The sequence below is a fragment of the Mesorhizobium album genome, assembly GCF_033977205.1.
Classification (GTDB): Bacteria; Pseudomonadota; Alphaproteobacteria; order Rhizobiales; family Rhizobiaceae; genus Mesorhizobium; species Mesorhizobium album.
The window spans coordinates 1-56360 of record NZ_JAVIIW010000040.1 but is presented as its reverse complement, the minus strand read 5'-3'; the positions used below and the strand labels follow the sequence as shown (position 1 = coordinate 56360).

The following is a 56360-nucleotide window of genomic DNA, read 5'->3' as shown; positions in this document are numbered from 1 at the left end:
TATCGCCAGCTGCCGCCGCCGCGCTTCGAGCCGGAGGCGTATGCCGAGGCGGTCGAGGCGCTGGTTCGAATGGAAGGCATAGAGCTGGCCATTGCGACCTGCGAGGAGGTCTATTACCTCGCGCTGGCCTGGGGCGGGCGGACCATGCCTGCACCGTTGTTCGCGCCCGACATCGACCTGCTGGCGCAGGTTCACAACAAGCATGCCTTCATTCGGCTGGCTGAGCGTCTCGGGCTCGCGGTGCCGGAGACGGTGCTGCTCAATTCACGCGACGATGTTGAAGCGGTGCGCGGCCATTCGCGCGAACTGGTGTTCAAGCCGGTCTGGTCGCGCTTCGCCAGCCAGGTGCTGCTGCGTCCGACGCCGGATTTTCTCGATGCCGTCCAGCCCTCGCCCGCCATGCCATGGGTGGCGCAGCGTTTCATCGATGGCGACGAGATCAGCGCCTATGCGGTGGCGCGCGAGGGCAGGCTCAAGGCGCTGGCGCTCTACCGCTCACCCTATCGCGCAGGCAGGGGCGCCGGCATCTTCTTCGAACGGGTCGAGGATGGGGCCGCGCGAGAGCTTGTCGAGCGCATCGTCGCCGGCTCGTCATGGACGGGGCAGATTTCCTTCGACCTGATGCGTGAGGCCAACGGAAGGGTGCTGCCGCTGGAATGCAATCCGCGCGCCGTGAGCGGCCTGCACTTCTTTCGCGATCCGGGGAGGTTTGCCGATGCGGTGCTCGGAGATGGACCGGAAGTGATCCCCGACATCATCGCGCCGCAAACGGTGCGGCTCGCCATGTGGATCTACGGACTGCCAGCAGCGTTGCGTTCCGGCGATCTCGGCCGCTTTCGGAAGGCCATGCGCGATGGCCAGGAACTGCTCGACTGGCCGGGCGATCCGGCGCCGGTGAAGGCGCAGTGGACGGCGCTGGCCGAGATCGCTGGGGTGGCTTGGGGCCAAGGGATCAGCCTGCAGGCGGCGTCGACGCGGGATATCGAGTGGAACGGGCCGAATCAGCTCGGCTGACCGAAGGTCTTCTCAGTCCGTCATGTTCCGAGCGAATTGGGGTCGGATGGCTTTGCATAAAGTTGCAAACCCAGCGCCTTGGTGACGCCCAGCAGTGTGCTGAGGCGCGGATCACCCTTTTCGCTCAACGCCTTGTAAAGTGCCTCGCGAGTAACGCCGGCGTCCTTCGCGACGGCTGTCATGCCGCGAGCGCGTGCGATGACGCCGAGCGCGTGCGCGATATAGGTTGCGTCGCCGGTCTCGAACGCGTCAGCGAGAAGCTCAGCCTGAGACTCTGGGTCGTCGAAATACTCAGCGGCATCGAATGGAGTGGTTTTGAGAGCCATGTCAAACCTCGCTTGCCATCTGTCTGGCTTTTTTGATGTCCCTGTCCTGAGAGGATTTGTCGCCTCCGCAAAGCAGGACGATGACCGTGTTGCGGCGTCGGATGAAGTAGACACGGTAGCCCGGTCCATAGTCGATCCGAAGCTCACCGATGCCTTCAAAGAACTTGGCGTCTCCTAGCAAGCCGGCCTCAACGCGGATGAGCCGCTAAGCGATCTTTCTGGCAGCTCGGATATCCGCGAGGCCCCGCAGCCATTTCCTGAATTCGTCGGTCTAGCGAACCTCGATCATACGTGAACTATAATTCACAGCCGTGAGCAAATCAAGTTATGTGAACTCTAATTCACAACTCGATCTGATGCATCCTCGGCTCACGCGCCGCAGGCGGCAGCTTGCCTTCCATGATGGCTGCGATGTCGCGGCGCAGGAAATCGAGCGGGCCGATCACCGGCAGTGCCTGCGGCGCGAAGCGGGCGTTGTTGCTTGCCGACTTCAGCACGCGGCGATCCTGATGCAGCGCGATGGTGAAGAGCGGCTTGAAGGCTACCGCCTTCAACGCCCCGAGCAGGCCCTGGCGCCGGCCGATCAGCCAGCCGACGCCCTCGACGGTGCGTTCATCGGCCTGGCGTAGATGAAAGGTTGTAGTGAGCACCAGCCCGTCCTTGCCCCAATATTCGAGCTCGGCAATGCCGGGATGGCGGAAGCGACCGATGGTTTTCACCCGCTCGCCTTCGAGCAGCCGGCTGATCAGCCCCTGCTGGCGATCCTCGCCGGTGTAGCAGGCCTCGACCCAGCCCTCGCCGCCGGTCACCTCGACCCGCACCAGATGCCGCTTCGAGGTCAGGCCGCGCAGCAGACCTTTGTGGGTGAAATGGGTGTGAGTGGCGTCGAGGATGTTTTCGGCGACATCGATGACCGTTGACTGCGTCGATGAGCGCACACGCCGCACGATGATGTCCTTGCCCTGCATGCAATGGAGGTAGGGCTCGTCCTGCGGCGCGCCGGAGGAGATGAAGACGATGCCGTCGCGATCGATGGCCACGTAGCGGCGCACCCGGTAATGCGGGATGGCGCCGACATGGCCGGGAATGGCCGTGCAGCGGCCTTCGCCGTCATAGCGCCAGCCATGGTAAGGGCATTCGATCTCGCCGCCGACCACCTTGCCGGTTGAGAGCTCGACCAGCCGGTGCGGGCAGCGGTCGAACAGAGCGGCAATGCCTTGTGCCGAGCGGAACAGCACAACAGGCGCGCCGTCGAACAGGATGCGCTTCGGCCGCTTGCCGATGTCGGCCGAGAGCGCCACCGCCTGCCAGTGATCTTGCCTATGGTCCCGGCGCTCGCTCACAGCTCGAACCTCCTGAGCAGAGGGATGCCGACCCGCGCCAGCACTGCCTCCATGATGCGGATCGCAAGCTGCCGGCGGCGCTGAAGATGGCCGGCAAAGACGGCGTTGTATTCGATCGCGGCAATAGCGCCGCGCAAGCGCTTGAAGCCGGCGGCGCCGGCGCTCATGTTGAAGAACAGACCGCGCGCCGTGGCATGGTCCTGCCCCATCGCCATCACCATGCGATAGAGCCCCTCGCCGAGCGGCAAACCGGTGTCGTAGCCGACGATCGGCTGGGTCAGCGTGCCGCCATTCTCGAACAGGCCGGTGACCGCGACCAACTCGCCGCCCGGCCGGCGCAGGCCGGCAAGGCTGATGATGCCGCGCCGATGCATCTCGGCAATGTAACGGGCCCTATAGTGCGGATTGAGCGGCGTGTATTTTTCCAGATAGAGCATGTTGTAGAGTTCTTCCGCGCGCGCATAGTCGGCCTCGGCGAAATCGGCATTGCCGACCCGCATGAGATGCGTGGCACCGAGCTGCTTGCGGTCGCGCTTCAGGTTCTTCGTCATGGCGGGTGCGGCGCTGCGGTCGGCGAAGATGTAGATCTGCCGCGCCGCCAGCATTCGAAAACCTTCTGCCTTCAGCGCGGCGATGCTCGCCGGATCGGCGATCTCGTTCAGCGAGCGGATGACGATGGCACGGTCTGGGAAACGCGCGACCAGGGCCGATCTAAGTTCGGCAACCGTTTGCCGGTCGAGCCGCGGCACCGGATTGGTGGAATAGAGCCAGTTGTTGACCTGCACCTGATGATCGAGGCCGCTTGCCCTGACCAGAGGCGCGCAGGCGCCGATCAGCGCCCGAAGCGCACGCCGCAGCCAAGGGTGTGCGGCGAAGTTGCGCGTCTCGTCTATCGCATAGTCGATATAGGCGCCGGAGGGGCAGCAGATGTAGCAGTTCGGCGCCTCACTGGCATCGTTGAGCGTCAGCGGATACGTTCGGCCGGCAACCTCGAAAGTCTCGACCCTGGTCGTCAGGTTGGCGACGAGGTCGCTTACCGGCATCTCATTGAACAGCCGGACAAATGCCTCGACCTTGACCGGACTGTTTTCGACCCGGTCGGCCTGCTGCACAGGCTTTTCCATGACATCCAGCCGGCTCATGGCGCCCGCTCCAGCCGGCATTCGACACGCCGCAATTTGCGGCTGGTCTCCAGCGGCAGAGGAGCGCGGATGAGCGTGACGGTGGCGCTCACCTTTCGCGCTTCCAGCAGCATATGCACCGCTCGGTGAGCAACGGCCGCAGCTTCGTCGGAGAGTGCCGGCGGAAGCCTCAGCTCAATCGCATCCGGCGCGGTCTGGATGAGGCGAAAATCGTCGATGCGGCGGTCGGCCTTGAGCACGGCGTTGCGCAGCACATCCGGCGTGACGAGCATCGGACCGTTCTCCGAAGCGAGCCGGAAGGCATCGTCCATGCGGCCGACGATCTCATCCACGCAGCGCAGCGGTGAACCGCAGCGGCAAGGCTGCTCCGAGAGGCGCAGCAGGTCGTTCATGCGGTAGCGCGCCATGATCTGGGTCTGGCGGCGGAAAGCGGTGACCAGAGGCGTCACCAAACCATCGCCTGCCGGCTCGAACTCGAAGAAGACGGAGTCTTCGGCAAGGTGTAGCCCACCTTGCCGGCAGGTGACGGCGAACAGGCCTTCCGTCGCCATGTAGATCTGATCGAGCGGCAGCTTGAAGAAATCTTCGATCTCCGGCCGGTCGACCGGATCGAGCGTCTCGGCGGCCGAGAAGACTCGCGCGGGAGCGAGCCGAAAGTCCTCGGCCGCGAAATGCCGCAGAATTTTCGGCGGCGCGATGATCACCGTCGGGTCGAAGGCTTCGAGCACTTCGCGCCAGCTTTCCGGCCCGAGCGTCAGATCGAAGAAGGCGAGCTTGATCAGCCGCGATTTGCGGGCGCTGTCGTAGAGGCCGGTGTTCTGCGGCAGGATGACGGCGACGCGCATGCCGCGCCACAGAAGGTCTGACGCCGCCTTGGCGAGGATCGTGCCCAGCCAGCGATACTTCTCCGCCTCGGAGATCACGAACAGGCCGCGATTGCCCGACGTGCCGGTGCTGGCGCCGACGGTGAGCGCACCGGCCCGGCCATCGCGCGCAAGCGCCGCCCAAGCTTCTGCGCCGGTTAGGCCATGGATGTTGAAATCCTCGAAGCGCGCCATCAGCAGCGCCTTGTCGGTGACCGGCAGATCGGCGAGACGCGCCGGCGCGAGGCGGTAGAACGGCGCGCGCGGCAGGTCGTGGTCGAGGAAGCGACGCAAGGCCGCCGCCTGCCAGCGCTCGAACTCCGCGCGGCTCTTGCGCGAGACCCGGCGCGTCAGGGCGAAGGAGCCGACCGCTTCCGCCAGAGCGTTCATCCGGCCTCCGGATCGCTTAATGTGACATCGTAGGATGTCGGTGCGGGATCATGGCAGAGCATTACGTCGCCGCCCGCAGCCACGAAGCGGCGCAGCATGGCGCTGGTCGGCTCGATTGCTCGGGCATCCTCGGCGATCAGCGTGGCCGGGAAGCCCGGCGTGCGGCTTTCGATCAAGGCGGTGAGCAGCCATTGCACATCGACGGCGTAGAGCAGATGCCGTTCGAGACCGGCGAACAGCAGGCCAAACTGGCCGTCGGCATGGCCCGGAAGATCGACCGCGATCACACTGCCGTCGCCGAAGAGGTCGGCGCCACCGAGCACGTCGTCGCGCGCCTCGATGCGCGGCTTGGAGGACAGACCGTCCAGCCGCGCGTCGAAATCCGGCGGGAAGAGCTCGACGAAGACGCCGTGGCGCCAATTCTGGCGCGGCGTGCGCGCCTTGACCCGTGCCCAGGCCGCGTCGCTGGCGATGAAGCGCGCCTTCGGGAACAGTGACAGTCCGGAAATGTGGTCGGCATGGAAATGCGTGACGATGACGGTGCGGATCTCATCCTGCGACAAGCCGAAATGCTTCAACACCGGCAAGACCTGTTCGGCGGCGTTGAGCTCGGGTTTCAGCAGCGCGCCGTAAAGGCGCAGCATGCGGCCGCGCCGCTCTCCGGTGAGCGCCTCCGGCGTATAGCCGGTATCGATCAGCACGGGGCCTTCTGAGGGATGAAAGATCAGCCCGTAGCGGACGCGCAACCGCACGCTCCGCCAGCTGCCGCCGCGCAGGATCAGCCGCTCGGCGGCATTCACCCAGGCGCTGTTGGCGAAGACGATCTTCATGGCACGGTCCCACCGAAGGTGCGGTCGAACCCCTGTTCGAAGGAAACCTTTGGCGTCCAGCCGAGCGCGAGCTTCGCCCTGGAGATATCCAGGCTTTGGGCATAGGCGAAGAGGCCGAGCCCGTAGCGGGTGACCGGCGGCTCGGGCCGGCCGGGCAGCCCGAGCGCCACCGTTTCCATCAGTCCTGCCGCAAGCATCGCCGGCATGAGCGGCATCGGCCGCCAGCGCGCCTCGATCCCGGCGCGGGCGCAAGCCTCGTCGGCGATGCGGCGCACCGGGAGAACTTCGCCGCCGGAAATGTTGAAGATCTGGGCTTCGACTTCTCTGGGCGCATCAAGTGCGGCGATAACGGCATCGACGACATCGTCGACATGAGTGAGGTCTATTGCCGCCCGGCCGCCGCGAAACAGCGGCAGTGGCCTTCTCTTCGCCGCCTTGATCAGGCGCGGCAGCAAGGCGCGGTCGCCGGCGCCATAGATGCCGCGCGGCCGCAGCACCACCGGATGAATGGCCGGTGCGGCAAGCACGAGCTTCTCCGCCTCGCGCTTGGTGCGGGCGTAGTGGTTGACCGGATCGGGCAAGGCCATGTCCTCGGTCAGGCCCAGCTGATCGCGAAATGCGAAGCAGACGGACGGGCTGGAAATGTGGACGAAACGGCTGACGCCCTGGCGCGTCGCGAAGTCGAGGAGGTTCCGCGTCGCCGTCACATTAGCCACTACGAAATCTTCCAGCCGCCCGAAGGGTGCCGAAAGCGCGGCGCAATGGATGATCCGCTCGACCCTGCCGAGCCTCGGATCGAGCACACTGTCGAGCGGCCGTGCGAGATCGTGGCGGATGATGCGATGGCCGGCAATCTCGAGCGCGGCACAGCGTTGCGCATCGCGGCCGAGCCCGAGCGCCAGCGTGCCCATTGCCGCCAGCCGCTTAAGCACATGGGAGCCGAGAAAACCGCTGGCGCCAGTGACGAGCACGGCCATCGTCAGGCCTCCAGTGCCATGCCGCCGAAGGACACGCCGGCCGACGTGCCGAGGAGAAGCAGCTTCATCCCCGCGCCACGCGACCGTCGCGACGCGCGACATCGAGGGCGAAGGGGATGGAGGCGGCGATCTGGTTGCCGAAGCGGGCTGCAATGTCGACGAGCTTTTCCGGCGCGAAGCCGGTCTGGCGCGCCATATGCGCGAGCGCGAACGGACTTGCCTGATGCGGCACCACTAGGTCGACATCCTCCTGCTTCCAGCCGGCGCGCTCCAGCAGCGCCGAAACGAAGCCGTTGAAATGGCGGGACGTGAGGCGGAACAGCTCCTTGCCGTCCATATGGAACAGGCTGTGGTGGGCGAACTCCTCCGGCTGCTTGTGGAAATCGAAGCGCGTGCCGCCAGAACCGATGCCGCAGGACTCCCAGGCGGACGGATAGGTGCGCATCAGGCTCGCCGCCAGCCTGCCCTCGCCGGGCTCGGCCTTGCGCAGCACGGCCGCCGCCGCGCCGTCGCCGAAGAGTGCTGCGACCTCCGGCGCGTCCCGCCACGGCAGCGCGCGCGAGGCGACTTCCGAAGAGAACACCAGCGCCGTCTCGCATTGCCCGGCCTCGATCATGCGGCCGGCCGTCTCGAAAGCGGTGAGGAAGCCAAGGCAGGTGCTGTTGACGTCGAAGGCCGCGCCCGAGCCGTCGGCGAGGCCGAGGCGCTGCATAACCAGGGGCGCCGTCGCCGGCAGCGGCTGGTAAGGCACGCCGCAGCCGCCGATGATCAGGTCGACGGCCTTTGCTTCGAGCCCCGCGTCCTCAAGCGCAAGACGCGCCGCGGTACAGGCAAGGTCGATTTGCGATTCGGCCCCGCAGACATAGCGCTCGACGACGCCGGTGGCTGCTTCAAGCGCGCCCTGGCCGAGGCCCAGCCTCTCCTCCAGCGCGCTCGTGGTGATGCACTGTGCCGGCACCGCCCTGCCGGTTCCGACGATCCTGATCCGCATCCTCCCCCCGCGGCGTGAGCTTGCGTCTATCTAAACCATGAAGCGGTCGATAGCGATGTTCACGAGGTAACATGCGGGGCAATCGCTTTAGCAATAGTCGTTTGCGGCTTTTCGCCAAATTGCCGATGCCGGTGCTGCCCCTCATTGCCCTGCCTGACATTTCTCCCCGTATAGTGACGGGGAGAAAGACGCCTGCATCGACCGTTTCGCCAATCGGCGGCGTGGCAAGAATGGCGAGGCGGCCGCTCAGACCCTTCTCCCGTCACTATACGGGGAGAAAGTGCCGGCAGGCGGACGAGGGGCGGCGCTGACATTTCCAATTTGGCGCCTGCCCTTCCCTATGCCGCACGCCTATCCCGCACGAAGAAACCGCGTCACCGCATCCATGAATTCCGCCGGCCGCTCGACGTTGAGCAGATGAACGCCGGCGAGCAGCACGAGCTCGGCGCCGGGGATTGCTGCCGCGATCGCCTCGCTGTGGCTTGCCAGCGTCACCTTGTCGTCCTCGCCGCCGATGACCAGCGTGGGCGCAGTGATCAGCGAATTCGGGCGGCGCAGATCGGCGTCGCGCACGGCTGCGAAGCACCCGGCAAGGCCTTGCGGCGACATGGAACGGATCGCGGCGTGGAATTTTTCGACCGTCGCGTTCGACCCGGCAAGCATCGCGGCCGGAAACCAGTTGCGCATGAACATGTCGGCCGTCGCCGACAGGTCGCTCGCCGCAAGCACGTTGCGGATCTGCTCGTCGAAATAGGAGGCCGGCCCGAGATACGGCGAGGTGTTGGAGAGGATCAGGCGCTCGATGCGCTCCGGCGTATGGATGCCCAACCACTGGCCGACGAAGCCGCCGAGCGACAGCCCGAGGAAATGCACGCGGGCGATCTCAAGGTAATCGAGCAGTTCGAGCACGTCGCGACCCAGGCGGTCGAGCGAATAGGCTCCGGCTGGCGCATCGGAACCGCCATGGCCGCGAAAATCATAACGCAGCACCCGGAAGGACCCGGCGAGTTCAGGAACCTGCCCATCCCACATGTGCAGCGTCGTGGCGATGGAGTTGGACAGCACAAGCACCGGCCGGTCTTCTGGGCCTTCGAGCCTGTAAGCGATGCGCGAACCGTCGCCCGCCGTGAAATGAAGCGTTTCGGTCATTTTGGTCCTCATCCTGGTTGGCGGGAGGGTTGTTCTCGCCGTCTTTTCGATAAGGAAGCTAGGTCTGGCGACTATCGAAGAAAATTACTATGATTTGACAATCTCTGTAGGGCATTACGACAATGTATGACCTAAAGCTTCACGACTTGCGATGTTTCGACGCCGTGGCGAGCGAGGGCAGCTTCCAGGCCGCCGCGCTGGTCCTGAACCGGACGCATCCATCCGTCTTCGCCGCCGTCGCGCGACTGGAAGAACAGCTCGGCCTCACTCTGCTGGACCGCAGCGGATATCGGGTGAGCCTGACCGAGCAAGGCCGCCTGTTCCGCAGCCGCGCGCAATTGGCGCTTCGCGAGCTCGGGCATCTTCAAGACTATGCGGGCCAGCTAGCGAGCGGCGAGGAAACCGTCTTGCGGGTCGTCATGGGCGATGTCTGCCCGAGGCCGCAGATCCTCGGCCTGCTCAGCCGCTTCTTCGCCGAACGGACGCGCACCCGCCTGCATCTCGAATATGAGGCGATCAGCGGCCCGCTCGAACGGCTGATGGACGCCGAAGCCGATCTCATCTTCCATCGCGCCAATCCCTCCGATCCGCGTCTCGAGCGGATCGATCTTTGCCAGGTGAACTTCGTGCCGGTGGTGGCGCCCGGCTTCCTTCCGTTCGATGATGGACGAGAAATCACGCCGGAGGCGATGCGGCCCTTCACCCAATGCGTGATCCGCGATACGGCGCGGCGTCCATCGACAGAGAACTTTTTCGTCATCGACGGCGCGCATTCCTGCTCGACACCGGACCACATGATGAAGAAAGAGCTGATCCTGCACGGGCTTGCCTGGGGGCATCTGCCCGAATGGCTGATCGAGGATGAGCTGAGCGACGGGCGGCTGATCTCCATCGCTGGCAGGCACATTCCCGGCCGCACCGAGACCGTCGCCGCGGTGCGCCGGCGCGACCGGTCGCAGGGACCGGTGGCCGAGGCGCTGTGGCACTATCTTCAGGCGCAGGAGCGGGATGCGCCTTGACGAATAGGAGTGACGATCCTCAGGCCTTGCGCTCCCAGCGGCGGTCGGGCGTCTGCTGCCAGTAGGTGACGGCGTGGCCGGCTTCCTTCATCGTCTTCCAGTGCGTCCGCGCGCCTTCAAGCTGCGCTGCGTCGTGGCCGTCGAACAGGAAGACGGCACGCTCATAGCCGGAAAGCTCCGGCGGTACGGCCCCATCGACCAGGAAGCGGATCTGGGCGGCGTTCGGGTTACCCTCTCCCGTGGTGAGCAGGATCGTCTGTTCCGCCGGATGGGCTTCGCGGTCGGTGGCATGAGCGAGGAAGGAATCGTCGCGGAACGTCCACAGATGCTGGTCGAGCGCGTCGCGCCGCTCCTCGGTGCCGGTCTGCACGACCGCGCGCCAGCGGCGCTCGACGCTGCGCTCGAGCAGCCCCGGTAGAGCCTCTTCAAGCGTCGATTCCGTCAGGTGATAGAACAGGATGTCGGCCATCCGCCGAAGCCTACCCTTCGTAGTGATCACGCACCAGCCTGTCGAGCAGCCGCACGCCAAAGCCCGAGCCCCAAGACTGGTTGATCTCGTTCGCCGGCGCGCCCATCGCCGTGCCGGCGATGTCGAGATGGGCCCAGGGCGTGTCCTTGACGAAACGCTGCAGGAACTGTGCGGCGATGATGGCACCGCCATAGCGGCCGCCGATGTTCTTCATGTCGGCGTTCTTGGAATCGATCAGCTTGTCGTATTCGGCGCCGAGCGGCATGCGCCACAGGCGCTCCTGCGTCGCCTGGCCGGCGCCGAAGAGCCTGCCGGCCAGCTCGTCATTGTTGGAGAACAGGCCGGCATAGTGCTGGCCGAGCGCGACCATGATGGCGCCGGTCAGCGTCGCCAGGTTCACCATGAATTTCGGCTTGAAGCGGTCGTTGGTGTACCAGAGCGCGTCGGCCAGCACGAGGCGGCCTTCCGCGTCGGTGTTGAGCACCTCGATCGTCTGGCCCGACATCGAGGTGACGATGTCGCCCGGGCGCTGCGCGTGGCCGTCGACGGCGTTCTCGACCAGGCCGATGACGCCCACGACATTGGCCTTGGCCTTGCGGGCGGCCAGCGCATGGATCAGGCCGGTGACGGCGGCGGCTCCGCCCATGTCGCCCTTCATGTCCTCCATGCCGGAGGCCGGCTTCATCGAATTGCCGCCGGTGTCGAAGGTGACGCCCTTGCCGATGAAGGCAACCGGCGCGTCCTTGGCCTTGCCGCCCTTCCATTGCATCACTGCGATGCGGGCGCCGCGCGGCGAGCCTTGCGCGACGCCGAGCAATGAGCCCATGCCGAGCTTCTTCATCTCCTTCTCGGTGAGTATCTCGACCTCGACGCCGAGCGCCTCCAGTTCTTTTGTGCGGGCGGCGAACTCGACGGGACCAAGCACATTGGCAGGCTCGTTGACGAGATCGCGCGCAAGCAGCACGCCGTCGATCACCGCCTCTTCGTTAGCGAAGGCCTTTTTCGCGGCGGCGGGATCGGCGCAGTGGATGATTATTTTGGCGGGCTTGGCCGCTTCGGCCTTCTTGGCTTCGGGCTGGCCGTTTTCCCTCTCTTTCCTGGTCTTGTATTTATCGAAGCCATAGCTGCGCAGCAGGATGCCGGCGGCAAGGTGGGCCGCCTGGCGCCCGTCCGGCTGCAACTCGGGCAGGTCGAGGATGACGGCGACGTCGGTCGCCTTGCGCAGCGCGGCGGCGACGGCGCCGCCGAGCTTCAGCCAGGCGTGGTCGTCGAGGTTTGCGACCTTGCCGGCGCCGACCGCGACCAGCCGGTCGACCGACGTCCCTTCCGGCGCCAACACTTCGGCCGAGCTGGCGAACTTGCCGGAGAAATCGGCAACCGGAAACGCGCGCGCCAATGCAGCCGCCGGATCGCAGGCCTTCGCGGCTTCGCCAAGCCCGCCGCCATCGGCCGCAAGCACGAAGACGCTGCCTTTTTTGGGCGCGGCGAATTTGGCAAAGGCAATCGAAGGTCTCGAATTCATCAGGTCCTGCTTTCGGGAACGGCGTAGGTTGCTTGGGAAGCGTTAAAGACTCGGGAGAGTGATATTTGGTCGTTTTCCGAGCGGAAATACCATCCCCTTTTTCAGCGCGCTGATTTTGTTGATCTTTTCGCCGTTCTTGTGCCAGCGCGCTTGCTCGGCGCTTGGCTCGCGCCTGGCATTGCGGTCAGTGACCGGCGGGTTGAAAAAGTTCTATCACGTTGCCGGACGGGTCTTCGAGCAAGGTTTGCGAGCCGCCGACGCCGGTGATGATATCGTTGCGAAAAACCAGCCCGGCACCCTTGAGGCGCGCAACCTCCTGTTTCAGATCCGGCACCACCAGCAGGATGCGGTTCCAGCCTCCCGGCACCGGACGGCGGCCGTCAGGCATCGCCCGGGCACCGGAACTGCCCTGCCCGCTGAGCAGAAGCCGCAGGTCGCCGCGCGTGACCGAGGCGAAAGCCGGCCGCGCATCCCGTTCGATGGCGAAGCCGAGATGTGTCTCATAGAAGGCGATGGAGGTGGCGACATCATCGACAATGTAGCGAATGCTGACCTGTGCCATGACTAGGAACCCTTTCAGTTCGAGCAGTGTACTATCAAAGCCTGTCCGATCGGCAATGTCTCTCGCGGCTCTAAGAAGCCGTCGACGCGCGATCACGATCGGTTTGCCAGGGGATCAACGCAAGCAGACCGACACAGCCGACAACGGCAAAGATCGCCCCGTAAATGAAGACCGCCTCATGGCTCACATGATCCCAGAGCTGTCCGGCGACAAGGCTTGCCACGAGTTCCAGCAGACCGACAGTGGAGCTGTACCAGCCGATGCTGCTGGCGCGCAGCGGCTGCGGCACGAAGTCCGAGGCGAATGCCTTGCCGACTGACCGGAAGATGCCTTGATAGAGTCCGTAAAAAGCAAAGAGCAGCCCAATCAGATAGATGTTTCGGATCGCTGCAAAACCGCTATAGGCGATCAGGAAGATGATGAAAGACGCCAGCAACACGCCCTTGCGGCCGAAGCGGTCCGCCAGGGAGCCGGCCGGATAGGAAATCAACGCCGCAACCAGATTGAAGCCTGCGTAGATAAGAACGGTCGTCTCCAAGGAGGCGCCGATATCCTGCGTCTGCAGGATCAGAAACGCATTGCTCGAATTGCCGACGCCAAACAATGCGATCACCAGGAGATAGGTCCAATAGGCCCTGGGGAACCGCCGCAGGTTGACGTCGATCGTCGCCTTCGCGGCCACGGCCAATGGCTGCTCGCGCACCAGCGCAACCATGAGAAAGGCAAGCAGGCCTGGAACGAAAGCCAGATAGAATATCCAGCGGATATCGACCTGGAGGGCGGTGAGAAGCAGGACCGCCAGCAGCGGTCCCAGAAATGCCCCAAAATTGTCGCCGATGCCTTCGAGACCGAACGCCTTGCCTCGGTGGCACTCGGCAACCGAGGAAGCAATCAACGCGTCACGTGGCGCGGAGCGGAAGCCTGTGCCGAGCCGCTCGACGAACCGCGCGCCCAGAACCACCGGCCATATGGTTGCGGCGCCAGTCAGCGGCTTGGCGACAGCGGCCAGGAGATAGCCGGCAAGAGCGATCGATTTGCGCTTCTGAAGCCGGTCCGAGAGCCAGCCGGAAAGACCTTGAACGATATTCTGCGTCGCCTGGGCTATGCCATCGATCAGGCCGACGACGCCCCCGCTTGCGTGCAGGGTCTGCGTCAGGAAGATCGGCAGGACGGGGTAAAGCATCTCCGTGGAAATGTCGGCAAACAGGCTGGCCAGCGCCAGAAGCACCGTGTTTCGGGAAATCCAGGCGAAGTTTTTCCTCGGCGTGGCTGCAGTCATCGCTCGGCCCGGTCGGCCACCCGTCAGGCTGAAACGCAACAGCCGCCACGGCGGTTGCAGCGACTGCCATCGGGATAGGGTGCCAGCCAAATCCAGCAAGCCCCGGTGCATGCTCAAGGTGCGGATTTTGTGGTGCCGGCGCCAGGGCTAATGGTCGGCGGCCCGATCCGGCGGTGCCGGTCGCGATCGGCGCGACATTTGGTCGTTTTCAGCCATTTGGCAAGACTTTGGCCGAAATCGCTGTCTATATCGGCGCCGAAACTAACGAGGGATTCGTGGCGGCGGAACCTAAGCTTCCTTCCGCAACCTGTTGTTAACCATCAATGTTTCGCATTTCTTATCGATTGGCGCGGAGACTCCGCCGCGCCGGGGCGTGTGGCGTGGGAGCGACAAACCAGATGAGCCGCCTATGGACCCGGTTGTGTGGGCGTCTCCGGATCACTACCTTGTCGCCGGGCATGATGCCGTTCGGCACAATCGAGAAAAGCCTTCATGAAGGTCGTTGAACGCTACATCATGCGTCGCGCTACCGCGATGTTCCTGGCGGCACTGGTGTGGACGCTGACGATCGTGTGGACGACGCAGGTGCTCGCCAAGATCGACCTCGTCACCGACAGCGGCCAGTCGGCGCTGACCTTCTTCGAAGTCGCTGCCCTGATCATCCCTTCGATCATTCCGATCGTGGTGCCATTCGCGCTGGTGGTCGCCGTGGCGCAGACGCTGAGCGCCATGAACACGGATTCTGAGCTGGCGGTGATCAACGCGGCAGGCGCCTCGCGCTGGACGATCGCGCGGCCAATCCTTCTGCTTGCGCTGGCTGCCAGCGTCTTTTCCTTCGCCGTCGATAACGGCGTCGATCCCTATGCCAGGCAGAAGAACCGCCAGATGATAGCAGCCTCGCGCGCCGATCTCGTGTCGCTGATCATCCAGGAGGGCACGTTCCGCAGAATAGACGACGGCCTTTACCTGCAGATCGGCGAACGGCTCCCCAATAACAAGCTCGGCGGCATCTTCGTCGCCGATTCGCGCGAGGAAGGCGCCAATCTCACCTATTACGCCAAGACCGGCAGCATCGTCGAGAAAGGCGACGAGAAGGTGCTGATGATGAATGACGGCGTCATCAACCGCAAATCGGTGACCGGCGACCTCTCCGTCATCCGCTTCACCTCCTACGCCTTCGACCTGTCGGCCTTCATGTCGGCGGCGAACGAGATCACGCTCCTGCCCAAGGACCGGACGACGCAATATCTGCTCAACCCGAATCCCAACGACAGGATGTACCAGCGCCAGCCCGGCAGCTATTCGGCCGAGCTCAACCAGCGCTTCACCGAATGGTCCTATTCGCTGGTGTTCGCGCTGATCGCGCTTGCCGTCGCGGGCGACGCGCGCTCGCACCGCGAGGCCCGCATCCATCCGCTGATCACGGCGATCGCCATCGCGCTGTTCGTGCGCTGGCTGGGCTTCCTCGCCGCCGGCAAGGCGGACAAGGTCTGGTATTACGCCTATATGGTCTATGGCGTACCGATCATCGCCTCCGCAGTCTCCATCTGGTTCATCGCCTCCTCGCGCAGCATGGAATTGCCGACCGCCTGGGCCGACTGGATGACGAATCTCGCCAGCCGCGTCAGCGAGGGCTGGACCGCGCTCAAGCTGTGGCTTGCCCGGCGCAGCACCTCCGGCCAGGGAGCCTGACGATGGGCTGGACGCTGGGCCGCTATTTTTTCTTTCGCTATGTGACGATCACCATCTGGTTCTTCCTCGGCCTTTTGGCGCTGGTGTTCCTGATCGATTTCACCGAGCTTTCGGGCCGCACGACAGGGCTGCCGGGCTTCACCTACACCACCGCCTTCGCCATTTCGGCGCTGAGAATGCCGATGATCATGCTGCAGACAGTGCCGTTCGTCGGACTGTTCTCTGCGATGGCGACGCTGGTGTCGCTCAACCGCCGCTACGAGCTGGTCATCGCGCGCTCGGCCGGCGTTTCGGCGTGGCAGTTCCTGTTCCCGTGCTGCGTCGGCGCGCTGATGTTCGGCTTGCTGTCGGTCGGCGTGCTCAACCCGATCGCCGCGCACGGCTTTTCCTGGTCCGAGCAGATGGAAAACCAGCTCAAGGCCGGCAAATCGAACGCCGTGGCCCCCGATGCGACGCCGTGGCTGAGGCAAAAGACCAGTTCGGGCGACACCATCATCGGCGCCCGCGCCATCCTCAACCAGGGCCTGGAGATGGCGGACGCGGTGTTCTTCGTCCTCGACCAGCAGGGCAACATCGTCGAGCGCAAGGATGCCGCGCACGCATTCCTGCGCGACGGCTACTGGGAATTGCAGGACGTGAAGGTGTTCAAGGACGGCTCCATCCGTCCCGTGGCTTCCGACCGCGTGCCGACCAACCTCAAGCCGGAATTCGTGCAGGAGCGGCTGGCGCGCCCGGAAACGATTCCCTTCTACGAGCTGCCCGGCAAGATCGAGGTTGCCCGTTCCTTCGGCCTCAAGGCAAATGCCTTCGCCATGCAGTTTGATTCGCTGGTGGCGTTGCCGTTCCTCCTCGTCGCCATGACGCTGATTGCGGCAACAGTTTCAATGAGATTTGCGCGGATGGGGCAGTCGGCGACGATGATTCTGGGTGGCGTCCTGGCCGGCTTTCTGCTTTATGTCGTTTCGGTACTGGTCAAGGCATTCGGGGTCGCCGGATTCGTGCCTACAATGGTGGCTGCATGGGTTCCGGTTGTCGTGGCTATGTTCTTCGGGGTGACTTTCCTGCTATACAAGGAAGACGGCTAGTGAGGGAGGCTGGGTTGCGCAGCCATAGGCAGGCCGGATTGGCACGCCTTTATGGGGCGACCGCCTTGGCATGTCTGTTCGCTTGCGTGGTGCCGTCGGCACCGGCGCTAGCACAGACTATCACGGCGAAGCCCGTTCCGTCCGGCACGCAGATGCTGCTGGCCGCGGATACGCTGGTCTACAACAACGACAATCATACCGTGACCGCCGTCGGCAGCGTGCAGATCGACTATGGCGGCAACAAGCTGGTGGCCCAGCGCGTCGAGTACAACCGCGACACCAAGCGGCTTGTCGCCAGCGGCGCCGTCGAGCTCATCAACAGCGACGGCACCAAGATCAATACCGACCATATCGACATCACCGACGACTTCGCCGACGGCTTCGTCAACGCCTTGCGCGTCCAGACCGTCAACGACGCCTATTTCGCGTCCGAGAGCGCCGAGCGCATGGGCGGCGTGCTGACGACGTTCCACAACGGCGTCTATACCGCCTGCGAGCCCTGCGAGGACAAGCCGGACAAGGCGCCGACCTGGCGCGTCAAGGCGCGGAAGATCATCTGGAACGGCGAGAAGAAGACGGTTCGCTTCGAGAACGCGAATTTCGAGTTCTTCGGCTTCCCGCTCGCCTATCTGCCGGCCTTCGAGATCGCCGACCCGACGGTCAAGCGCAAGAGCGGCTTCCTGATCCCGGGTATCGTCTACAACACCCATCTCGGCGTCGGCGTCAAAGTCCCCTATTATTTCGCGCTCTCGCCGACCTACGACCTGACCGTCACCGGCAGCGGCTACACCAAGCAGGGCTTCCTCGGCGAGGCCGAATGGCGCCAGCGCTTCAACAATGGCGAATACAGCCTGAAGATCGCCGGCATCCAGCAGCAGGATCCGGACGCCTTCATCGCCAAGGACGGTCGCTTCACCGTCGATTCCGGCGAGCCCGGTGATCCGAACAAGTTCCGCGGCATGATGGGCACCAAGGGCCAGTTCGCCATCAACGAGCGCTGGAATTTCGGCTGGGACGTGCTGCTGCAGACCGACAAGAACTTCTCGCGCACTTACAATCTCGAAGGCTACAACGCCCTCGTCCACCAGTCCTCGATCTATCTGACGGGCTTGAGCGACCGCAATTATTTCGACGTGCGCGCAATGCGCTTCGAGGTGCAGGAAGACACGCTGTCCAGCGACCCGACGGCGCGCTCCGCCAAGCAGCCCTGGGTGCTGCCGTCGTTCGACTACGCCTATATACCCGACATGTCGGTGGCCGGCGGCCAGTTGTCGCTCAACGTGAACGCGCGCGTCATCAGCCGCAACCGGCTCGACGCCGTGCTGGCCGACAGCGGCGATGCGACCTCCATCAACAATGTACGCGGCCTGGAGGGCCAGTCCAGCCGGCTTACCGCCGAGGCTGAATGGAAGCGCACCTTCACCACCGACGGCGGCCTGCAGCTGACGCCGCTGCTCGCATTGCGTGGCGACACCGGATACAACTCGCAGACTTCCGCCTCGCTGGCCGCCGTCAACCAGATGGCGTCGAATCTCGGCGACGACGTCGACATGCGTTCATCGCTGGCACGCTACATGGCGACGCTCGGCCTGGAGATGCGCTGGCCGCTTTTGTTTTCGATGCCGAGCTCCAGCCACATACTGGAGCCGACGGCGCAGGTCTTCGTGCGCCCGAACGAGCAATATGTCGGCGGGCTCGCGGTTCCGAACGAAGACGCGCAGAGCTTCGTCTTCGACGCCACCACGCTTTTCGAACGCGACAAGTTCTCGGGCTACGATCGCATAGAAGGCGGTACCCGCGCCAATGTCGGCTTCCGCTATTCCGGCGCCTACGACAATGGCTGGGCCACCAACGCCATTTTCGGCCAGTCCTATCAGCTCGCGGGTGAGAACTCGTTCGCCGCACCCGATCTCGTCAATGTCGGGAGCGATTCCGGCTTGGACAAGCGATCTTCCGACTATGTCGGCCTTGTCGGCTTCAACAGCCCGAGCGGCTTCTCCGGCTCGCTCAGCGGGCGTTTCGACGAGCAGACCTTCGAGGTCCGGCGCGCGGAGATCAAGGCTGCCTATTCGGGCCTGCCGGTCTCGCTCAGCGCCAAATACGCCTTCATCGAAGCGCAGCCGCTTTACGGCTTCACCACGGACCGCCACGAGCTCACGCTCGGCGCCTCGACGCATCTGGCCGAGAACTGGCGCGTCTTCGGCACCGGCACCTACGACATCGAGGATGCAGTCCTGGTCAAGGATGGCGTCGGCTTCGCGTACAACGATTCCTGCTTCACCTATGTGATGACGTTCTCGCAAACTCGCGACAGCAGAACCAAGGAAGTGTCGCAGAATATCGGCTTCAACCTGTCGTTCCGCACGCTCGGCGATTTCGGCACGTCGACCGCCGCCGTCGACACGATCCAGTAAGCGGGAGCAGCCGGGCGCCGCGCATCGATTCGAGCGCGCGGGACGCCGCGAAAGCTTGATTTGGTGCGCGTTCCTTCGAAAATGGGTTCGATTCTCCGGGTCAGGCGGCGGCGACATCGTTTCGCCGCATAGAGCCGGCATGGCATCTACCCTTCTGGGGCGGGTAAGAATTGGGAAGGTGAGATGAGGAAATACCTGTTTTCGGCAGGATTCGCGCTGCTGGTGGCGGCGACCTCGGTTTCTGTCACGGCGATGACGCCGCCGGCGTTCGCCAGCCAGATCAAATATGTCGTCAACAACATACCGATCACCACCGGCGACATCGCGCACCGCGCCGCATTCTTCAAGCTGCAGCACAAGAAGGGCGATGCCGCGCACGACATGATCGACCAGACGCTGCGCCTTGCCGAGGCCAAGCGGCTCGGCATCCGCATCACCGACCAGCAGGTCGATGCCGCCTATCAGCGTTTTGCTTCCAACAACAAGATGCCGCTGGCCAAGCTCGACGCGATCATGTCGCAATCGGGCGTCACCAAGGAGCATTTCAAGGAATTCATCCGCGCGCAGATGGCCTGGAACCAGGCGCTCGGCGCGCGCTACCGCTCCGGCGAGGGCGGGTCGGTGACCGAGCAGGACGCGGTCCGCCGCATGCTCGACAAGGGCGGCTCCAAGCCGACCGCCATGGAGTACATGCTGCAGCAGGTCATCTTCGTGGTGCCGGCCTCCGAGCGCGCCGCGACGCTTGCCAAGCGCAAGCGCGAGGCCGATGCCATGCGCGCCCGCTTCAACGGCTGCAACACCACGCGCGAATTCGCCAAGGGGCTGATCGATGTCACGGTGCGCGATCTCGGCCGCGTGCTGGCGCCGCAATTGCCGTCCGACTGGGCCGAGCAGATCAAGGCGACCAAGGTCGGCGGCGCGACGCCGACGCGCGAGACCGAACGCGGCGTCGAGTTCATCGGCATCTGCTCCTCGCGCGAGGTTTCCGACGATAAGGCCGCGCAGATGGTGTTCCAGGCCGAAGGCGGCAACGACAAGGATGCTGAAGAGCTCAGCAAGAAATATGTCGACGAACTGCGCAAGAAGGCCAAGATCGTCGAGCGCTAGGCCTAGAAGGTGATAGAACAAGGCTCGAGCCTCCCGCCCTGCGCCGAAGCAGGTGCCGCGCCCCGCAGGATGCCATGAACATGCGCAGAACCGACGCGCCACTGGCGCTTAGCGTCGGCGACCCCTCCGGCGTCGGCCCGGAGATCGCCATCGCCGCCTGGCAGGCGGGCGACGGCGCCGGCGTGCCGCCTTTCTACCTGCTCGCCGATCCGGCCCTGATAGAGGCCCGCGCGCGCGGGATCGGCGCCAACGTCGCGATCATGGAGACCGTGCCCGGACAGGCAGTGCATCACTTCCCCCGCGCGCTGCCCGTCGTTCCGCTCTATGCCCGCCACCTCGACAGTCCCGGAAAACCGAGCCCGGCCAATGCCGCGGGCACGATCGAAGCGATCGACCGCGCCGTCGCCGACTGCCTCGCCGGCCACGCCGGCGCGGTGGTCACCTGTCCGATCGCCAAGAAGCCGCTCTACGATGCCGGCTTCCGCTTTCCCGGCCACACCGAATATCTGGCGCATCTGGCGTCGCGCCACACCGGCGCCGAGGTGACGCCGGTGATGCTGCTTGCAGGACCCGAGCTGCGCACCGTTCCGGTCACCATCCACATCCCGCTCGCCGAAGTGCCGCAGGTCCTGACGACGGACCTGATTGTCGCCACCGGCCGCATCACCGCTGCGGATCTCAAGACCCGGTTCGGCATCGCGCGACCGCGGCTCGCCATTGCAGGGCTCAATCCGCATGCCGGCGAAGGCGGCGCGATAGGCTCGGAGGATCTTTCCATCGTGCTGCCTGCGGTCGAGACGCTTCAAGCCGAAGGCATCGATGCGGTCGGACCGCTGCCGGCCGACACCATGTTCCACCCGCGGGCGCGCGCCGGCTATGACGCGGCGCTGTGCATGTATCACGACCAGGCGCTGATCCCGGCCAAGACGCTGGCCTTCGACGAGGCCGTCAATGTGACGCTCGGCCTGCCCTTCATCCGCACCTCGCCGGACCACGGCACGGCCTTCGACATCGCCGGCAAGGGCATTGCGCGCGCCGACAGCCTGATTGCGGCGCTGAGGCTCGCGCGCCGGCTTGCCGACAGCGGCCACCGGGCGGCAGCCGTATGAGGTGCGATTGAGCGGGGGGCGCACGACCATCGACGGATTGCCGCCGCTGCGCGAGGTGATCGAGCGCCACGGCCTGCAGGCGAAGAAGGCGCTCGGTCAGAATTTCCTGCTCGACCTCAATCTGACAAGCAAGATCGCGCGCGCGGCCGGCGATCTCAGCGAGGCGACCGTGATCGAGGTCGGCCCCGGCCCGGGCGGGCTGACCAGGGCGCTGCTCTTCAACGGCGCCAAGCGGGTGGTCGCCATCGAGCGCGACGAGCGCTGCCTGGAGGCGCTGGCCGAGGTCTCCAGTCACTATCCCGGCCGCCTCGAGGTGATCCCCGGCGACGCACTGAAGACGGATTTCGCCGCGCTTGCAGCCACGGCGGATGGCGGGCCGGTGAAGATCGCGGCCAACCTGCCCTACAATATCGGCACAGAGCTTTTGATCCGCTGGCTGACGACGGCCGAATGGCCGCCCTTCTACCAATCGATGACGCTGATGTTCCAGCGCGAGGTGGCCGAGCGCATCACCGCCCGTCCAGGCAGCGACGCCTATGGCCGCCTCGGCGTATTGGCCGGCTGGCGCACCGAAGCAAGAATCGCCTTCGACGTGCCGCCGCAAGCCTTCACCCCGCCGCCCAAGGTCACGTCCTCGGTGGTGCATCTTGTGCCGCGCGCATCGCCCCTGCCCGCCGATGGCAAACGACTGGGCCGCGTCACCGAAGCCGCCTTCGGCCAGCGCCGCAAGATGCTGCGACAAAGCGTGAAAAGCCTGGGGGGAGAAGCGCTGCTCACCCGCGCCGGTATCGATCCGACGCGCCGAGCCGAGACGCTCAGCGTCGAGGAATTCGTAAGGTTGACGAACGCGGTGTAGAAACGCCCTTCCCTTCTCCCCTTGTGGGAGAAGGTGTCGCCGAAGGCGACGGATGAGGGGTGCTGGAAGAAATGAGACGTTGGCGATCCTGCCAACACCCCTCATCCGTCTCGGCGCTATCGCGCCGATCCACCTTCTCCCACAAGGGGAGAAGGAGAGCTGCCCTACTCCGTCTTCTCGTCCAGCAAGCCGGAAATGAAGTCGAACAAGCCCGGCCGCCTGTCGCGCCGAAGCCGCTCCGCCGTGACGATGGCGCGGACCTCGGCGAAGGCGCGGTCGAGATCGTCGTTGACGATGACGAAATCGTATTCCTTCCAGTGCTCGATCTCGACGCGGGCATTCTTCAGCCTGGTCTCGATGACAGATTCCTGGTCTTCCGCCCGGCGCTTCAGGCGCGCCTTCAATTCCTTCATCGAGGGCGGCAGGATGAAGATCGAGACGATGTCGGCGCGCATCTTCTCCTTGAGCTGCTGGGCGCCCTGCCAGTCGATGTCGAACAGCATGTCGCGGCCTTCGGCCAGCGCCTGTTCCGCCGGCTCGCGCGGCGTCGCATAGAAATTGCCGTGCACCTCGGCCCATTCCAGCAGCGCGTCGGAATCGCGCAGCCGCTCGAACTCGCGCATGGTGCGGAAATGGTAGTGGACGCCTTCGATCTCCGAGCCGCGGCGCGGCCTGGTGGTGACGGAGACCGACAGCTCCAGGCTCGAATCGCTTTCCAGAAGATTACGCGCGATCGTCGACTTGCCGGCGCCCGATGGCGACGACAGCACCAGCATCAGCCCACGGCGGCGGATGCGGGACCCCAGATCCCTGGCAGCCGTCGGTTCCTTGGCAACCATTCCCGTCACTCCAGATTCTGGACCTGCTCGCGAAACTGGTCGACCACCGCCTTGAGCTCCAGACCGATCGCGGTGACCGCGGCGGCGTTCGACTTGGAGCATAAGGTATTCGATTCGCGATTGAATTCCTGCGCCAGAAAATCGAGCTTGCGGCCGATGGCACCACCGTTGCCGAGCAGCGCGCGCGCGGAAGCGACATGCGTCTTCAGCCGGTCGATCTCCTCGCGAATATCGGCCTTGGTGGCGAGGAATGCCGCCTCCTGATGCAGCCGGACCGCGTCGAGATTGGCCGAGGCATCCATCAGCAGGCGGACCTGCTCGGCGATGCGCTCGCGGATCGCCGCCGGCTCGCGCGACGGGTCGGCCTCGGCCTTCAGCGTCAGCGCCTCGATGGCGTCGATGTGGCCGGACAAAAGATTGCGCAGCGCGGCGCCTTCGCCCTGTCTTGCCATCTCCAGCCCGGCGAGCGCCGTGTCCAGCGCCGACAGGATCGCGGCATCGAGGGCGGCGCGCTCTTCCTCGGTCTCGACCGTCTCCGGGATGTCGAGCACGCCGCGCAGCGCAAGCAGGCCGTCAGCCGTCGCCGGCTGGGTGCCGAACTGCTCCTGCAGGCGCCTCGCCAGACCGGCCAGGTCCTTCAGGAACGCCTCGTTGACCACCGGCTGAACCTGCTGCGCGGCGGCGCGGCCGACGGTCAGCGTCGCCTGGAAATTGCCGCGCGCGAAGCGCTTCTGCACGGTCTGCCTGACGGCGGGTTCGAGCCGGTCGAAGCCTTGCGGCAGCCTCAGCCTCACCTCGACGCTCTTGCCGTTAACCGATTTCACTTCCCAGGCGATCGACGTGCCGTCGCGTTCGGCGACGGCACGTGCAAAACCGGTCATGCTCTGCACGTTCATAATACGTACCACCCCTGGCGCAGGTCCGGACGCGGTTGCCCGAACATGCGCACCCTTGCAAGACGCCGGGCCTTCGGCCGGGCATCGGTTGCTCCCCTCAAAACATGAATACGGCCCGGCGTCAAAGGAGGCGGGACAGATGCGGCAACGGGCGGCCTATTGGGCCGCGTCACCGCCCGCGTCGCCATTCTCGCCGGAATCGGTGCCGGCATTGTCGCCGGGAACGGCCGGCGCCGTCGTCTGGCCGGAGGCCTTGGCGGCGGCGTCCGCCTGCTTCTTCTGCAGCGTCCGGTAGCGGGCGACGTTCTGGTTGTGCTCTTCCAGCGTCGCTGCGAAGACATGGCCGCCATTGCCGTCGGCGACGAAATAGAGGTCGTCCGTCTTCGACGGATTGGCCACCGCCTCGAGCGCGGCGCGGCCCGGATTGGCGATCGGCGTCGGCGGCAGGCCCTTGATCAGATAGGTGTTGTAGGGCGTCTGCTTGTCGATATCGGACTGGTAGATCGGCCGGTCGGCCGGTTTGCCCTTGCCGCCGAACAGGCCGTAGATGATGGTCGGATCGGATTGCAACCGCATGCCCTTGGCCAGCCGGTTGAGGAAGACGGCAGCCACGCGCGAGCGCTCGTCGCTCCTGCCCGTCTCCTTCTCCACGATCGAGGCCAGGATGACGAAGTCCTGGATATTGGCGATCGGCAGGTCGGGCGCGCGATGCTCCCAAACGTCATCGACCAGCTTCTTCTGGTCAGCGACCAGCTTGTCGACCATCTGCTGCCTGGTGGCGCCGCGGGTGAAGCGCAGCGTATCGGTCGCGATGCTGCCCTCGGGCGGCCTGGCCGCCGGCATGTCGCCGGTCAGCGCCTCCTGCTCGGCCACGCGCTGCAGCGCCTGCTCGACCGTCAGCCCCTCGGGAATGGTCAGCGAATACATCACCGACTTGCCGCTCTTGAACAACTCCATGATGTCGCGCATCGAGGCGCGCGGCTTGATGGCGTATTCGCCGGCCTTCAGCGCGGAGTCATTGCCGGTGGCGCGCACGCCCAGCCTGAAGATGCGCCCATCGCTGACCAGGCCGCGACGCTCCAGCTGGTCGGCGATCTCCTGCACGCCGGTGTTCGGCTTGACCATGAAGGTGTCGCCATTGGCGGACGGACCCGGCTCGACGAAAGCCTGCATGCCGAAGTAGAGCGCAGCACCCGATGCGAGCACGATCAGGATGACCACGGAAAGGAAGAAATTCAGGAACACGACGACCTGGCTGCGCGACGCACGCGAGCGCTTCGACGGCGGCGGCGTGCCGGCCTCGGGGCGAAGCGCCTCGGCAGCTGTCTTGGGCACGATCGGGCCTTGCGTCTGACGCTGTCCGAATTCCCCGCCGCCGCCCGGATTTGTATTCATGGCGCCCTGCCGTCTGATCTTGCAACGATTCCCCTAGCCGAAGCGTAGGGACAAATTTGGCAAAAATGACGGCAGGTGGCGTGCCTGCCGGCTAGCTATCAGTTTCCGAGCAATCCCGGCCGGAGAGCCGCTGCGCACTTTTCCTGGAATTGCTCCGGCTGGCTCGTCAGCCATTGTAGCGTTGGAAGACGAGCGAGGCGTTGGTGCCGCCGAAGCCGAAGGAGTTCGACAGCGCCACATCGATCTGGCGCTGACGCGGCTTGTTCGGCACGAGATCGATCGCCGTCTCGCGTTCCGGATTGTCGAGGTTGATGGTGGCAGGGGCGATGTTGTCGCGGATGGCAAGGATCGAGAAGATCGCTTCCGCGGCGCCCGCGGCGCCCAGCAGATGGCCGATCGACGACTTGGTCGAAGACATCGATATCTTGGAGGCCGCATTGCCGACCAACCGCTCGACGGCGCCGAGCTCGATCGTGTCGGCCATGGTCGAAGTGCCGTGCGCGTTGATGTAGTCGACGTCGGCGGGCGAGAGCTTCGCCCGCTTCAGCGCCGCCGTCATGCAGCGGAATGCGCCATCGCCGTCCTCGGCCGGAGCGGTGATATGGTAGGCGTCGCCGGTCAGGCCATAGCCGGTGACCTCGGCATAGATCCTGGCACCGCGCGCCTTGGCGTGCTCCAGTTCTTCCAGCACGAGAACGCCGGCACCCTCGCCCATGACGAATCCGTCACGGTCGCGGTCATAGGGGCGCGATGCGGTCTCGGGCGCATCGTTGCGCTCGGTGGAGAGCGCGCGACACGCGGCGAAACCTGCAATCGACAGACGCGTGATCGGCGCCTCGGTGCCGCCCGCCACCATGACGTCGGCATCGCCCCATATGATCAGCCGGGCGGCGTCGCCGATGGCGTGCGCGCCGGTCGAGCAAGCGGTGACGACTGCATGGTTCGGGCCTTTCAGCCCGTGCCGGATGGAAACCTGGCCGGAGACCAGATTGATGATCTGTCCAGGGATGAAAAACGGGCTGATGCGGCGCGGACCGCGCTCCTTCAGGATCATCGCGTTCTCGGCGATGCCGTCGATGCCGCCGATGCCGGAACCGATCAGCACGCCGGTGGCGCATTGGTCCTCATGCGTCTCCGGCTTCCAGCCGGCATCGGCCAGCGCCTCGTCGGCGGCCGCGATGCCGTAGAGGATGAAATCGCCGATCTTGCGCAGTTCCTTCGGCTCGAGCACGGCCTCGGGATTGAAGGTGCCGTTGGAGCCGTCGCCGCGCGGAACGATGTGGGCGATCTTGCAGGCAAGATCGTCCACCTCGAACTCGGTGACGCGGCGGGCGGCGCTGCGGCCGGAAAGCAGTTCCTTCCAGCTGTGCTCAAAGCCCATGCCAAACGGTGAAAGCAGGCCAAGGCCCGTGACGACGACACGCCTCATCGCAGGTCCTCCCTGGTGATGCCGGCGAATGGCCTCAGGCCGAGGCCTTGTCGATATATTTCACGGCATCGCCGACAGTCAGAATGGTCTCAGCGGCGTCGTCGGGAATTTCGACGCCGAACTCTTCTTCGAACGCCATGACGAGTTCGACCGTATCGAGGCTGTCCGCGCCCAGATCGTCGATGAAGCTCGCCTGCTCCGTCACTTTATCGGCATCGACGCCGAGATGCTCGATGACGATCTTCTTGACGCGCTCTGCGGTGTCACTCATTTGGGGCATCCTCGTCTTAAACTGTGTTGTCTTCGTTAGCGGGCGGATTGCCGCTAATCAAGCTGAAAGATGGTCTTGCGGGAAACGCAACGCCACAGGACCGGTTTTTGCCCGAACCGCCGGGTTGCCGGCCGCATTACACGAAAAAAGGCGGGCGTCCAAGCCGAAATGGCTGTTTTCACAGCCCACGGACCTCAGTCGGTCAGATCATCGCCATGCCGCCATTCACATGAATGGTCTGGCCGGTGACGTAAGCTGCCTCATCGGAGGCGAGATAGGCGACCGCCGAAGCGACCTCGGCACCCGTCCCCATGCGCTTGGAGGGAATCGCCGCCATGATCGCCTCCTTCTGCTTGTCGTTGAGCTTGTCGGTCATGGCCGATTCGATGAAGCCCGGGGCGACACAGTTGACGGTGATGCTGCGGGTGGCGATCTCCTGCGCCAGCGACTTCGAAAAGCCGATCATGCCGGCCTTGGAAGCGCAGTAGTTGGTCTGGCCGGGATTGCCGGTGACGCCGACCACGGACGTGATGTTGATGATGCGGCCATGGCGGCGCCGCATCATGGGATGGGTGAGCTCGCGGGTGAGCCGGAACACGGCGCTGAGGTTCACCTCGAGCACCTGGTCCCAGTCGGCGTCCGACATGCGCACGAACAGGCCGTCCTTGGTGATGCCGGCATTGTTGACCAGGATGTCGACGCCTTCGAGGTCCGCCTCCGCCTTCTGGCCGAGCGCCTTGACCGCGTCGCGGTTCGTCAGGTCCGCCGGAAAGAGCTTCACGCGCTCGCCGAGCTCGCCGGCCAGCGCTTCCAGCTTCTCCACGCGGGTTCCGTGCAGGCCGACGATCGCGCCCTGTTTGTGCAGCATCCTGGCGATCGCCTCGCCGATGCCACCCGTTGCGCCAGTGACGAGCGCCTTGCGGCCGGTCAGTTCGAACATTTCTTGTCCCCTTTCAGATCGGGCAATTCAGCGATCAGGCTATCTGTAGACGTCGCCTCGGTGGCCTATGGTGACGACCAGAATGACGAGCCGCCTGTCCTGCACATCGCAGATAACGCGATAGTCTCCAACCCGGTATCTCCAGAAAGTCGCCAGAGGCCCTTTCAGTGGCTTGCCTAACTCACGCGGATTGTCGAGCACAGCAAGGCGGTTTTCGATGAAATCGCGGATGCGATTGCGGGTTTGCGGATCCAGTTTTTCGACAGATTTGCGAGCCGAGCGAGCGTACTCAAGCGTCCAGGCCACGCCAGAAATCCTCGCTCTTCACGACATCTTCCTCACCTCGCCTGATCCGCTCAAGCACCTCGGCGGCGAGATAGTAGTCCTCAACGTCTTCGAGCCCACGTTCAATGAGTTCGCGCAGATAGTAGGCTTTGCTGCGGCCGGTCTTGGCGGCGAGAAAGTCCAACCGTTCTTCGATTTCAGGCGCCAGGCGGATGGATGTCGGCACGAGGACCTCCCTGTGAATACATGTATTCATGTAGCGCTATGGCGCCAAAAATTCAAGCGAGGAGGAACGGCTTCAGCCTAGCGCCGCCAGTGCCGTCTCGACCTCGGCCGGCGTGCCGATGGCGGCGGTGGCGATATCGCGGTTGATGCGCCGCGCCAGGCCCGACAGCACCTTGCCGGCGCCGACTTCGTAGAGCGTCGCGACACCATTGGCGCCGAACCATTCCACCGTCTCGCGCCAGCGCACACGGCCGGTGACCTGCTCGACCAGCCGGCGAGCGATCTCGTCCGGATTGCTTGTGGGCGTGACGGTGACGTTGGACACGACGGGCACGACCGGAGCGGTTTTCTTCACGCCGGCGAGCGCCTCGCGCATGATCTCGGCCGCCGGCGCCATCAGCGCCGAATGGAAGGGGGCGGAGACCTGAAGCATCAGCGCCCGCTTGGCGCCCTTTTCGGTGCAGAGCTTGGCCGCGAGTTCGACGGCCGCCTTAGCGCCGGAGATGACCAGCTGGCCGCCGCCATTGTCGTTGGCGACCTGGCAGACGGAGCCTTGTGCCGCTTCTGCGCAGGCGGCTTCGACATCGGCCTGTTCCAGCCCGATGATCGCCGCCATGGCGCCTTCGCCCGCCGGCACCGCCGCTTGCATGGCGTTGCCGCGGATGCGCAGCAGCCGCGCGGCATCGGCGACCGAGACGAAGCCTGCGGCGGCAAGGGCTGAATATTCGCCGAGCGAGTGGCCGGCGACGTAAGCCACCTTGTCCTTCAGCGAAAAGCCGCGCGTTTCCAGCGCTTTGAGCGCAGCAAGCGACACCGCCATCAGTGCCGGCTGCGCGTTGGCCGTCAGTGTCAGCGTCTCTTCCGGCCCTTCCCAGATCAGCTTCGAAAGCTTTTCGCCCAGTGCCTCGTCGACTTCCTCGAAGACGCGGCGCGCCTCGGGAAACGCATCGGCGAGGTCCTTGCCCATGCCGACGGACTGGCTGCCCTGTCCTGGAAAGGTGAATGCGACGGCCATTTTTTAAGTCTCCAGCGGCTTGCTTTTCCTGCCTCTGACGCAAGGCGGACGGCCAAGTCAAGCCCGAGGGCGCCCGCCCGGCGGCTGTTTCCGCCCGAAAAACCGGCCCGAATCCCTGTTCCGAAAGGCTTTTTGACGATCACACCTGATGAAAACCGCTCACGAATCGTTTGCTGGCTCTTCTTATTTCCGCCGCAGGCGCTAGCTTTGCGTGACATTTCGATGACAGTAGCGTGACGCGAGTGGAAGACGCGTGGCGCGAGTTCAAAGGCGCGCGGCCGGGGCCGGGGGAAGTAACGTGGCAATGATCAGGAAGGGCGCGGCCAGACCCGTGCCGCAGTTTCTGGAAGACGATCCGTCCACCGGCTACCTGCCGGGGCGAACTTGGCCGACCGCACGCTATGGCCTGGCAACCCTTCTCGTCTCCGCGCTGCTTGTCTTTGCCATCGAATGGATCGTGCGCGGCAACTTCTTCGGCACGGTCGACTTTTTCCTGCAGCCCTTCAAGCCGGGCTGGACCACCATCGTCGTCTTCGCGCTGGTGCTGATCGGGTTGGACGCCATACTCGGCCGCAGCCATCAGAGCCTGATGATCGTTGCGCCGCTGACGCTGGCGCTGGCCTTCGTCGGTCACCAGAAATCGCGCTATCTCGGCGACCCGCTCTATCCGACCGATTTCCTCTATGCCCGCCAGATCATGGCGCTGATGCCGCTTCTGGTGCGCGAGCGCCCCTGGACGGCGGCGCTGCTTGCGGTGGCGATCGTCACCGGCCTCGCGCTGCTCGTCTGTGGCTGGCGGCACTGGCGCCGGCGCGTGCCGATTCTCAGCCGCAAGGGACGGCTGGCGCGGCTGACGCTGGCCGTGCCGCTGCTCGCCTTCTTCGTCTCGATCATGGACTACGCCACCTTCTCGTGGACGCGCGACAGGCTGCAGATCATCCCGATCATGTGGGACCAGAAGGAGAATTACGCCTCCAACGGCTTCGCGCTGGCCTTCGCGATGAACGTGCCGATGGCGCATGTCCCGGCCCCGCCCGGCTATTCCGAGAAGACGATGGACGCCATCGCGCGCCCCAACGTCGCCGCCTCGGTGCCCGAGGAGAAGCCGGACATCATCGTGGTGATGAGCGAATCCTTCTGGGATCCGACCAAGCTTCCCGGCGTCAGCATCAAGCCCGATCCGATCCCTACGGTGCGCGCGCTGCGCTCGGGCTCGATGTTTTCACCGGAATTCGGCGGCATGACCGCCAATATCGAATTCGAGGCGCTGACCGGCTTCTCCAACGCCTTCCTGCCGGCGGGCTCGATCCCCTACCAGCAATATGTGCGCACGCCGACGCCGTCGCTGGCGACTTTCCTGAAGAGCGAGGGCTACCGGGCGCGCGCCATCCATCCCGGCACCAATTGGTTCTGGAACCGGGGTGCCGTCTATGCCGATTTCGGCTTCAGCGACTTCCGCTCGGAAGAGACGCTGCCGCCGATGGAAAAGCGCGGGCCGCTGGCCTCCGACGCGGCGATGACCGACGAGATCATCCGCGAGGCCGATGCCAGCGAGGACCCGGTGTTCCTGTTCGCGGTCAGCCTGCAGAACCACGGGCCATACGAGCCCTATCGCTATTACAATCCGACCCACACGGTCGACGCGCCGATCAGCAGCTGGGCGCGGGAATCGCTGCTCTCCTACGCCGAAGGCTCGGCGGATGCCGATCGCGGTCTGCAGCGGTTGATCGAGTGGGCGAAGAAGCGTGAGCGGCCGACCATCATCGCCTTCTTCGGCGACCATCTGCCGCCGCTCGGGCCCGTCTATGTCGAGACCGGCTTCCTCAAGGACAATGTTGCGCCGCGCAAGGAGCCGACGCCGGAGGCCGCACTGGAACACCACGACACGCCGCTGATCATCTGGTCGAACCGCTCCGGTCCGGTCGAGAAGCTGGGCGCGGTGAGCCCAGCCTTCCTGCCCTACCATATCCTCACCACGGCCGGGATTACCCACCCCTATTACACCGGTTTCCTCGGCGCGCTGCGCGAGCGTTACCGGGTGGTCGACCGCAACCTTCTGCTGTCGCCGTCCGGCGAGGCGACGCCCGACTGGGCCAGGCAGAAGAAGATCGATCCGGCGATCAACGATTTCCGGCTGATCCAGTACGACATGATGTTCGGCAAGCGCCATACCGCGTCCGACTTCTTCCCCGAGACGGTGGTCCCGCTCGTCGCGCATATGAGCTGAGCGGATCGCGTTCCGATAAAATTGGTCGACTCGTCGCGAACGGGTCGATCAATTCCCGCGAGCGCCACAGATTTTTGGCCCTACGGCACCGTGGGACTGCCGATCCTACCTCCCGCCCTTGCCTTCCTCACGAATTGCTGTATAGACGCCGGCAATCTGCCGGTCCTTGCTGGGGGCTGAACGGAGGGCCGTGGCTTTTCGAAGGCCACGTCATGAAGCCAGAAGCGCTTTTGGCCTCCCGTGTCTCCGCTCTCGACCGTCTCGCGATGCTCCTTTCTTCCCCGCTCTTCAAGACCGGGTCGGACAAGTTGCAGAGGCTTTGCCGCGAGGGCCGGTGAGAGAAACGAAGAAAGGCAGAAAAACATAATGGCTCTCTACGAACATGTGTTTCTCGCCCGGCAGGACCTGTCGCAGCAGCAGGTCGATGCGCTTGTCGAACAGTACAAGGGCGTCATCACCGCCAATGGCGGATCGGTCGGCCGGATCGAGAACTGGGGACTGAAGTCCCTCACCTACCGGGTCAAGAAGAACCGGAAGGCTTACTACACGCTGATGGACATCACTTGCCCGCCGGCCGCGCTCAACGAAATGGAGCGCCAGATGGGCCTGTCGGAAGACGTGCTGCGCTTCCTCACCATCAAGGTTGAGGCGCATGAGGAAGGCCCCTCGGCGATGATGCAGAAGCGCGAGGAGCGCTCCGAGCGCGGCGGCTTCGGCGATCGCGACCGCGGCGACCGTGGCCCGCGTTCGTTCGGCGACCGCGACCGCGGTGACCGTGGCCCGCGTTCGTTCGGCGACCGTGACGGCGGCGACCGTGGTCCGCGCCGTCCGCGCGAAAACGTTGAAGGGGGTGCAGAATAATGGTCGACATCAACCAGATCCCGACCCGGCGTCCGTTCCACCGCCGCCGCAAGACCTGCCCGTTCTCCGGCGCCAACGCTCCGAAGATCGACTACAAGGACGTTCGTCTCTTGCAGCGCTACATCTCCGAGCGCGGCAAGATCGTGCCGTCGCGCATCACCGCGGTCAGCCAGAAGAAGCAGCGCGAGCTCGCCAAGGCGATCAAGCGCGCCCGCTTCCTCGGCCTGCTGCCCTACGTGGTTCGCTAATACTTCGAGCGGGCGGTTCGCCGCCCGCTTCCACCCCGCGGCGACGGGCGCCGCAAACGGGCTATTTCAAAATCCCGAGTTGAGGCCATAAACCTCTAACTGCCAGGCAGGCAGGACAGCGACACCGGCGGCGACGCCCCTTTTGCTTCCTGACCTGTTCCAAAAGAATCCGACGCCATCCCGGATGGCGCCAAACTGAAGGAACGAAACCATGGAAGTCATTCTCCTCGAGCGCATTTCCCGCCTCGGCCAGATGGGTGATACCGTCAAGGTCAGGGACGGCTTTGCCCGCAACTTCCTGCTCCCGCAGGGCAAGGCGCTGCGCGCCAACGAAGCCAACAAGAAGAAGTTCGAGGGCCAGCGCGCCCAGCTCGAAGCCCGCAACCTCGAGCGCAAGTCGGAGGCCAGCCAGGTCGCCGAGAAGCTCGACGGCAAGAGCTTCATCGTCGTGCGCTCGGCCGGCGAGACCGGCCAGCTCTACGGCTCGGTGTCGACCCGCGACATCGCCGAACTCCTGACCGCCGAAGGCTTCACCGTCAGCCGCAACCAGATCGAGCTCAACCAGCCGATCAAGACCATCGGCCTCTCCAATGTGGCGATCGCGCTGCATCCGGAGGTCGAGGTTACCGTGACGCTCAACGTCGCCCGCTCGGCCGAAGAGGCGGAGCGCCAGGCCAAGGGCGAGACGCTGACGACGGCCGAAGCCATCTATGGCGAAGACATCAACGACAATGCCCGGCCGGAGAACTTCTTCGACCCGAATGCCGAGTTCGAGGGCGGCGAAGACAACGCCTGACCGACACGCGCCGGAGCGCTGCTCCGGCTCCGCTGGCCTCCAGAATTTCTGGACTAATGCCCGGGTCACACGACCCGGGCATTTTTGTGCCAAACGGAACTTTTCGAACCCCCATATCTTGTTGCAGATTACGGCGTGGCGCGTCGATTGGACGCGGGCGATGCGCTGTGGCAGTTTCGATTTGGCGTTTCCGGCGGGTCGCCGGGATGGTTCGTCTGAGGGGACAGTTGGTCATGAACATCCTGTTGAAACACGTTCTCGAGCGCCTGGTGCGGGCCGGCAGCCTCAAGGTCACCGGTCCGGAAGGCTCGACGCATGTGTTCGGCGACGGCAGCGACGAGCCGGTGCACATCCACATCAAGACCTCGCATGCCGAGCGCGCCATCAGCTTCGATCCGATGCTGGCCGTTCCGGAAGCCTATATGGACGGCGAGCTGGACATCCCCGAAGGCGGCGTGCTCGGGCTTATGCGCATCGCCTTCCAGAACATGGGCAGCGGCGGCATCGATGTGACCTGGTCGAAGGCGATCGAGGGCCTGCGCCACGCCTTCCGCCGCCTGCAGCAGATCAATACGGCGTCCAGATCGCGCCGCAACGTGCAGCGCCACTACGACCTTTCGGGCGAGCTCTACAAGCTCTTCCTCGACGAGGATATGCAGTATTCCTGCGCCTATTTCGAGCAGCCCGACATGACGCTGGAAGAAGCGCAGCTCGCCAAGAAGCGCCACATCGCCGCCAAGCTCAGATTGAAGGCAGGCCAGTCGGTGCTCGACATCGGCTCCGGCTGGGGCGGGCTCGGCCTTTATCTGGCCAAGGCCTTTGACGTCCACGTGCAGGGCGTGACGCTGTCGACCGAGCAGCATGGCGTCTCGACCGACCGCGCGCATGCGCTGGGCCTGCAAGACCGCGTGCATTTCGACCTCAAGGACTATCGCGCGCTCAACGAACGCTTCGACCGCATCGTTTCGGTCGGCATGTTCGAGCATGTCGGTGTCAACCACTACCGCACCTTCTTCGACAAGGCGGCGACGCTGCTCAAGCCCGACGGTGTCATGCTGCTGCACACCATCGGCCGTTCCGGCGTGCCGTGGGCAACCAGCGCCTTCGTTCGCAAATACATCTTCCCGGGCGGCTACATTCCGGCGATGTCGGAGGTGATGCCGGCGATCGAGAAGTCCGGCCTGGTCGTCACCGACATCGAGATCTTGCGCCTGCATTACGCCGACACGCTCAAGCATTGGGGCCAGCGCTTCGCCGCCAACCGCGACAAGGCCAAGGCGATCTATGACGAGCGCTTCTGCCGCATGTGGGAGTTCTATCTTGCCGCCTCGGAAGCCGCCTTCCGCTGGCAGGACCTGGTGATCTTCCAGTTCCAGATCGCCAAGAAGAACGACACGCTGCCGATGACGCGCGACTACATGGCCAAATGCGAGAAGGCGCTGGAGCTGCGCGACCTCGGCCACAAGGAGCCGGCGCCGGTGCCCGCCAAGCCCGCCCGGCGGCGCAGGGCGGTGGAGTAGGGCGATCGACAACGATTAAAGGGCGGCAGCGACGAGTGCCGCATTCCTTCGCGCCTCTCTGTCCGGCCGGACAGAGAGGGCGCTGTCCCGCGAGGTTGGCCGCTCTTGCCACCCCTGCCCCATCTTGTGACAAGTCCCGGCAAACGATACCGGTTCTGCCATGACCTATCCCGTCTACATCGCAGCAGCACTTGCCGAGATCGCCGGCTGCTTTTCGTTCTGGGCCTGGTGGCGGCTGGCGAAGTCGCCGCTCTGGCTCATTCCCGGCCTCGCCTCGCTCGCATTGTTCGGCTTCCTGCTGGCGCTGGTCGACACGAATGCCGCCGGGCGCGCCTATGCGGCCTATGGCGGCATCTACATCGCTGCCTCGCTTGCCTGGCTGTGGCTGGTGGAAGGCGTGCGGCCCGACCGCTGGGATATTGCCGGCGCAGCACTCTGCATCTTGGGCGCGTCGGTCATCCTGCTCGCACCCCGGGGAGCCTGAAGTGGAACTGCCCGCCCCGCTCCGGCAAGGCGTCGACAGCCTGCTCGATGGGGTGCCGATGCCGGCACTGAAACAGGCGGCGAAGGCGCTTTCCGACCGCTATCGCGCCGAGCTGCGTGACGGCCGCCTGCATTTGGGGGACGACATGGCGGCGAAGGCCTACCTGGCGACCAGGCTGCCCGCCACTTATGCCGCCGTCCGTGCCAGCATCGATGCGCTGACAGACACCTGCCCCGACTTCCAGCCGAAGAGCCTGCTCGATATCGGCGCCGGGCCTGGTACGATGCTTTGGGCCACGGCTGACGCTTGGCCGGAACTCGAACGGGCGGTTCTGGTCGAGGCGAGTGCAGCGGTGCGCAAGATCGGCCAGTCGCTGGCCGCCGGCCCGATCGCCGCCCGCACGGATTGGGTCGCCGGCGACGCCACCATCGACCTCGACGGCCTTGAGCCCGCCGACCTCGTCAGCGCGGCCTATGTGCTGGACGAAATCGCGCCGGCCTCGCTGCCGAAGCTCATCGACCGGCTGTGGCGGTTGAGTGGCGACACGCTGCTGATCGTCGAGCCCGGCACGCCGACCGGATGGCAGCGTATCCTCGCCGCCCGCAAGCAGCTCATCGGCGCCGGCGCGCATGTCCCGGCGCCCTGTCCGCACGAAGCCCCCTGCCCGCTCGTTGCGCCCGACTGGTGCCATTTCTCGCGCCGTGTCGCTCGCTCGCGCCTGCATCGCCTCGCCAAGGACGCCGATGTGCCGTGGGAGGACGAGAAGTTCATCTACCTCGCCGCCTCGCGGCAGCCGGCGCCGGCGCGCGCCTCACGCGTCATCGCGCCGCCGAAGGCGGGCTCCGGCAAGGTGGTGCTCAAACTTTGCCAGCCGGACGGCAGCGCCGCCGAGCGCTTGTTCAGCAAGCGCGACGGCGAGGTTTTCAGGGCGGCTCGGCGGGCCGACTGGGGCGATTCCGTATAGCGGCTTGGCCAGCCGACAACTTGAATTTGTTCTTTATTTGTTCTATTCGTCTCAACGAATCACAATCAAGTCAAACGGATTCGGAGCACGGGAATTTTGTCCTGTGGACGGCCCGCCACTCCTGTGAACATTGGGCATCAAAGTTGGTTGGGCCGAAGAGTGTTGCAGATAAGTCAGCACGGATTTGTCCAGTTCTGATATCGAGAGGCCGGGATCGGAATCGGGGACAGCATGGCAGAAGCAGCGCGCAAACTCGGCGTGGCGGAGCAACCGCTCTATCGCGAGGCACCGAACAATATCGAGGCCGAGCAGGCGCTGCTTGGCGCCATATTGGTCAACAACGACGCCTTCTATCGCGTTTCCGATTTCCTCAAGCCCGCGCATTTCTACGAGCCTCTGCACCGCCGGATCTTCGAGGTCGCGTCCGAGCTCATTCGCATGGGCAAGATCGCGACGCCGATCACGCTGAAGACCTTCCTGCCGGCGGAAGAGAAGGTCGGCGACATGACGGTGGCGCAATATGTCGTGCGCCTTGCCGTCGAAGCCGTCACCGTCGTCAACGCCACCGACTACGGCCGCGCCATATACGACCTCGCCACGCGCCGCGCGCTGATCACCGTCGGCGAGGACATGGTCAACATCGCCTATGACGCGCCCGTCGACATGTCGCCCTCCGACCAGATCGAGGATGCCGAGCGGCGCCTGTTCGAGCTGGCCGAGACCGGCCGCTACGACGGCGGCTTCGAGAGCTTCAACGATGCGGTCAAGACCGCCGTCGACATGGCCAACGCCGCCTTCATGCGCGACGGCCATCTGTCGGGCATCTCAACCGGCCTGCGCGACCTCGACCGCCGTATGGGCGGCCTGCAACCATCCGACCTGATCGTGCTCGCCGGGCGCCCTGGCATGGGCAAGACATCTTTGGCCACCAACATCGCCTTCAACATCGCCGAGGCCTACGTGCCGGCGCAGCAGGCCGACGGCACCTTCAAGGCGGCCAATGGCGGCGTCGTCGGCTTCTTCTCGCTGGAAATGTCGTCGGAGCAGCTCGCCACCCGCATCATCTCCGAGCAGACTGAGATTTCGTCATCGAAAATTCGCCGCGGCGAGATCACCGAGATGGATTTCGAGAAGCTGGTCGCCTGCTCGCAGACCATGCAGAAGATCCCGCTGTTCATCGACCAGACCGGCGGCATCTCGATCGCGCAGCTCTCCGCCCGCGCACGGCGGCTGAAGCGCCAGCGCGGCCTCGACCTCATCGTCATCGACTATATCCAGCTGATGCAGGGATCGAGCGCGCGCGCCTCGCAGAACCGCGTGCAGGAAATCACCGAGATCACCACGGGCTTGAAGGCGCTGGCCAAGGAGCTCGGCGTGCCGATCATCGCGCTGTCGCAGCTGTCGCGTCAGGTCGAAAGCCGCGACGACAAGCGCCCGCAACTCTCGGACCTGCGCGAATCCGGATCGATCGAGCAGGACGCCGACGTGGTGCTGTTCGTCTACCGTGAGGAATACTACCTCAAGAACCGTGAACCCAAGCTCGGCACCGACGAGTACATCAAATGGGAAAACGAGATGAACGAGGCGCGCGGCAAGGCCGAAGTGATCGTCGCCAAACAGCGCCACGGACCGACGGGCACCGTCAGCCTCGCCTTCCACGGCGAATTCACGCGGTTCTCGGATCTGGCGGAAGAGCATCATCTGCCGGAAAGGTTTGAGTAGCTCTTGGCCGACGTTAGCGCTCCGTCACACCCCCCTCTGGCCTGCCGGCCATCTCCCCCGCAAGGGGGGAGATTGACCGTCACTACGACCTTCGCCAATCGCCGACGTTGCAACAAGAGCTCCGGCGGCCAAGCTGCCGATCTCCCCCCTTGCGGGGGAGATGTCCGGCAGGACAGAGGGGGGTGGGCGGGAACGCCAGCCTCCGAAAATTTGCGATTGGCGCAACGCTAATGGCCAAACCCCGCGTTCAGTTCATCTGCCAGAATTGCGGCTCGGTGCATCAGCGTTGGGCAGGCAAATGCGATGCGTGCGGCGAGTGGAACACGCTGGTCGAGGAAGGCACGGCGGGCGGCATCGGCTCGGGGCCGGCGAACACGCGCAGTGCGCGCAAGGGCCGCGCGGTGGTGCTAACCAGCCTCGCCGGCGACATTGAGGACGCGCCGCGCATCGTTTCGGGCATCGGCGAGCTCGACCGCGCCACCGGCGGCGGCTTCGTGCGCGGCTCGGCGCTTCTGGTCGGCGGCGATCCCGGCATCGGCAAGTCGACGCTGCTGACGCAAGCCGCGGCAGCCCTTGCCTCGAAAGGCCACCGCATCGTCTATGTCTCGGGCGAGGAAGCGGTGGCGCAGATCCGGCTGCGCGCGCAGCGCCTCGGCGTCGCCTCCACGCCCGTAGAGCTCGCTGCCGAGACCAATGTCGAGGACATCCTCGCCACGATCGCCGACGGCAAGCGGCCGGACCTCGTGATCCTCGATTCCATCCAGACGCTGTGGACCGACCTTGCCGATTCGGCACCGGGCACCGTCACCCAGGTGCGCGCCGCCGCCCAGGCGATGATCCGCTACGCGAAGTCCACAGGGGCCGCGATCGTGCTCGTCGGCCATGTCACCAAGGAAGGCCAGATCGCCGGCCCGCGCGTGGTCGAGCACATGGTCGACGGCGTGCTCTATTTCGAGGGCGAAGGCAATCATCACTTCCGCATCCTGCGCACGGTGAAGAACCGTTTTGGACCGACCGACGAGATCGGCGTCTTCGAGATGTCGGACAAGGGCCTGCGCGAGGTCTCCAATCCGTCCGAGCTGTTCCTCGGCGAGCGGCACGCGAAATCGCCGGGCGCGGCGGTCTTCGCCGGCATGGAAGGGACGCGGCCGGTTCTGGTCGAGATCCAGGCGCTGGTGGCGCCTTCCTCGCTCGGCACGCCGCGCCGTGCCGTCGTCGGCTGGGACGGCGCGCGGCTCTCCATGGTGCTCGCGGTGCTGGAAGCCCATTGCGGCGTCCGCTTCGGCCAGCACGATGTCTATCTCAACGTAGCCGGCGGCTACCGCATCTCGGAGCCGGCGGCCGATCTCGCCGTCGCCGCGGCACTTGTTTCGTCGCTCACCGGTCTTGCCCTTCCCGCCGATTGCGTCTATTTCGGCGAAATCAGCCTTTCGGGCGCGGTGAGGCCGGTTGCGCATGCGCAGCAGCGCCTCAAAGAGGCCGAAAAGCTGGGTTTCGGAAGCGCGGTGCTGCCGCTCGGCAGCGAGGAAGTCGTTGGCGGTAATGGGGCCGGGGGAATCGCGGCCGGCGCTTTCCAGCCCACCGAGCTTGCCGACCTCGTGGCGCGCATAGCCGGCTCACGACGCAGCCGCGCCGACGAACAGGAGTGATGCGGCTCATGATGTGGGGCGAAAGACATGCCGATTACGCTGCTTGATGGAATTCTCGTCGGCTTCACCCTGGTTTCAGCCATGCTTGCCATGGTGCGCGGCTTTTCCCGCGAGGTGCTGTCGGTGGTTTCCTGGGCGGCGGCGGCGGCAGCGGCCTTCTTCTTCTACAAGCCGGTGCTGCCCTACGTTCAGCCCTATGTCGACAACGACAAGATCGCCATGGCGGCCTCGGCCGGCGTCGTCTTCGTCGTCGCGCTGATCGTCGTTTCGGTCATCACCATGAAGCTCGCCGACTGGATCATCGATTCGCGCATCGGCGCGCTCGACCGCACGCTCGGCTTCCTCTACGGCGCTGCGCGCGGCATCCTGGTCGTGGCGGTAGCGCTTCTGTTCTTCAACTGGCTGGCCGGCGCCAAGGCCCCTGCCTGGATCGCCAACGCCAAGTCGCGGCCGCTGCTCGAGACGATCGGCGCCAAGATCGAAAGCGTGCTGCCGGAGAACACCGAAGAACTGGTCAACAAATACACGCATAAGGGCGCGCCCCAGGCTGGCGCGCCGGCGACGACCGACCAGCCCGCCGCCGAGCCGCCGGCGACCGGCGAAGACAACGCGACGCCGCCCGACGACAGCGACGGCGAAGCGCCGGCCGACAACGAGCCGACGCCGGCCCCTGCCCCGGCTCCCGCCACTCCGGCGCCGGCAAACTGAAATTCAGGCCAGCACCAGCGCTGGCCTGAGCATTTTGTGAATGCGGCATCGCGTGCGTTGCGTTCGACGAGCGATCGCCCTATATGGCGGCTTTAGCGGAGCTTGAGTACCAAATGGCAGACTCAACGGCAGACGCAGGCAAAGTCCTTTCCGCCGAGGCCGATGACCATTTCCACGACGAATGCGGCGTGTTCGGCATTTTCGGCCGGCAGGACGCTGCGGCTATCGTCACACTCGGGCTTCATGCCCTGCAGCATCGCGGCCAGGAGGCTGCCGGCATCGTCTCCTATGACGGCACGCAGTTTCACGTCGAGCGCCATGTCGGCCTGATCGGCGACACCTTCACCAAACAGCGTGTCATCGACAGTCTGCAGGGCAACCGCGCCATCGGCCATACCCGCTACGCCACCACCGGCGGCGCCGGCCTGCGCAACGTCCAGCCCTTCTTTGCCGAGCTTGCCGAAGGCGGCCTGGCGGTCGCCCATAACGGCAACCTCACCAATGCGCTCACCGTGCAGCGCGCGCTGCAGAAGCAGGGCTCGATCTTTTCCTCCACCTCCGACACCGAAACACTTTTGCACCTGGTCGCGACCAGCAAGGAGCGGGATCTGAATTCGCGCTTCATCGACGCGATACGCCAGGTCGAGGGCGCATTCTCGCTGGTGGCGATGACGGCCAAGAAGATGATCGGCTGCCGCGACCCGCTCGGCATCCGCCCGCTGGTGCTGGGTGACCTCGACGGCGCCTGGATCCTCGCTTCCGAAACCTGCGCGCTCGACATCATCGGCGCCCGCTTTGTGCGCGACATCAAGCCCGGCGAGATGGTGGTCATCACCTCCAAGGGCATCGAAAGCCTGTTCCCGTTCGAGCCGCAGAAGACGCGCTTCTGCATCTTCGAATATGTCTATTTCGCGCGGCCGGATTCCTCCGTCGAAGGCCGCAACGTCTATGAGGTGCGCAAGCGCATCGGCGCGGAGCTGGCGCAGGAAAACCCGGTCGAGGCCGACATCGTGGTCCCGGTGCCGGATTCCGGCACCCCGGCCGCGATCGGCTTCAGCCAAGCCGCGGGCATTCCCTTCGAGCTCGGCATCATCCGCAACCATTATGTCGGCCGCACCTTCATCCAGCCCGGCGATTCCATCCGCCATATGGGCGTCAAGCTCAAGCACAACGCCAACCGCCGCATGATCGAGGGCAAGCGCGTGGTGCTGGTCGACGATTCCATCGTGCGCGGCACCACCAGCCAGAAGATCGTGCAAATGGTGCGCGACGCCGGCGCCAAGGAAGTGCATATGCGCATCGCCTCGCCGCCGACCAGCGCGTCCTGCTTCTACGGCGTCGACACGCCGGAGAAGTCGAAGCTCTTGGCATCGCGCATGTCGGTCGAGGAGATGGCCGAATTCATCCGCGTCGATTCGCTCGGGTTTCTCTCGATCGACGGGCTCTACCGCGCCGTCGGCGAGGCGCGCCGCGACAACGACCAGCCACAGTTCTGCGACGCCTGCTTCACCGGCCAGTACCCGACCCGCCTGCTCGACTTCGAAGGCCACGACAACGTGCGCACGCTGTCGTTGCTGGCGAGCGGCGGGTCGTAAGCCGGACCATCTCACGGAACCTCTTGCATGACCCTCGACCTTTCCGGCCGCGTGGCGGTCGTCACCGGCGCTTCGCGCGGCATCGGCTACTTCATCGCCAGGGAGCTTGCAGCCGCCGGCGCGCATGTGATTGCGGTCGCCCGCACCGTGGGCGGGCTGGAAGAGCTAGACGATCAGATCAAGGCCGATGGCGGCCATGCGACGCTGGTGCCGCTCGACCTCACCGACATGGCCGGCATCGACCGGCTGGGCGGTGCGATCCACGAGCGCTGGGGCAAGCTCGACATCCTCGTGGCCAATGCCGCCATCCTCGGCGCCATCTCGCCGATCGGCCATGTCGAGGCCAAAACCTTCGAGAAGGTGATGACCCTCAACGTCACCTCGACCTGGCGGCTGATCCGCTCAGTCGACCCGCTGCTTCGGCTTTCCGACGCCGGTCGCGCGATCATCATGTCCTCCAACGCCGCCCATTCGGCGCGCGCCTTCTGGGCGCCTTACGCCGCTTCCAAAGCGGCGGTCGAGGCGTTGATGCGCTCCTGGGCGCATGAGACCGAGAGCCTGCCGCTGAGGGTCAACGCCGCCGACCCGGGCGCCACCCGCACGGCGATGCGCGCCCAGGCCATGCCCGGCGAGGATCCGGAGACGCTGCCGCACCCCTCCGAGGTCGCCAAGCGCATCGTGCCGCTGGCAAGCCCGGCGCTGAAGGAAACCGGGCTGATCTTCCAGGCCAAGCATAATCGTTTCGTCGCCTACCGGCAGCCGGAATAAACCTGACATCAATACGGATCGAATCTGCCTTCGGCGCTGAAGGGCACCGGCGGCGCGACCGACTGGGCGCGTCCGACGAAAGTCCGATCACGGGTCTGTGAACGGCGCGGCGGAAGCGTGTTCCGCCGCCCTGCTTTCGCCATCTGCGGGGAGTTGCTAGGATCGTTGCGACTCCGACATTAAGCAAAGTGAGGACATTTCCATGGCAGCTGCTCCCAGCGTGGCGTTGGTCTGGTATCTGGTGATCGCCGGCCCGCAAGGCGGTATGGTGGTGCTGCCCAGCACCTTCGATACCCGCGAACAGTGCTCCAACGCCATCACCGAATATCAGAAGCAACCGACGCCGCAGGGCTGGGCCGTGCAGTGCGTGCCGAGCGCCTCGCCCTTCACCGACGAGGGGGATGCTGAGACGCCATCAGCGCAGTAGCGCAGGGCACTGCTACAGCCAATCTCCCCCCAGGGGGAGATTGGCGCTTCAGCGTTGCGCGCTAACAATCAACGTCGGCCTGCTGTTGATCGTCTGGAACACCACGCAGTAGCGCTCGGTGAGCTTCAGGAGCGAATCGATGCGCTCCTGCGGCTCGTCGGTGTCGAGATTGAACTTCAGCCGGATCTCACGGAAGCCGACCGGCGCCTCCCGGGCGACGCCGAGCGTGCCGCGAAAATCGAGATCGCCCTCGGCCTCGACGGTGGCATGGCCCAGCTTGAATTCCAGCGCCGTCGCCACCGCCTTCAGCGTCACGCCGGCGCAGGCGACCAGCGCCTCGAGCAGCATGTCGCCTGAACAAAGCTCCAGTCCCGAACCGCCTGTGGCCGGATGGAGCCCTGCCACCGCAAGCGCCCTGCCCGTCTCCACCTTGCAGGCGATCGACTGGTCGTCGATCGTCCCGCGCGCTCTCAGCGTGATCAGTGCCTGCGTGGCGTCCTCGCGATAGGCTTCCTTCAGCGGCGTCTGCATGGCCTTGAGTGCGTTGGCATCCATTCTTCTTTCCTTTCGATGGCCTTTTCCCGGTTGATAGCATTGTCTGGGGATGCATGGGCAGACCCAGGCTACGCCGGGCGCGAAGGGAACGGAGCGCCAGCCGCCTTTGGCGCAAAGCGTGAGTGCCTGTCGGATCGGGCGAAACCCGAACGTCCTTTGGCCGTTGTCGGAGAGGAAGGAGATCCAGCATGGCCAAGATTACCTCGCATCTGTGGTTCGAAAAGGACGCGCGGCAGGCGGTGGAATTCTATGTCGACACCATCCCCAACTCGGCGATCGGCCGCACGACGGACGTGGCGGCCGACAATCCGAGCGGCCCCGCCGGCAGCGTCAAGATCATCGAATTCGTGCTCGACGACCAGAATTTCATCGCGCTCGAAGCCGGTCCGCTCGACCCGTTCAACCATTCCTTCTCTGTCCTGGTCGAACTCGAGAGCCAGGCCGAGATCGACCGCATCTGGAACGCCTTTCTCGATAATGGCGGCAAGCCCGAGCAATGCGGCTGGCTGAAGGACCGCTGGGGCCTGTCGTGGCAGATCGCTCCCAAGATCCTCGGCGACATGGCCGCGCACCCCGACCGCGAGCGCGCCAAACGCGCCACCGAGGCGATGCTTGGGATGGTGAAGATCGATGTTGCGGCATTGGAGAGGGCGTTTGGAGAGCCAGACTTCGCTGCCCAAAGGTAACATCGTCAATAGCCAAAAGCTGGAGGGACAGCGCCCCCTCTGTCCTGCCGGACAGAGGGGGCGCGAAGGATCGCGGCGCTCGCGAATGCGGGGCACCACGCCCGTACCCTTTGACTTCGACCGCTCCGGCCATACCTTTGCGGGAGTCGTTCCCACGGAGGCGTCATGCGGTCCAAACTCGTCCCCCTCATCCTTCTGACCCTTGCCGCCTTCGCGCAGCCGGTCCTTGCCGAAACACCCGAGCGGCCGGCGCCGGCCGGCGGCGTGCTCTCGCTTCTGCCGCCGCCGCAGGTCACCGAGCATTCGGTCACGCTTGGCGGGCGCAAGCTCGACTACCAGGCAAAGGCCGGCACGCTTTCGCTGCTTTCCGGCAAGGGCGAGGTGACGGCCGCGATCTTCTACGTCGCCTACACGCAGCAGTCGCCCGCCCCGGCGAAGGAGCGTCCCATCACCTTCGTCTTCAACGGCGGGCCGGGGGCGGCATCGGCCTATCTGCATCTCGGCGCGCTCGGCCCGCGCATCATCGCGACTGCGACCGATGGCGAATTCCTGCCGTCGCCGCAAAAGCTCATCGACAATCCGGACAGTTGGCTCGACATGACCGATCTCGTCTTCGTCGATCCGGTCGGCACGGGCTATAGCCGCGAGGCGCCGGGCCAGGACACGAAGGCGTTCTGGGGCGTCGAGCAGGACGCCAGCTCGGTCGGCGCCTTCATCCGGCTCTATCTGGCGCAGAACGGCCGCACCGGATCGCCGCTCTTCCTTGCCGGCGAAAGCTATGGCGGCTTCCGCGCCGCGCTGCTCGCCAGGACGCTGCAGGAGGATGTGGGCCTGAGCCCCAGCGGCATCGTGCTGATCTCGCCGGCGCTGGAGTTCATGCTGGTGCAGCCGGACCAGTTCGACCAGTTGCACTGGGCGCTCGAGTTGCCTTCGCTGGCGGCAGTCCGGCTGCGCGCCGACGGCGTCAGCGGCGAGGCGCTGCGCAACAGGCTTGCCGAGGTCGAGCATTATGCGCTTGGCGACTATCTGACGGCGCTCACCGAGGGGCTGGAGCAAGGCGGAAAGCGGGCCAGCGGGCGCGTGGCAGAGATCACCGGCTTGCCGCTCGACCTCGTGCAGCGCAATTTCGCCCGCATCCCGGCCAGCCTGTTCGCCCGCGAGTTCCAGCGCGCCAAGGGCAAGGTGCTCAGCCCTTATGACGGCATGGTCGCGACCATCGACATCGCGCCGGAAAGCGCCCGCATCGCCGGCCCCGATCCGGTGCTCGACCGCAGCGTGCCGGTGCTGACCTCGGCCTTCGTCGCCTATGCGCGCAACGAGCTGAACTACCATACCGATGTCAGCTACCGGCTGCTCAACGGCGAAGTCAGCCACAACTGGGACTACGGCACCTCGGGCCAAGGCTATGCCGGCGTGATGAACGACCTGCAGCGGGCGCGCTCGCTCAACCCGTCGCTGGGCGTCGTCATCGTCAACGGCTATACCGACCTCGTCACGCCCTATCTCGCCACGCGCTATCTGGCGAGCCAGATCCCCTCGCTCGCCGACGCCAGGCCGATCCGCCTCGATGTCGTCGAGGGCGGGCACATGATGTATCTCAGGCCCGACGGAAGGCGCGCGCTGAAGGAGGCGGCTTCGGAGCTTTACCAGGCGACGCAGTGAGCGCCTCGCGTCGTCTTATCGGGATTGTTACCCGCTGCCCCAACGCAAGGTCGAGCCTGGCGCAGAGGCGCATGCGTCTTGCCGTGGAATGGTGAACCTGCTGACAGAAAGGTGTCAGGACGGGACGCGTATCCTGGCAAAATGACGGACTCACTCGAACGGACCAACACACTCATCGACGGCGCTGCCGACCTTGCGGCCGAACGCACGCTCGGCATCGTGCTGGTTTCGGCTTCGGCGGTTGCCTTCGCGCTCACCGGCGTGCTGACCAAGTCGATCCATGCCGATCCGCTGACGATCACCTGCTGGCGCGGATTCGTCGGCTCGATCCTGATCACCTTTTATGTGCTGTGGCGGCGCCGTCGCTCGGGCGGACGCGAGAGTCTGAGGCTCGGTTGGCGCGGCTGGCTGCTGGCGGTCGAGGGCGCTGCGGCCAGCATCGCCTTCATCTCGGCTTTCAAGTTCACCTATGTCGCCAATGTCGCGGTGATCTATGCGACCTCGCCCTTCATCGCGGCGCTGCTTGCCTTCCTGCTGGTGCGGGAGCGCTTCCGGCTGCAGACGATGCTGGCGGCAGCGGTATCGCTGTGCGGCGTCGCCATCATGGTCGGCGGCGGCCTCAGCAGCGGCCATCTGTTGGGCGACGGGCTGGCGCTTTTGATGACCACCGGCAGCGCGCTCTACATGATCATGGTGCGCGCCTTTCGCGACTCGCCCGTCGTCTGGGCCGGCGCCGTATCGGCCTTCCTGCTCTTCGTGCTCGGCTGGTTCGTCACCGATCCGCTGGCGGTTTCGACACACGACGCGGTGCTGCTTGCCACCTTCGGCTGTTCCTTCGCGCTGGCCTCGATCCTGTGGACGGAGGGCTCGCGGCTCATACCGGCAGCCGAATCCGGCCTGCTCGGCTCGGCCGAGGTGCCGTTCGCCATCCTGTTCGCCCTGCTGTTCCTCGGCGAAATCCCGCCAATCGCCAGCATCATCGGCGGCGCCATCGTGCTCAGCGCGGTTTTCGCGCATGCCGGACGCGACTGGATGAAGGCGAAATCGGCGCGTTCGTAAATTATTTTGCAGGTCACGGAACCATCATCCGACTCAGGCATTGTTGGATCGACGGGTCACCCCCCAAGTCCCCCCAAACCCCTCGACCCGTCCGACTAGAAGCCGACCCGCAAAAAGGTCGGCTTTTTCTTTTGGGGCATTCCTGTGAACGCGTAGTGGTTTTCCGTTCAGGACGGCAATGCCAAGCCGCTGCCAAGAAGCTCCGCCAGATCCCGCGCGGGCCGGGCGGCCTCGCGGCCGAGCCGGATGGCGAATTCGGCCACCGGCAGCGGCGGGAGGTTGAGATCGGGCGACGCCTCTACAATACCGGAATGGGCAAGACGCCGGGTGCGCGGCGTCAGCGCGATGCCGGCATTGACCGCACTGCGCAGGCCGGCAAGGCTGGCGCTGCCGGCGGCGATGCGGTAGCGGCGGCCGGCGGCGTCGAGCGCGTTGAGCGCAGCCTCCCTGAAGCCGCAATAGGGGTCGAGCAGCGCCAGTGGCAGTTCCTCTTCCCGTGCCGCTAATCCTTTTTGCGAGCAGAGCCACAGCATTGGCTCGCTGATCAGGCCCGCTTCATCCGGCGATGGAGCATGGCGCATGGTGACCGCGAGGTCGAGTTGGCCTGCCTGCAGCGCCGACCCCAGTTCCAGGGAGCGGCCGACGCGCAGCTCGATCCTGACGCGGGGATGGCTGGCGGCAAAGGCGCGCAACAGGTCCGGCAGGCCGTGGTCGGCAAAGTCCTGCGTTGTGCCGATGGCGATGCGGCCGCCGGCGCGCGCCCCTTTCAGCGCCAGCCAGGCCTCGGTGTGGACGGCAAGGATGCGCCGCGCGTGGCCGACAAGATCCTCGCCAGCCGGCGTCAGCCCACGCCCCCTGCCCTGGGGGCTGAGCAGCGGCTCGCCGACGATCTCCTCCAGCCGCTGCATCTGCGCGGTCACCGCCGAAGGCGAGCGGCCGACAGCGGATGCCGCCCTGACCAGCGAGCCGCCATCGACGAAAGCGAGAAAGGTTTTGAGCAGATCGGGATCGAGCGTATCCATAATTCGATAATATCGAAGTGTTTATCAAAAACAATTCGATTTTTTTGATCCATGAATGATGGCACTGCTTCTCACCGGCGGCGACGAGCCGCCACAATCCGAAGGAGAGAAAAATGCCGATCATCAACGTCAGCGTCACAGGCGAGCCGGACGCGAAACTTTCCGCCGCAATCGCAAAGGACATTACCGGGATCACGGCCGTGCAGCTGCGCAAGGACCCGACCATCACCGCGGTCGCGGTCAGCTACATCGATCCCCAGCACTGGTTCGCCGGCGGCAAGTCGCTGGCCGAGCATGGGACCAACACCTTCTGGCTCGACATCAAGGTGGTGGACGGCACCAACACCAAGCTGGAGCTCGAAGCCTACCTGAAGGCGATCTTCGACGCCTTCGGCCGCCTGCTCGGCGGCGTGCATGAGGAAAGCTACGCTCTCGTGCACGAGGTGCCGGCGGCAGCGTATGGCTTCGGCGGCAAGAGCCAAGAGTTCCGATTCATCAGCGGGAGGCTGAAGGCGGCGTAGGGCAATCTTCCCCTTCTCCCTTGTGGGAGAAGGTGGATCGGCGCGCAGCGCCGAGACGGATGAGGGTGCCGGAAGAAATACGGCTTCAAAAAATCAAATGCTTTTAGGCACTTACATATTCAGCGCGGCGATCCGTCCAGCACCCCTCATCCGTCCGAGCTTCGCTCGGCCACCTTCTCCCACAAGGGGAGAAGGGGACGTCGCGCCACCCCCACATTGACGCCGCCCCCACTTCCGCTACCCTCTCTGGCGAAGCGGCCATCTAAGAGCCGCGCCCTGGAGGACGTTGGGAGAGCGGCATGATGCTGACACTGGCGCTGCTTGCAGGCCTCGCTGTGGCCTGGCTGCTGATCGGCATGATCGAAACCTTCCGGCTCAACCTGCGCTTCACCCAGGCGCTGCTCTATGTGCCGTTCAAGCTCGCCTGGCGCATAGCCGACGACCGCATCCGCATTGCCCGCAAGGCGCAAGCGCCGGTCATCTACGTGGTCTCGCACCAGTCGCGCATCGAGCCGGCGCTGATGCTGTCGCTGCTTCCCGATGACACGCTGCACATTCTCGACGAGGCCTCCGCCCGCTCGCCCTGGCTGGAGCCATGGCGCGAGCTTGCCCGCACCATCGCCTTCAATGCCGAGCATGTCTTCGTCAGCCGGCGGCTGGTCAGGGTGCTGAAGGGCAAGGGCCGGCTTGCCGTCTATCTGCCCGACACCGTCGAGCCCGACGTGAAGTCGTTCCGGCTGTTTCGCGCCATCACCCGCATCGCCATGCAGGCCGACGCGCGCATCGTGCCGATCTTCGTCGCCGGCTCACGCGACCTGCCGTTGTCGCAGACGCCGGCGGACAAGGCACCTCGGCACTGGTTCCCGCGCCTGTCGCTCAGCGTGCTCGAGCCGATGACCATCGCCGAGCTGGTGGCGCGCAACCCCGACATGGCTTCCAATACCAATGCGCTGTTCGACCGCTTCGCCGAGGCGCGGCTTTACGGCACCAATCTCGATCGCGGCCTGTTCCTGGCGATGCGCGACGCCGCAGCCAGAGTCGGCGCCTCGCATCCAATCATCGAGGACGTGATCTCGGGCGCGCTGAGCTACCGCAGGATGTTCATCGGCGCGCGCGTGCTTGGCCGCCGCTTCGAGGCGGTGACGGCGCCCGGCGAAGCGGTCGGGCTGCTCCTGCCCAACGCCAATGGGGTGGTGCTGTCCTTCGTCGGCCTGATCTCGGCGGCCCGCGTGGCGGCGATGATCAACTACACCGCCGGGCCGGCGAGCGTGACCGCCGCGATCCGCACCGCCGTCATCCGCACCGTGGTTTCCTCGCGAGCCTTCATCGAGAAGGCCGGTATCGCCGACATAGTCGCCGCCGTCGAGGCGGGCGGGGCGAAGATGCTGTGGCTGGAAGATGTGCGCGAGAGCGTGACGATGCTGGACAAGGTCGCCGCCGCCCTTTTTTGGCGCTTCCCGCTGCAGCCGCAGAAGGCGGGCAAACCGGCGGTGATCCTCTTCACCTCGGGCTCGGAAGGAACGCCGAAGGCGGTGGTGCTCTCGCACCGCAATCTGCTGGCCAACGCTATGCAGGCCGAGGCGCGCATCACCATCTCGCCTGCCGACATCCTGCTCAACGTGCTGCCGGTGTTCCATTCCTTCGGGCTGACGGGCGGCACCATCCTGCCGCTGGTGACCGGGGTGAAACTGTTCCTCTACCCCTCGCCGTTGCACTACAAGCTTATCCCGGAGGTTGCCCGCAAGGTGAAGCCGACGGTCATGTTCGGCACCGACACCTTCCTAGCCAATTATGCCCGCACCGCCAAGGACGGCGACTTCTCCAGCCTGCGCTTCGTGGTGGCCGGCGCCGAAGCGGTGAAGCCGGAGACGCGGCGCGTCTATCGCGACCGTTTCCAGGCGTCGATCATCGAAGGTTTCGGGCTGACCGAGGCCGCGCCCGTGGTGGCGGTCAACACCGCCATCCACAACCGCGACGGGACGGTCGGGCGGCTGCTGCCGGCGATCCGCATGAAGCTCGAGTCGGTCGAGGGCATAACCGATGCCGGCCGGCTGTGGCTCGACGGGCCGAACATGATGATGGGCTACATGACCGCCGAGCGCCCCGGCGAATTGCAGCCGCTCGAAGGCTGGCACGATACCGGCGATATCGTCGCGGTCGACCGCGACGGCTTCATCACCATCCGCGGACGGGCGAAACGCTTCGCCAAGATCGCCGGCGAGATGGTGTCGCTGGGCGCGGTCGAGCTGCTGGTGCAGTCGCTATGGCCGGAAGAACGACACGCCGTGGTGGCGGTGCCCGACAAGCGGCGCGGCGAGCGCATCGTGCTGGTCACCACCGCCGGCGATGCCAGCGCTGAGGAGCTGCGTCAGTTCGGCAAGAAGGCGGGCGCCGCCGAGCTGATGGTGCCGGGCGACATCGTCAAGGTGGAAGAGATCCCGGTGCTGGGCTCGGGCAAGACCGATTATGTGTCGGCGCGCAAGCTGGCGATTGATCGGTTGGGATTGGGTGTGGCGGCGTAGGTTGCTTCGTCATCCTAGGGCGGAGCGACGCGAAGCGGAGCGCAGACCCAAGGATCCTGTGTGACATCTCCGCGCCGCTGCGGTGCAAGACCTGGAGCAATGCTGCGAACTTCGGGCTGCGAGTTTTGGACCGCCTGCGTCCGTCAATCGAGGTAACGGCATGGATCCTAGTGTCTGCGCTCCGCTTCGCGTCGCTCCACCCTAGGATGACGAGGATGCTACCCGATATCCGAAGGCGGCACCTTCTCCCCTTCGCGCATGGCCCGCTTTGAATAGGCGCGCACCGAGAACGGCAGGAAGAGGAGATAGCCGGCGACCGAGGCTGTCAGCGTGTACCAGGGATAAGCCATCAACAGCAGAATGTAGAGCACGACGCCCAGGATGACGGGCAGCACTCTGTCGCCCGGCACCTTGACGCTTTTGCCGGAATAGACCGGCAGCCGGCTGACCAGCAGGAAAGCGACGAGCACGGTGAAGCCGGTGGCGATGAAGGCCGCCGGACGGCTGGGTTCCAGCCCGAGCCGCAGGAAATAGAGATAGCAGGGCAGCATCACCAGTACCGCGCCCGCCGGCGCCGGCACGCCGACGAAATATTCGCTCTGCCAGGCCGGCTGGTCGGTCTCTTCGGCCAGCACGTTGAAGCGGGCAAGCCGCATGCCGCAGGCGATGGTGAACAGAAGCGCCGCGATCCAGCCCGGCGAGCCGGCGCGGTCGAGCAGGAAGGCATAGAGCACCAGCGCCGGCGCGACGCCGAAATTGACGATATCGGCCAGCGAATCCATCTGCGCGCCGAATTTCGAGGTCGCCTTCAGCATGCGCGCCAGGCGGCCGTCTATGCCGTCGAGGAAGGCGGCGACCAGCACCATGACGACGGCCGGCTCGAAGCGGTCCTCGAAGGCGAAGCGGATGCCGGACAAGCCGGCGCAGATGGCAAGCACGGTGACCAGATTGGGCAGCACCATGCGCATCGGGATCTCGCGGATACGCGGACCGCCGCTGGCGTGGGCCTCGAATTTCTTGAAGGGCGCGCCCACCGCTCAGGAAATCCTGACCAGCGGGGTGACGGCAGCGCCGCCGAACTCCGCGAGCACCGTCTCGCCGCCCACCGCCGTCTGGCCGACGGCGACGCGCGGCACGGCATTGGGCGGCAGGAAGACATCGACGCGCGAGCCGAAGCGGATCAGCCCAAAACGCTCGCCGATGCCGATCGAGCCGCCCTGCTCGGCCCAGCAGACGATGCGGCGCGCCACGAGGCCGGCGATCTGCACGGCGGCGATGGTGCCGTTGGGGCTGTCGATGACCAGCCCGTTGCGCTCGTTCTCGGAGCTTGCCTTGTCGAGCTCGGCATTGAGGAATTTGCCCGGACGATGCTCGATCCGGGTGATCCTGCCGCGCACCGGCGCGCGGTTGATGTGGCAGGAAAAGACATTCATGAACACCGAGATGCGGGTCATCTCGGCGGCGCCCAGGCCAAGCTCGCGCGGCGGCACGGCAGGCCCGACGGCCGAAACCACGCCGTCGGCCGGGCTCACCACCAGCCGGTCGTCGACCGGCGTGACGCGCTCGGGGTCGCGATAGAAATAAATGCACCAGCCGGTGAGGATCAGCCCGATCCAGAACAGGATCGAGGAGAAATAGCCGAGAAACAGCGCTGCCGCGCCGAAGGCGGCGATGAAGGGATAGCCCTCGCGATGGATCGGAACGAACGTATTCTTGATCGTATCGAGAAGCGACATCGGGCTTGAGGGCGGTCCCTGTTGCAGGTCCGGCCTCAATAGCCGAAAGCCCCCCTCCCCGCAACGCAACAATGGGGGAGGATGGACGGGGGATACTGTGAAACGCGAACAGAGTCCTACCCAGCGGCAGCAGAGCGATCAAAGTGCTCGTCAAGTTCAGGCATAGCAGCCTCGGCGAGCTTTTCGTTGTCCTTGCCACGCAACAGCACACCGCCATTCGGCGAAGACAGGAAAAGGAAGGCCCGGTCAGACGCCAGCACCACCCAGTTCACGACTTGCCCTTCCGCCGTTTGCACCGCTGAGTTCGCTGAAACAACGGCATCCGCGGGATCGAAGCCGGCCTTGCGCAGCAGCAGATCGACAGCGACCGGAGCATGATACTGCTCGGCCAATTCGATAACTGTTTTGATCTCCGACTCTTCAGCTCGACCAAGCCGGATGCCGACCCGTGGTGCGTCGGCCCCGAATGGATTTTCACCCGGCCGCATTACCGGAGGATCTTCGGGCGCGATATATTCATAAACAGCAACGTGTGTCTTTGTTGCGGCGCATAGCCGAAGCTCTTTCGCACTGGTGCGCAGTTGAAAGACCATCTGCTTCTCGTCTTCGACGTCCAGTATCCTTGCCATCCCAAACCCCAGCTTGATCTCCGATGGCGATATTTTTGCGCAGGCTAGACCGGCGCCGACCTCGCGCTGGCTCAACATCTGGCTCACCAGTTTGCCGACAGACTCATGAAGAAGCCTACCTTCACGCTGGGGGTTGGACAGCACCAGCCGATCGATCGCATCGTCGTAGTCGTCATCATCGACAATTTGCAGATCGGGCCAAGAAGTGATCCAGCGCGCGAGCAAACCGTCCAGCGGCACGGCTTCGTCTGCTTCGTAAAATGCATCATCGAGCGTATCCAGGAAATCGTCGCGGCTACCCTCGAAGCCTGTTTGCGTCGCTGCTTGTCGGGATGTTTAGCAACCCAGGCTGACATCTTTTCCAAAGTCGCCAACTGCCCCTTTGCCCCGCAACTGCTGAGTCCGGCTCTGGCGTTGGCAATCATGGTGTCGATTTCCCTGCCCGCATTGTGGATGAATTGACTATGACCGCCGTTCTTTACCTCCGAGGAATACCAGTCCGCGTGAAAGACCTGCATCGCCTTGGGATTGATCTCCGGATAGCGATAGAGCCCCTTGGAAATCATAGTTGCGGCGAATTGCATGATGGCGACGACGAGCTGAAAAGGCTTTTCGCCAGCCTCTTCGAACTTCGAACGAGGCACCATAATCAAGGGTATGAGGAGATTACCTCCCTTATCCTGGGAAGCTCGCGATTTCTTCTCGGAAGCTCCTTTGGATTTGCGCAAGAAAAACCCAAACATCGAAAAGGCTTCCATGAGCGAAAAAATGAGGGCGAGATTATTTGCGATACGACAATTTCATCAGACGTTGGATTTGAAAAGCACCGAATACGACCAGGTTTCTTGGTGCGCGCGATAGACGGGCCCAAATTGTTGGTGGACTGTGTCGGCGCGTCATAAGCTCATCCGTCCTAGGTTGGACAACACGCCCACGGAGCCAGCCAATGTCGTCATCGGAATCCGCCACCGAGAATCCGAATATCATTACCGAGGGCCTCGCCTTCGGCGAATCTCCGCGCTGGCATGAGGGGCGGCTCTGGCTTTGCAACTGGGGGACCGGCGAGATCGTCGCCGTGGACGAAGGGGGCAGAAGCGAGGTCATGCTGACTGTGCAGGCCGTCCTGCCCTATTCGATCGACTGGCTGTCTGATGGACGACTGCTCGTCATTTCGGGCCGAGAGGGCCTTCTTCTCAGGCGAGAGCCGGATGGATCGCTTGTCACCCATGCCGATCTCAGGGGGCTGTCGAAGAACCCGTGGAATGAGATCGTCGTCGACGGGCGCGACAACATCTATGTCAATGGCGGCGGGCCGGCGCCGGCGCCGGGCGAGCATTTCGGACCGGGCACCATCGTGCTGATCGCGCCGGACGGGGCGGTCCGGCAGGTCGCCGATGAGATCGCCTTCGCCAATGGCATGGCGGTGACGCCGGACAACAAAACGCTGATCGTCGCCGAATCCCATGCCAGGCGACTGACCGCCTTCGATATTGCGGCCGATGGCAGCCTTTCCAACCGCCGTGTCTGGGCCGATCTCGGCAATGACTATCCAGACGGCATCTGCCTCGATACAGAGGGCTGCGTCTGGTACGCCGACGTGCCCAACCGGCACTGCGTCAGGGTGAGCGAAGGCGGCGCGAAAATCGACAGGGTCGACGTCGACCGTGGCTGCTTTGCCTGCATGCTGGGCGGAGCCGATGGCAAGACGTTGTTCATTACTGCCGCCGAATGGCGCGGCTTCGAGAACATGGTCAGCGACGCCCGCACCGGCCAGGTGCTAAGCGTCGCCGTGTCGGCGCCGGGCGCCGGGTGGCCTGCTTACAACTCCGGCACGCGCTGATAGTTGGCAATATCGGCCTTTACGCCGAGCCGCGCGATCGTCTCTTGCGGGTTGAAGGCGATGCGCTCGTGGGCTGCCTTGATGATCGGCACCACCTTGTCGACCGCGGCCTGGCTTTCCCATTCGACCATGGTGACGATGTTGAACTCGCCGGGGCCGGAAAACTGCTCGAGCAGGAAATCCTGCACGAAGCCCTCCTGACGGCGCAGCAACTCATGCGTCATGCGGACCTTGCTAAGGATTTCGTCGCGCGCTTCCGCCGGGACGACGAATTTGTCGACCCGGAAGACGCTGCCATCGCGTTGATTTATATTGCTCATTTCTGTTTGTCTCCGTTCCTGAAAGGTTGCTTGGCAGGAGGCTCGGAGACGGTTTGCAAGCTCAAGGTAAGTTGAGGTCAAGGGGAATTTTTAGCGCCGACTTCCCCTTCTCCCCTTGTGGGAGAAGGTGGCCGAGCGAAGCTCGGTCGGATGAGGGGTGCTCCAGCGGAGTGAGACGCTGGCGTTCCCTGGAACACCCCTCAACCGTCTCGGCGCTGCGCGCCGATCCACCTTCTCCCACAAGGAGGGCTTTGCACGGGGGAGCGAAGTGGTTTTCGGCGGTCGGTAAGGTCCTTTAGAGGACTGGCAGAGCGGTTTTCGGCGCGCCCTTTGAGGCATTTGTCAGTTTTAAGCGGCCATCCGCAGGATTGCGGACGGACTCCTCCTCATGCTCGTCTCTCAGCA

54 protein-coding genes and 1 pseudogene (1 of these 55 running past the window's edge) are annotated in these 56360 nt (G+C 64.8%); 27 read left to right on the top strand and 28 right to left on the bottom strand.

Going from position 1 to position 56360, the window contains the following annotated elements; all coding sequences use genetic code 11:
* Positions 1 to 1014, top strand: the 3' portion of a protein-coding gene (locus tag RFN28_RS26635) for an ATP-grasp domain-containing protein (protein WP_320290157.1). Its footprint begins 105 nt before the window's first position; 1014 of the gene's 1119 nt are visible here — the last part of the coding sequence; its start codon lies beyond the left edge, outside the window; its stop codon occupies positions 1012 to 1014.
* A 20-nt stretch (positions 1015 to 1034) separates the two neighbouring features.
* On the opposite strand, the gene RFN28_RS26630 is transcribed toward RFN28_RS26635, so the two are convergent.
* The 9 genes and pseudogenes from RFN28_RS26630 to RFN28_RS26590 form a co-directional block, all read right to left on the bottom strand.
* Positions 1035 to 1340, bottom strand: a complete 306-nt coding sequence (locus RFN28_RS26630) for an addiction module antidote protein (RefSeq protein WP_320290156.1) — start codon at positions 1338 to 1340, stop codon at positions 1035 to 1037.
* Position 1341: 1 nt separating this feature from the next.
* Positions 1342 to 1590: pseudogene (locus tag RFN28_RS26625) on the bottom strand (type II toxin-antitoxin system RelE/ParE family toxin).
* 91 nt (positions 1591 to 1681) lie between these two features.
* Positions 1682 to 2683: a Rieske 2Fe-2S domain-containing protein gene (locus RFN28_RS26620; RefSeq protein ID WP_320290155.1), complete on the bottom strand. Its 1002-nt coding sequence runs from the start codon at positions 2681 to 2683 to the stop codon at positions 1682 to 1684.
* Positions 2680 to 3825, bottom strand: a complete 1146-nt coding sequence (locus tag RFN28_RS26615) for a GNAT family N-acetyltransferase (RefSeq protein WP_320290154.1) — start codon at positions 3823 to 3825, stop codon at positions 2680 to 2682. The genes RFN28_RS26620 and RFN28_RS26615 overlap by 4 nt, the downstream gene beginning before the upstream one ends.
* Positions 3822 to 5078, bottom strand: coding sequence for a F390 synthetase-related protein (locus RFN28_RS26610; protein WP_320290153.1), 1257 nt, complete (start codon positions 5076 to 5078; stop codon positions 3822 to 3824). Before RFN28_RS26610 ends, RFN28_RS26615 begins: the two co-directional genes overlap by 4 nt.
* Positions 5075 to 5908 carry an MBL fold metallo-hydrolase gene (locus tag RFN28_RS26605; protein ID WP_320290152.1) on the bottom strand — a complete coding sequence of 278 codons (834 nt, stop codon included), beginning with the start codon at positions 5906 to 5908 and terminating at the stop codon, positions 5075 to 5077. Before RFN28_RS26605 ends, RFN28_RS26610 begins: the two co-directional genes overlap by 4 nt.
* Positions 5905 to 6885 carry an NAD-dependent epimerase/dehydratase family protein gene (locus RFN28_RS26600; RefSeq protein WP_320290151.1) on the bottom strand — a complete coding sequence of 327 codons (981 nt, stop codon included), beginning with the start codon at positions 6883 to 6885 and terminating at the stop codon, positions 5905 to 5907. The genes RFN28_RS26605 and RFN28_RS26600 overlap by 4 nt, the downstream gene beginning before the upstream one ends.
* Before the next feature lie 64 nt (positions 6886 to 6949).
* Positions 6950 to 7876: a 3-oxoacyl-ACP synthase III family protein gene (locus tag RFN28_RS26595; RefSeq protein WP_320290150.1), complete on the bottom strand. Its 927-nt coding sequence runs from the start codon at positions 7874 to 7876 to the stop codon at positions 6950 to 6952.
* 351 nt (positions 7877 to 8227) lie between these two features.
* On the bottom strand, positions 8228 to 9025 hold the full coding sequence (locus RFN28_RS26590; protein ID WP_320290149.1) for an alpha/beta fold hydrolase: 798 nt from the start codon (positions 9023 to 9025) through the stop codon (positions 8228 to 8230).
* A gap of 122 nt (positions 9026 to 9147) precedes the next feature.
* Here RFN28_RS26590 and RFN28_RS26585 point away from each other — a divergent pair, with 122 nt between their 5' ends.
* Positions 9148 to 10044 carry a LysR family transcriptional regulator gene (locus RFN28_RS26585; RefSeq protein ID WP_320290148.1) on the top strand — a complete coding sequence of 299 codons (897 nt, stop codon included), beginning with the start codon at positions 9148 to 9150 and terminating at the stop codon, positions 10042 to 10044.
* A 19-nt stretch (positions 10045 to 10063) separates the two neighbouring features.
* On the opposite strand, the gene RFN28_RS26580 is transcribed toward RFN28_RS26585, so the two are convergent.
* The 4 genes from RFN28_RS26580 to RFN28_RS26565 form a co-directional block, all read right to left on the bottom strand.
* The gene (locus tag RFN28_RS26580) at positions 10064 to 10513 is read right to left on the bottom strand and encodes a DNA polymerase III subunit chi (RefSeq protein ID WP_320290147.1); all 450 of its coding nucleotides are present in this window, start codon (positions 10511 to 10513) and stop codon (positions 10064 to 10066) included.
* Between the two features lie 10 nt (positions 10514 to 10523).
* Entirely contained in the window at positions 10524 to 12035 is a 1512-nt protein-coding gene (locus tag RFN28_RS26575) for a leucyl aminopeptidase (protein ID WP_320290146.1), read from the bottom strand.
* A 184-nt stretch (positions 12036 to 12219) separates the two neighbouring features.
* Positions 12220 to 12597 carry a VOC family protein gene (locus RFN28_RS26570; protein ID WP_320290145.1) on the bottom strand — a complete coding sequence of 126 codons (378 nt, stop codon included), beginning with the start codon at positions 12595 to 12597 and terminating at the stop codon, positions 12220 to 12222.
* Between the two features lie 70 nt (positions 12598 to 12667).
* Positions 12668 to 13876, bottom strand: a complete 1209-nt coding sequence (locus RFN28_RS26565; RefSeq protein ID WP_320290144.1) for an MFS transporter — start codon at positions 13874 to 13876, stop codon at positions 12668 to 12670.
* A 492-nt stretch (positions 13877 to 14368) separates the two neighbouring features.
* On the opposite strand from RFN28_RS26565, the gene lptF reads away from it, so the two are divergent.
* The 6 genes from lptF to rsmA all read left to right on the top strand — a co-directional run bounded on the left by lptF (position 14369) and on the right by rsmA (position 22139).
* Entirely contained in the window at positions 14369 to 15568 is a 1200-nt protein-coding gene (gene lptF / locus RFN28_RS26560; RefSeq protein ID WP_320290143.1) for an LPS export ABC transporter permease LptF, read from the top strand.
* Between the two features lie 2 nt (positions 15569 to 15570).
* Positions 15571 to 16653, top strand: a complete 1083-nt coding sequence (gene lptG, locus RFN28_RS26555) for an LPS export ABC transporter permease LptG (protein ID WP_320290142.1) — start codon at positions 15571 to 15573, stop codon at positions 16651 to 16653.
* A complete protein-coding gene (locus RFN28_RS26550; RefSeq protein WP_320290141.1) occupies positions 16653 to 19067 on the top strand; it encodes an LPS-assembly protein LptD in 2415 nt (804 codons plus the stop codon). Before lptG ends, RFN28_RS26550 begins: the two co-directional genes overlap by 1 nt.
* Before the next feature lie 183 nt (positions 19068 to 19250).
* The gene (locus RFN28_RS26545; RefSeq protein WP_320290140.1) at positions 19251 to 20174 is read left to right on the top strand and encodes a peptidylprolyl isomerase; all 924 of its coding nucleotides are present in this window, start codon (positions 19251 to 19253) and stop codon (positions 20172 to 20174) included.
* A gap of 80 nt (positions 20175 to 20254) precedes the next feature.
* Positions 20255 to 21283, top strand: a complete 1029-nt coding sequence (pdxA, locus tag RFN28_RS26540; RefSeq protein ID WP_320290139.1) for a 4-hydroxythreonine-4-phosphate dehydrogenase PdxA — start codon at positions 20255 to 20257, stop codon at positions 21281 to 21283.
* A gap of 7 nt (positions 21284 to 21290) precedes the next feature.
* The gene (gene rsmA / locus RFN28_RS26535) at positions 21291 to 22139 is read left to right on the top strand and encodes a 16S rRNA (adenine(1518)-N(6)/adenine(1519)-N(6))-dimethyltransferase RsmA (protein ID WP_320290138.1); all 849 of its coding nucleotides are present in this window, start codon (positions 21291 to 21293) and stop codon (positions 22137 to 22139) included.
* 164 nt (positions 22140 to 22303) lie between these two features.
* Here rsmA and gmk read toward each other — a convergent pair whose 3' ends face one another.
* The 9 genes from gmk to fabD all read right to left on the bottom strand — a co-directional run bounded on the left by gmk (position 22304) and on the right by fabD (position 29434).
* Positions 22304 to 22978, bottom strand: a complete 675-nt coding sequence (gene gmk / locus RFN28_RS26530; protein ID WP_320290137.1) for a guanylate kinase — start codon at positions 22976 to 22978, stop codon at positions 22304 to 22306.
* Positions 22979 to 22983: 5 nt separating this feature from the next.
* On the bottom strand, positions 22984 to 23874 hold the full coding sequence (locus RFN28_RS26525; protein WP_320290136.1) for a YicC/YloC family endoribonuclease: 891 nt from the start codon (positions 23872 to 23874) through the stop codon (positions 22984 to 22986).
* A 156-nt stretch (positions 23875 to 24030) separates the two neighbouring features.
* Entirely contained in the window at positions 24031 to 25269 is a 1239-nt protein-coding gene (mltG, locus tag RFN28_RS26520) for an endolytic transglycosylase MltG (protein WP_320290135.1), read from the bottom strand.
* Positions 25270 to 25435: 166 nt separating this feature from the next.
* On the bottom strand, positions 25436 to 26698 hold the full coding sequence (gene fabF / locus RFN28_RS26515) for a beta-ketoacyl-ACP synthase II (protein ID WP_320290134.1): 1263 nt from the start codon (positions 26696 to 26698) through the stop codon (positions 25436 to 25438).
* 34 nt (positions 26699 to 26732) lie between these two features.
* A complete protein-coding gene (locus RFN28_RS26510; RefSeq protein ID WP_006203723.1) occupies positions 26733 to 26969 on the bottom strand; it encodes an acyl carrier protein in 237 nt (78 codons plus the stop codon).
* Positions 26970 to 27171: 202 nt separating this feature from the next.
* Positions 27172 to 27909, bottom strand: a complete 738-nt coding sequence (gene fabG / locus RFN28_RS26505; RefSeq protein ID WP_320290133.1) for a 3-oxoacyl-[acyl-carrier-protein] reductase — start codon at positions 27907 to 27909, stop codon at positions 27172 to 27174.
* 39 nt (positions 27910 to 27948) lie between these two features.
* A complete protein-coding gene (locus RFN28_RS26500; RefSeq protein WP_320290132.1) occupies positions 27949 to 28215 on the bottom strand; it encodes a type II toxin-antitoxin system RelE family toxin in 267 nt (88 codons plus the stop codon).
* Complete coding sequence (gene relB, locus RFN28_RS26495) at positions 28199 to 28420, bottom strand: type II toxin-antitoxin system RelB family antitoxin (RefSeq protein ID WP_127864915.1); 222 nt, start codon at positions 28418 to 28420, stop codon at positions 28199 to 28201. Before relB ends, RFN28_RS26500 begins: the two co-directional genes overlap by 17 nt.
* Positions 28421 to 28492: 72 nt before the next feature.
* Complete coding sequence (fabD, locus tag RFN28_RS26490) at positions 28493 to 29434, bottom strand: ACP S-malonyltransferase (protein ID WP_320290131.1); 942 nt, start codon at positions 29432 to 29434, stop codon at positions 28493 to 28495.
* Between the two features lie 304 nt (positions 29435 to 29738).
* Between fabD and RFN28_RS26485 the strand changes: the two genes are divergently transcribed.
* From RFN28_RS26485 to RFN28_RS26425, 13 genes are all read left to right on the top strand, one after another.
* The gene (locus tag RFN28_RS26485) at positions 29739 to 31661 is read left to right on the top strand and encodes an LTA synthase family protein (protein ID WP_320290164.1); all 1923 of its coding nucleotides are present in this window, start codon (positions 29739 to 29741) and stop codon (positions 31659 to 31661) included.
* 366 nt (positions 31662 to 32027) lie between these two features.
* The gene (gene rpsF, locus RFN28_RS26480) at positions 32028 to 32522 is read left to right on the top strand and encodes a 30S ribosomal protein S6 (RefSeq protein WP_320290130.1); all 495 of its coding nucleotides are present in this window, start codon (positions 32028 to 32030) and stop codon (positions 32520 to 32522) included.
* Positions 32522 to 32770, top strand: coding sequence for a 30S ribosomal protein S18 (gene rpsR, locus RFN28_RS26475; RefSeq protein WP_006203718.1), 249 nt, complete (start codon positions 32522 to 32524; stop codon positions 32768 to 32770). The genes rpsF and rpsR overlap by 1 nt, the downstream gene beginning before the upstream one ends.
* 211 nt (positions 32771 to 32981) lie before the next feature.
* On the top strand, positions 32982 to 33566 hold the full coding sequence (gene rplI, locus RFN28_RS26470) for a 50S ribosomal protein L9 (protein ID WP_040972105.1): 585 nt from the start codon (positions 32982 to 32984) through the stop codon (positions 33564 to 33566).
* A gap of 233 nt (positions 33567 to 33799) precedes the next feature.
* A complete protein-coding gene (locus RFN28_RS26465) occupies positions 33800 to 35086 on the top strand; it encodes a cyclopropane fatty acid synthase (RefSeq protein WP_320290129.1) in 1287 nt (428 codons plus the stop codon).
* A gap of 160 nt (positions 35087 to 35246) precedes the next feature.
* On the top strand, positions 35247 to 35570 hold the full coding sequence (locus RFN28_RS26460) for a YnfA family protein (RefSeq protein ID WP_320290128.1): 324 nt from the start codon (positions 35247 to 35249) through the stop codon (positions 35568 to 35570).
* A 1-nt stretch (position 35571) separates the two neighbouring features.
* Positions 35572 to 36534, top strand: coding sequence for a small ribosomal subunit Rsm22 family protein (locus tag RFN28_RS26455; protein WP_320290127.1), 963 nt, complete (start codon positions 35572 to 35574; stop codon positions 36532 to 36534).
* Positions 36535 to 36765: 231 nt separating this feature from the next.
* Positions 36766 to 38256, top strand: a complete 1491-nt coding sequence (locus RFN28_RS26450; protein ID WP_320290126.1) for a replicative DNA helicase — start codon at positions 36766 to 36768, stop codon at positions 38254 to 38256.
* Positions 38257 to 38486: 230 nt separating this feature from the next.
* Entirely contained in the window at positions 38487 to 39905 is a 1419-nt protein-coding gene (radA, locus tag RFN28_RS26445) for a DNA repair protein RadA (protein ID WP_320290125.1), read from the top strand.
* A 27-nt stretch (positions 39906 to 39932) separates the two neighbouring features.
* Positions 39933 to 40613: a CvpA family protein gene (locus RFN28_RS26440; RefSeq protein ID WP_320290124.1), complete on the top strand. Its 681-nt coding sequence runs from the start codon at positions 39933 to 39935 to the stop codon at positions 40611 to 40613.
* 113 nt (positions 40614 to 40726) lie between these two features.
* Complete coding sequence (purF, locus tag RFN28_RS26435) at positions 40727 to 42208, top strand: amidophosphoribosyltransferase (protein ID WP_320290123.1); 1482 nt, start codon at positions 40727 to 40729, stop codon at positions 42206 to 42208.
* A gap of 27 nt (positions 42209 to 42235) precedes the next feature.
* The gene (locus RFN28_RS26430; RefSeq protein ID WP_320290122.1) at positions 42236 to 42976 is read left to right on the top strand and encodes an SDR family NAD(P)-dependent oxidoreductase; all 741 of its coding nucleotides are present in this window, start codon (positions 42236 to 42238) and stop codon (positions 42974 to 42976) included.
* A 202-nt stretch (positions 42977 to 43178) separates the two neighbouring features.
* Complete coding sequence (locus RFN28_RS26425) at positions 43179 to 43403, top strand: hypothetical protein (RefSeq protein WP_320290121.1); 225 nt, start codon at positions 43179 to 43181, stop codon at positions 43401 to 43403.
* 48 nt (positions 43404 to 43451) lie between these two features.
* On the opposite strand, the gene RFN28_RS26420 is transcribed toward RFN28_RS26425, so the two are convergent.
* Positions 43452 to 43958, bottom strand: coding sequence for an OsmC family protein (locus RFN28_RS26420; RefSeq protein WP_320290120.1), 507 nt, complete (start codon positions 43956 to 43958; stop codon positions 43452 to 43454).
* Positions 43959 to 44146: 188 nt separating this feature from the next.
* Between RFN28_RS26420 and RFN28_RS26415 the strand changes: the two genes are divergently transcribed.
* The 3 genes from RFN28_RS26415 to RFN28_RS26405 all read left to right on the top strand — a co-directional run bounded on the left by RFN28_RS26415 (position 44147) and on the right by RFN28_RS26405 (position 47365).
* Positions 44147 to 44644, top strand: coding sequence for a VOC family protein (locus RFN28_RS26415; protein ID WP_320290119.1), 498 nt, complete (start codon positions 44147 to 44149; stop codon positions 44642 to 44644).
* A 165-nt stretch (positions 44645 to 44809) separates the two neighbouring features.
* Positions 44810 to 46306 carry a S10 family peptidase gene (locus RFN28_RS26410; protein ID WP_320290118.1) on the top strand — a complete coding sequence of 499 codons (1497 nt, stop codon included), beginning with the start codon at positions 44810 to 44812 and terminating at the stop codon, positions 46304 to 46306.
* Between the two features lie 141 nt (positions 46307 to 46447).
* Positions 46448 to 47365 carry a DMT family transporter gene (locus RFN28_RS26405; RefSeq protein ID WP_320290117.1) on the top strand — a complete coding sequence of 306 codons (918 nt, stop codon included), beginning with the start codon at positions 46448 to 46450 and terminating at the stop codon, positions 47363 to 47365.
* A gap of 167 nt (positions 47366 to 47532) precedes the next feature.
* Here RFN28_RS26405 and RFN28_RS26400 read toward each other — a convergent pair whose 3' ends face one another.
* Positions 47533 to 48387: a LysR substrate-binding domain-containing protein gene (locus RFN28_RS26400; protein ID WP_320290116.1), complete on the bottom strand. Its 855-nt coding sequence runs from the start codon at positions 48385 to 48387 to the stop codon at positions 47533 to 47535.
* A gap of 113 nt (positions 48388 to 48500) precedes the next feature.
* On the opposite strand from RFN28_RS26400, the gene RFN28_RS26395 reads away from it, so the two are divergent.
* Together RFN28_RS26395 and RFN28_RS26390 are read left to right on the top strand one after the other, a co-directional pair.
* Positions 48501 to 48908 (top strand): tautomerase family protein, encoded by a 408-nt coding sequence (locus tag RFN28_RS26395; RefSeq protein WP_320290115.1) that lies wholly within the window; start codon positions 48501 to 48503, stop codon positions 48906 to 48908.
* Positions 48909 to 49207: 299 nt separating this feature from the next.
* Complete coding sequence (locus tag RFN28_RS26390) at positions 49208 to 51430, top strand: AMP-binding protein (RefSeq protein ID WP_320290114.1); 2223 nt, start codon at positions 49208 to 49210, stop codon at positions 51428 to 51430.
* Between the two features lie 218 nt (positions 51431 to 51648).
* On the opposite strand, the gene RFN28_RS26385 is transcribed toward RFN28_RS26390, so the two are convergent.
* The 3 genes from RFN28_RS26385 to RFN28_RS26375 all read right to left on the bottom strand — a co-directional run bounded on the left by RFN28_RS26385 (position 51649) and on the right by RFN28_RS26375 (position 54538).
* Positions 51649 to 52464, bottom strand: coding sequence for a CDP-alcohol phosphatidyltransferase family protein (locus tag RFN28_RS26385; protein ID WP_320290113.1), 816 nt, complete (start codon positions 52462 to 52464; stop codon positions 51649 to 51651).
* Between the two features lie 3 nt (positions 52465 to 52467).
* Positions 52468 to 53166 carry a phosphatidylserine decarboxylase gene (locus RFN28_RS26380; protein ID WP_320290112.1) on the bottom strand — a complete coding sequence of 233 codons (699 nt, stop codon included), beginning with the start codon at positions 53164 to 53166 and terminating at the stop codon, positions 52468 to 52470.
* A gap of 712 nt (positions 53167 to 53878) precedes the next feature.
* Positions 53879 to 54538 (bottom strand): DMP19 family protein, encoded by a 660-nt coding sequence (locus tag RFN28_RS26375; RefSeq protein ID WP_320290111.1) that lies wholly within the window; start codon positions 54536 to 54538, stop codon positions 53879 to 53881.
* Positions 54539 to 54741: 203 nt separating this feature from the next.
* Between RFN28_RS26375 and RFN28_RS26370 the strand changes: the two genes are divergently transcribed.
* Positions 54742 to 55635 (top strand): SMP-30/gluconolactonase/LRE family protein, encoded by an 894-nt coding sequence (locus tag RFN28_RS26370; protein ID WP_320290110.1) that lies wholly within the window; start codon positions 54742 to 54744, stop codon positions 55633 to 55635.
* On the opposite strand, the gene RFN28_RS26365 is transcribed toward RFN28_RS26370, so the two are convergent.
* Positions 55614 to 55955, bottom strand: coding sequence for an antibiotic biosynthesis monooxygenase (locus RFN28_RS26365; protein WP_320290109.1), 342 nt, complete (start codon positions 55953 to 55955; stop codon positions 55614 to 55616). The genes RFN28_RS26370 and RFN28_RS26365 overlap by 22 nt on opposite strands.
* Positions 55956 to 56360 lie beyond the last annotated feature (405 nt).

Bases quoted from the DNA above. Each gene is read 5' to 3' on its own strand.
- fabF (WP_320290134.1), bottom strand. From the start codon at position 26,698: ATGAGGCGTGTCGTCGTCACGGGCCTTGGCCTGCTTTCACCGTTTGGC.
- RFN28_RS26615 (WP_320290154.1), bottom strand. From the start codon at position 3,825: ATGAGCCGGCTGGATGTCATGGAAAAGCCTGTGCAGCAGGCCGACCGG.
- RFN28_RS26570 (WP_320290145.1), bottom strand. From the start codon at position 12,597: ATGGCACAGGTCAGCATTCGCTACATTGTCGATGATGTCGCCACCTCC.
- purF (WP_320290123.1), top strand. From the start codon at position 40,727: ATGGCAGACTCAACGGCAGACGCAGGCAAAGTCCTTTCCGCCGAGGCC.
- lptF (WP_320290143.1), top strand. From the start codon at position 14,369: ATGAAGGTCGTTGAACGCTACATCATGCGTCGCGCTACCGCGATGTTC.
- RFN28_RS26595 (WP_320290150.1), bottom strand. From the start codon at position 7,876: ATGCGGATCAGGATCGTCGGAACCGGCAGGGCGGTGCCGGCACAGTGC.
- RFN28_RS26510 (WP_006203723.1), bottom strand. From the start codon at position 26,969: ATGAGTGACACCGCAGAGCGCGTCAAGAAGATCGTCATCGAGCATCTC.
- lptG (WP_320290142.1), top strand. From the start codon at position 15,571: ATGGGCTGGACGCTGGGCCGCTATTTTTTCTTTCGCTATGTGACGATC.
- rpsF (WP_320290130.1), top strand. From the start codon at position 32,028: ATGGCTCTCTACGAACATGTGTTTCTCGCCCGGCAGGACCTGTCGCAG.
- RFN28_RS26580 (WP_320290147.1), bottom strand. From the start codon at position 10,513: ATGGCCGACATCCTGTTCTATCACCTGACGGAATCGACGCTTGAAGAG.
- rplI (WP_040972105.1), top strand. From the start codon at position 32,982: ATGGAAGTCATTCTCCTCGAGCGCATTTCCCGCCTCGGCCAGATGGGT.
- RFN28_RS26590 (WP_320290149.1), bottom strand. From the start codon at position 9,025: ATGACCGAAACGCTTCATTTCACGGCGGGCGACGGTTCGCGCATCGCT.
- RFN28_RS26600 (WP_320290151.1), bottom strand. From the start codon at position 6,885: ATGGCCGTGCTCGTCACTGGCGCCAGCGGTTTTCTCGGCTCCCATGTG.
- RFN28_RS26585 (WP_320290148.1), top strand. From the start codon at position 9,148: ATGTATGACCTAAAGCTTCACGACTTGCGATGTTTCGACGCCGTGGCG.
- fabD (WP_320290131.1), bottom strand. From the start codon at position 29,434: ATGGCCGTCGCATTCACCTTTCCAGGACAGGGCAGCCAGTCCGTCGGC.
- RFN28_RS26525 (WP_320290136.1), bottom strand. From the start codon at position 23,874: ATGAACGTGCAGAGCATGACCGGTTTTGCACGTGCCGTCGCCGAACGC.
- RFN28_RS26400 (WP_320290116.1), bottom strand. From the start codon at position 48,387: ATGGATACGCTCGATCCCGATCTGCTCAAAACCTTTCTCGCTTTCGTC.
- RFN28_RS26430 (WP_320290122.1), top strand. From the start codon at position 42,236: ATGACCCTCGACCTTTCCGGCCGCGTGGCGGTCGTCACCGGCGCTTCG.
- RFN28_RS26450 (WP_320290126.1), top strand. From the start codon at position 36,766: ATGGCAGAAGCAGCGCGCAAACTCGGCGTGGCGGAGCAACCGCTCTAT.
- RFN28_RS26575 (WP_320290146.1), bottom strand. From the start codon at position 12,035: ATGAATTCGAGACCTTCGATTGCCTTTGCCAAATTCGCCGCGCCCAAA.
- RFN28_RS26365 (WP_320290109.1), bottom strand. From the start codon at position 55,955: ATGAGCAATATAAATCAACGCGATGGCAGCGTCTTCCGGGTCGACAAA.
- RFN28_RS26485 (WP_320290164.1), top strand. From the start codon at position 29,739: ATGATCAGGAAGGGCGCGGCCAGACCCGTGCCGCAGTTTCTGGAAGAC.
- RFN28_RS26565 (WP_320290144.1), bottom strand. From the start codon at position 13,876: ATGACTGCAGCCACGCCGAGGAAAAACTTCGCCTGGATTTCCCGAAAC.
- mltG (WP_320290135.1), bottom strand. From the start codon at position 25,269: ATGAATACAAATCCGGGCGGCGGCGGGGAATTCGGACAGCGTCAGACG.
- radA (WP_320290125.1), top strand. From the start codon at position 38,487: ATGGCCAAACCCCGCGTTCAGTTCATCTGCCAGAATTGCGGCTCGGTG.
- RFN28_RS26440 (WP_320290124.1), top strand. From the start codon at position 39,933: ATGCCGATTACGCTGCTTGATGGAATTCTCGTCGGCTTCACCCTGGTT.
- RFN28_RS26420 (WP_320290120.1), bottom strand. From the start codon at position 43,958: ATGGATGCCAACGCACTCAAGGCCATGCAGACGCCGCTGAAGGAAGCC.
- gmk (WP_320290137.1), bottom strand. From the start codon at position 22,978: ATGGTTGCCAAGGAACCGACGGCTGCCAGGGATCTGGGGTCCCGCATC.
- RFN28_RS26460 (WP_320290128.1), top strand. From the start codon at position 35,247: ATGACCTATCCCGTCTACATCGCAGCAGCACTTGCCGAGATCGCCGGC.
- RFN28_RS26425 (WP_320290121.1), top strand. From the start codon at position 43,179: ATGGCAGCTGCTCCCAGCGTGGCGTTGGTCTGGTATCTGGTGATCGCC.
- RFN28_RS26610 (WP_320290153.1), bottom strand. From the start codon at position 5,078: ATGAACGCTCTGGCGGAAGCGGTCGGCTCCTTCGCCCTGACGCGCCGG.
- fabG (WP_320290133.1), bottom strand. From the start codon at position 27,909: ATGTTCGAACTGACCGGCCGCAAGGCGCTCGTCACTGGCGCAACGGGT.
- RFN28_RS26370 (WP_320290110.1), top strand. From the start codon at position 54,742: ATGTCGTCATCGGAATCCGCCACCGAGAATCCGAATATCATTACCGAG.
- RFN28_RS26545 (WP_320290140.1), top strand. From the start codon at position 19,251: ATGAGGAAATACCTGTTTTCGGCAGGATTCGCGCTGCTGGTGGCGGCG.
- RFN28_RS26390 (WP_320290114.1), top strand. From the start codon at position 49,208: ATGATGCTGACACTGGCGCTGCTTGCAGGCCTCGCTGTGGCCTGGCTG.
- RFN28_RS26465 (WP_320290129.1), top strand. From the start codon at position 33,800: ATGAACATCCTGTTGAAACACGTTCTCGAGCGCCTGGTGCGGGCCGGC.
- RFN28_RS26380 (WP_320290112.1), bottom strand. From the start codon at position 53,166: ATGTCGCTTCTCGATACGATCAAGAATACGTTCGTTCCGATCCATCGC.
- RFN28_RS26415 (WP_320290119.1), top strand. From the start codon at position 44,147: ATGGCCAAGATTACCTCGCATCTGTGGTTCGAAAAGGACGCGCGGCAG.
- pdxA (WP_320290139.1), top strand. From the start codon at position 20,255: ATGCGCAGAACCGACGCGCCACTGGCGCTTAGCGTCGGCGACCCCTCC.
- RFN28_RS26405 (WP_320290117.1), top strand. From the start codon at position 46,448: ATGACGGACTCACTCGAACGGACCAACACACTCATCGACGGCGCTGCC.
- RFN28_RS26605 (WP_320290152.1), bottom strand. From the start codon at position 5,908: ATGAAGATCGTCTTCGCCAACAGCGCCTGGGTGAATGCCGCCGAGCGG.
- RFN28_RS26375 (WP_320290111.1), bottom strand. From the start codon at position 54,538: ATGTTTGGGTTTTTCTTGCGCAAATCCAAAGGAGCTTCCGAGAAGAAA.
- RFN28_RS26395 (WP_320290115.1), top strand. From the start codon at position 48,501: ATGCCGATCATCAACGTCAGCGTCACAGGCGAGCCGGACGCGAAACTT.
- rpsR (WP_006203718.1), top strand. From the start codon at position 32,522: ATGGTCGACATCAACCAGATCCCGACCCGGCGTCCGTTCCACCGCCGC.
- RFN28_RS26630 (WP_320290156.1), bottom strand. From the start codon at position 1,340: ATGGCTCTCAAAACCACTCCATTCGATGCCGCTGAGTATTTCGACGAC.
- RFN28_RS26410 (WP_320290118.1), top strand. From the start codon at position 44,810: ATGCGGTCCAAACTCGTCCCCCTCATCCTTCTGACCCTTGCCGCCTTC.